57 protein-coding genes and 1 pseudogene (2 of these 58 cut by a window edge) are annotated in these 55,952 nt (G+C 66.4%); 31 read left to right on the forward strand and 27 right to left on the reverse strand.

Annotated features, from left to right (window positions below; translation table 11 throughout):
* Positions 1-432 carry the 3' end of an alpha/beta hydrolase gene (locus GGQ80_RS14835; protein ID WP_183986228.1) on the forward strand. The gene continues 531 nt to the left of window position 1, outside the view, so 432 of the gene's 963 nt are visible here — the last part of the coding sequence; its start codon lies beyond the left edge, outside the window; the stop codon is at positions 430-432.
* 36 nt (positions 433-468) lie between these two features.
* Here the strand turns inward: GGQ80_RS14835 and GGQ80_RS14840 are convergent, their stop codons facing one another.
* The 5 genes from GGQ80_RS14840 to GGQ80_RS14860 form a co-directional block, all read right to left on the reverse strand.
* Positions 469-1,275, reverse strand: coding sequence for an enoyl-CoA hydratase/isomerase family protein (locus GGQ80_RS14840; protein ID WP_183986230.1), 807 nt, complete (start codon positions 1,273-1,275; stop codon positions 469-471).
* A 55-nt stretch (positions 1,276-1,330) separates the two neighbouring features.
* Complete coding sequence (locus GGQ80_RS14845) at positions 1,331-2,494, reverse strand: acyl-CoA dehydrogenase family protein (protein ID WP_183986232.1); 1,164 nt, start codon at positions 2,492-2,494, stop codon at positions 1,331-1,333.
* A gap of 32 nt (positions 2,495-2,526) precedes the next feature.
* Positions 2,527-3,327, reverse strand: a complete 801-nt coding sequence (locus GGQ80_RS14850) for an enoyl-CoA hydratase/isomerase family protein (RefSeq protein ID WP_183986234.1) — start codon at positions 3,325-3,327, stop codon at positions 2,527-2,529.
* Between the two features lie 19 nt (positions 3,328-3,346).
* A complete protein-coding gene (locus GGQ80_RS14855; protein ID WP_183986236.1) occupies positions 3,347-4,102 on the reverse strand; it encodes an enoyl-CoA hydratase/isomerase family protein in 756 nt (251 codons plus the stop codon).
* A gap of 308 nt (positions 4,103-4,410) precedes the next feature.
* Positions 4,411-5,286 (reverse strand): IclR family transcriptional regulator, encoded by an 876-nt coding sequence (locus tag GGQ80_RS14860; RefSeq protein ID WP_183986238.1) that lies wholly within the window; start codon positions 5,284-5,286, stop codon positions 4,411-4,413.
* A 230-nt stretch (positions 5,287-5,516) separates the two neighbouring features.
* Here GGQ80_RS14860 and GGQ80_RS14865 point away from each other — a divergent pair, with 230 nt between their 5' ends.
* Positions 5,517-7,088, forward strand: a complete 1,572-nt coding sequence (locus tag GGQ80_RS14865) for an AMP-binding protein (RefSeq protein WP_183986240.1) — start codon at positions 5,517-5,519, stop codon at positions 7,086-7,088.
* Between the two features lie 95 nt (positions 7,089-7,183).
* Here the strand turns inward: GGQ80_RS14865 and GGQ80_RS14870 are convergent, their stop codons facing one another.
* The 3 genes from GGQ80_RS14870 to GGQ80_RS14880 all read right to left on the reverse strand — a co-directional run bounded on the left by GGQ80_RS14870 (position 7,184) and on the right by GGQ80_RS14880 (position 10,484).
* On the reverse strand, positions 7,184-8,086 hold the full coding sequence (locus GGQ80_RS14870) for a crotonase/enoyl-CoA hydratase family protein (protein ID WP_183986242.1): 903 nt from the start codon (positions 8,084-8,086) through the stop codon (positions 7,184-7,186).
* A gap of 113 nt (positions 8,087-8,199) precedes the next feature.
* A complete protein-coding gene (locus tag GGQ80_RS14875; protein WP_183986244.1) occupies positions 8,200-9,405 on the reverse strand; it encodes an acyl-CoA dehydrogenase family protein in 1,206 nt (401 codons plus the stop codon).
* Positions 9,405-10,484: an acyl-CoA dehydrogenase family protein gene (locus tag GGQ80_RS14880; RefSeq protein WP_183986246.1), complete on the reverse strand. Its 1,080-nt coding sequence runs from the start codon at positions 10,482-10,484 to the stop codon at positions 9,405-9,407. Before GGQ80_RS14880 ends, GGQ80_RS14875 begins: the two co-directional genes overlap by 1 nt.
* Before the next feature lie 347 nt (positions 10,485-10,831).
* Between GGQ80_RS14880 and GGQ80_RS14885 the strand changes: the two genes are divergently transcribed.
* Genes GGQ80_RS14885 through GGQ80_RS14895 form a run of 3 tightly spaced genes read left to right on the forward strand, consistent with a single transcriptional unit; the run spans position 10,832 to position 14,383 of the window.
* Complete coding sequence (locus GGQ80_RS14885) at positions 10,832-12,421, forward strand: long-chain-fatty-acid--CoA ligase (RefSeq protein ID WP_221364424.1); 1,590 nt, start codon at positions 10,832-10,834, stop codon at positions 12,419-12,421.
* Positions 12,402-13,619 carry an acyl-CoA dehydrogenase gene (locus tag GGQ80_RS14890; RefSeq protein ID WP_246347120.1) on the forward strand — a complete coding sequence of 406 codons (1,218 nt, stop codon included), beginning with the start codon at positions 12,402-12,404 and terminating at the stop codon, positions 13,617-13,619. Before GGQ80_RS14885 ends, GGQ80_RS14890 begins: the two co-directional genes overlap by 20 nt.
* Positions 13,616-14,383, forward strand: a complete 768-nt coding sequence (locus GGQ80_RS14895; protein WP_183986252.1) for an SDR family oxidoreductase — start codon at positions 13,616-13,618, stop codon at positions 14,381-14,383. The genes GGQ80_RS14890 and GGQ80_RS14895 overlap by 4 nt, the downstream gene beginning before the upstream one ends.
* Positions 14,384-14,459: 76 nt before the next feature.
* Here GGQ80_RS14895 and GGQ80_RS14900 read toward each other — a convergent pair whose 3' ends face one another.
* Together GGQ80_RS14900 and GGQ80_RS14905 are read right to left on the reverse strand one after the other, a co-directional pair.
* Positions 14,460-15,497 (reverse strand): phosphotransferase family protein, encoded by a 1,038-nt coding sequence (locus GGQ80_RS14900; RefSeq protein ID WP_183986405.1) that lies wholly within the window; start codon positions 15,495-15,497, stop codon positions 14,460-14,462.
* Positions 15,498-15,502: 5 nt separating this feature from the next.
* Positions 15,503-16,735, reverse strand: coding sequence for an acyl-CoA dehydrogenase family protein (locus GGQ80_RS14905; RefSeq protein WP_183986253.1), 1,233 nt, complete (start codon positions 16,733-16,735; stop codon positions 15,503-15,505).
* A 366-nt stretch (positions 16,736-17,101) separates the two neighbouring features.
* Here GGQ80_RS14905 and GGQ80_RS14910 point away from each other — a divergent pair, with 366 nt between their 5' ends.
* Genes GGQ80_RS14910 through GGQ80_RS18630 form a run of 5 tightly spaced genes read left to right on the forward strand, consistent with a single transcriptional unit; the run spans position 17,102 to position 20,565 of the window.
* Positions 17,102-17,989, forward strand: coding sequence for a crotonase/enoyl-CoA hydratase family protein (locus GGQ80_RS14910; RefSeq protein WP_183986255.1), 888 nt, complete (start codon positions 17,102-17,104; stop codon positions 17,987-17,989).
* Between the two features lie 30 nt (positions 17,990-18,019).
* Positions 18,020-19,102, forward strand: a complete 1,083-nt coding sequence (locus GGQ80_RS14915) for an NAD(P)H-dependent flavin oxidoreductase (protein WP_183986257.1) — start codon at positions 18,020-18,022, stop codon at positions 19,100-19,102.
* Between the two features lie 31 nt (positions 19,103-19,133).
* Entirely contained in the window at positions 19,134-19,646 is a 513-nt protein-coding gene (locus tag GGQ80_RS14920; protein WP_183986259.1) for a hypothetical protein, read from the forward strand.
* Positions 19,643-20,434 (forward strand): DUF1828 domain-containing protein, encoded by a 792-nt coding sequence (locus tag GGQ80_RS14925; protein ID WP_183986261.1) that lies wholly within the window; start codon positions 19,643-19,645, stop codon positions 20,432-20,434. Before GGQ80_RS14920 ends, GGQ80_RS14925 begins: the two co-directional genes overlap by 4 nt.
* Positions 20,431-20,565, forward strand: coding sequence for a hypothetical protein (locus GGQ80_RS18630; protein ID WP_281375458.1), 135 nt, complete (start codon positions 20,431-20,433; stop codon positions 20,563-20,565). Before GGQ80_RS14925 ends, GGQ80_RS18630 begins: the two co-directional genes overlap by 4 nt.
* 45 nt (positions 20,566-20,610) lie before the next feature.
* On the opposite strand, the gene GGQ80_RS14930 is transcribed toward GGQ80_RS18630, so the two are convergent.
* A complete protein-coding gene (locus tag GGQ80_RS14930) occupies positions 20,611-21,525 on the reverse strand; it encodes an IS1595 family transposase (RefSeq protein WP_183986407.1) in 915 nt (304 codons plus the stop codon).
* Between the two features lie 43 nt (positions 21,526-21,568).
* On the opposite strand from GGQ80_RS14930, the gene GGQ80_RS14935 reads away from it, so the two are divergent.
* Positions 21,569-22,246, forward strand: a complete 678-nt coding sequence (locus tag GGQ80_RS14935) for a hypothetical protein (RefSeq protein ID WP_183986263.1) — start codon at positions 21,569-21,571, stop codon at positions 22,244-22,246.
* On the opposite strand, the gene GGQ80_RS14940 is transcribed toward GGQ80_RS14935, so the two are convergent.
* The gene (locus GGQ80_RS14940) at positions 22,236-22,691 is read right to left on the reverse strand and encodes a GIY-YIG nuclease family protein (RefSeq protein ID WP_183986265.1); all 456 of its coding nucleotides are present in this window, start codon (positions 22,689-22,691) and stop codon (positions 22,236-22,238) included. The two genes, GGQ80_RS14935 and GGQ80_RS14940, sit on opposite strands and share 11 nt — an antisense overlap.
* Positions 22,692-23,073: 382 nt before the next feature.
* Positions 23,074-23,712, reverse strand: a pseudogene (locus tag GGQ80_RS14945) (magnesium chelatase domain-containing protein); the annotation flags it as partial.
* Positions 23,713-23,803: 91 nt separating this feature from the next.
* Here GGQ80_RS14945 and GGQ80_RS14950 point away from each other — a divergent pair.
* The 7 genes from GGQ80_RS14950 (at position 23,804) to GGQ80_RS14980 (ending at position 28,598) form a co-directional block, all read left to right on the forward strand.
* Positions 23,804-24,085 (forward strand): hypothetical protein, encoded by a 282-nt coding sequence (locus GGQ80_RS14950; RefSeq protein WP_183986267.1) that lies wholly within the window; start codon positions 23,804-23,806, stop codon positions 24,083-24,085.
* Between the two features lie 84 nt (positions 24,086-24,169).
* Positions 24,170-24,304, forward strand: a complete 135-nt coding sequence (gene rpmH / locus GGQ80_RS14955) for a 50S ribosomal protein L34 (protein ID WP_183986409.1) — start codon at positions 24,170-24,172, stop codon at positions 24,302-24,304.
* Positions 24,305-24,360: 56 nt separating this feature from the next.
* Positions 24,361-24,726: a ribonuclease P protein component gene (rnpA, locus tag GGQ80_RS14960; RefSeq protein WP_183986411.1), complete on the forward strand. Its 366-nt coding sequence runs from the start codon at positions 24,361-24,363 to the stop codon at positions 24,724-24,726.
* A gap of 82 nt (positions 24,727-24,808) precedes the next feature.
* Complete coding sequence (gene yidD / locus GGQ80_RS14965; RefSeq protein WP_183986269.1) at positions 24,809-25,021, forward strand: membrane protein insertion efficiency factor YidD; 213 nt, start codon at positions 24,809-24,811, stop codon at positions 25,019-25,021.
* 34 nt (positions 25,022-25,055) lie between these two features.
* Positions 25,056-26,759 (forward strand): membrane protein insertase YidC, encoded by a 1,704-nt coding sequence (yidC, locus tag GGQ80_RS14970; RefSeq protein WP_183986271.1) that lies wholly within the window; start codon positions 25,056-25,058, stop codon positions 26,757-26,759.
* A complete protein-coding gene (gene yihA, locus GGQ80_RS14975) occupies positions 26,756-27,403 on the forward strand; it encodes a ribosome biogenesis GTP-binding protein YihA/YsxC (RefSeq protein WP_183986273.1) in 648 nt (215 codons plus the stop codon). Before yidC ends, yihA begins: the two co-directional genes overlap by 4 nt.
* A gap of 121 nt (positions 27,404-27,524) precedes the next feature.
* Positions 27,525-28,598 carry an SGNH/GDSL hydrolase family protein gene (locus tag GGQ80_RS14980; protein ID WP_221364427.1) on the forward strand — a complete coding sequence of 358 codons (1,074 nt, stop codon included), beginning with the start codon at positions 27,525-27,527 and terminating at the stop codon, positions 28,596-28,598.
* Positions 28,599-28,845: 247 nt separating this feature from the next.
* On the opposite strand, the gene GGQ80_RS14985 is transcribed toward GGQ80_RS14980, so the two are convergent.
* Entirely contained in the window at positions 28,846-30,162 is a 1,317-nt protein-coding gene (locus GGQ80_RS14985; RefSeq protein WP_183986275.1) for an alginate export family protein, read from the reverse strand.
* A 153-nt stretch (positions 30,163-30,315) separates the two neighbouring features.
* Between GGQ80_RS14985 and GGQ80_RS14990 the strand changes: the two genes are divergently transcribed.
* Together GGQ80_RS14990 and dapE are read left to right on the forward strand one after the other, a co-directional pair.
* Positions 30,316-30,981 carry a glutathione S-transferase family protein gene (locus GGQ80_RS14990; RefSeq protein WP_183986278.1) on the forward strand — a complete coding sequence of 222 codons (666 nt, stop codon included), beginning with the start codon at positions 30,316-30,318 and terminating at the stop codon, positions 30,979-30,981.
* Positions 30,945-32,090, forward strand: coding sequence for a succinyl-diaminopimelate desuccinylase (gene dapE / locus GGQ80_RS14995; RefSeq protein WP_183986280.1), 1,146 nt, complete (start codon positions 30,945-30,947; stop codon positions 32,088-32,090). Before GGQ80_RS14990 ends, dapE begins: the two co-directional genes overlap by 37 nt.
* 102 nt (positions 32,091-32,192) lie before the next feature.
* Here dapE and GGQ80_RS15000 read toward each other — a convergent pair whose 3' ends face one another.
* The 3 genes from GGQ80_RS15000 to GGQ80_RS15010 are packed head-to-tail and all read right to left on the reverse strand — an operon-like array spanning position 32,193 to position 34,676.
* On the reverse strand, positions 32,193-32,687 hold the full coding sequence (locus tag GGQ80_RS15000) for a Smr/MutS family protein (protein ID WP_183986415.1): 495 nt from the start codon (positions 32,685-32,687) through the stop codon (positions 32,193-32,195).
* 25 nt (positions 32,688-32,712) lie between these two features.
* Complete coding sequence (gene mltA / locus GGQ80_RS15005) at positions 32,713-34,029, reverse strand: murein transglycosylase A (protein ID WP_183986282.1); 1,317 nt, start codon at positions 34,027-34,029, stop codon at positions 32,713-32,715.
* Complete coding sequence (locus tag GGQ80_RS15010; RefSeq protein ID WP_183986417.1) at positions 34,029-34,676, reverse strand: Tim44/TimA family putative adaptor protein; 648 nt, start codon at positions 34,674-34,676, stop codon at positions 34,029-34,031. The genes mltA and GGQ80_RS15010 overlap by 1 nt, the downstream gene beginning before the upstream one ends.
* Before the next feature lie 162 nt (positions 34,677-34,838).
* Here GGQ80_RS15010 and secB point away from each other — a divergent pair, with 162 nt between their 5' ends.
* The 3 genes from secB (at position 34,839) to trpS (ending at position 38,001) form a co-directional block, all read left to right on the forward strand.
* Entirely contained in the window at positions 34,839-35,348 is a 510-nt protein-coding gene (gene secB / locus GGQ80_RS15015) for a protein-export chaperone SecB (protein WP_183986284.1), read from the forward strand.
* A 72-nt stretch (positions 35,349-35,420) separates the two neighbouring features.
* Positions 35,421-36,992, forward strand: a complete 1,572-nt coding sequence (murJ, locus tag GGQ80_RS15020; RefSeq protein WP_183986286.1) for a murein biosynthesis integral membrane protein MurJ — start codon at positions 35,421-35,423, stop codon at positions 36,990-36,992.
* A gap of 4 nt (positions 36,993-36,996) precedes the next feature.
* A complete protein-coding gene (gene trpS, locus GGQ80_RS15025; protein ID WP_183986288.1) occupies positions 36,997-38,001 on the forward strand; it encodes a tryptophan--tRNA ligase in 1,005 nt (334 codons plus the stop codon).
* A 161-nt stretch (positions 38,002-38,162) separates the two neighbouring features.
* Here the strand turns inward: trpS and dnaA are convergent, their stop codons facing one another.
* The 3 genes from dnaA to mutM all read right to left on the reverse strand — a co-directional run bounded on the left by dnaA (position 38,163) and on the right by mutM (position 41,191).
* On the reverse strand, positions 38,163-39,557 hold the full coding sequence (dnaA, locus tag GGQ80_RS15030) for a chromosomal replication initiator protein DnaA (protein ID WP_343051068.1): 1,395 nt from the start codon (positions 39,555-39,557) through the stop codon (positions 38,163-38,165).
* A gap of 443 nt (positions 39,558-40,000) precedes the next feature.
* The gene (rpsT, locus tag GGQ80_RS15035; RefSeq protein ID WP_183986292.1) at positions 40,001-40,264 is read right to left on the reverse strand and encodes a 30S ribosomal protein S20; all 264 of its coding nucleotides are present in this window, start codon (positions 40,262-40,264) and stop codon (positions 40,001-40,003) included.
* Positions 40,265-40,375: 111 nt separating this feature from the next.
* On the reverse strand, positions 40,376-41,191 hold the full coding sequence (mutM, locus tag GGQ80_RS15040) for a bifunctional DNA-formamidopyrimidine glycosylase/DNA-(apurinic or apyrimidinic site) lyase (RefSeq protein WP_183986294.1): 816 nt from the start codon (positions 41,189-41,191) through the stop codon (positions 40,376-40,378).
* Between the two features lie 168 nt (positions 41,192-41,359).
* Here mutM and GGQ80_RS15045 point away from each other — a divergent pair, with 168 nt between their 5' ends.
* The 7 genes from GGQ80_RS15045 (at position 41,360) to GGQ80_RS15075 (ending at position 47,705) form a co-directional block, all read left to right on the forward strand.
* Positions 41,360-42,091 carry a ubiquinone/menaquinone biosynthesis methyltransferase gene (locus GGQ80_RS15045; RefSeq protein WP_183986296.1) on the forward strand — a complete coding sequence of 244 codons (732 nt, stop codon included), beginning with the start codon at positions 41,360-41,362 and terminating at the stop codon, positions 42,089-42,091.
* A gap of 43 nt (positions 42,092-42,134) precedes the next feature.
* A complete protein-coding gene (gene ubiB / locus GGQ80_RS15050; protein ID WP_183986298.1) occupies positions 42,135-43,682 on the forward strand; it encodes a 2-polyprenylphenol 6-hydroxylase in 1,548 nt (515 codons plus the stop codon).
* A gap of 121 nt (positions 43,683-43,803) precedes the next feature.
* Complete coding sequence (locus GGQ80_RS15055) at positions 43,804-44,925, forward strand: hypothetical protein (RefSeq protein WP_183986300.1); 1,122 nt, start codon at positions 43,804-43,806, stop codon at positions 44,923-44,925.
* Positions 44,922-46,106, forward strand: a complete 1,185-nt coding sequence (gene coaBC, locus GGQ80_RS15060; protein ID WP_183986302.1) for a bifunctional phosphopantothenoylcysteine decarboxylase/phosphopantothenate--cysteine ligase CoaBC — start codon at positions 44,922-44,924, stop codon at positions 46,104-46,106. The genes GGQ80_RS15055 and coaBC overlap by 4 nt, the downstream gene beginning before the upstream one ends.
* The gene (gene dut, locus GGQ80_RS15065; RefSeq protein WP_183986304.1) at positions 46,103-46,549 is read left to right on the forward strand and encodes a dUTP diphosphatase; all 447 of its coding nucleotides are present in this window, start codon (positions 46,103-46,105) and stop codon (positions 46,547-46,549) included. Before coaBC ends, dut begins: the two co-directional genes overlap by 4 nt.
* Entirely contained in the window at positions 46,546-46,944 is a 399-nt protein-coding gene (locus GGQ80_RS15070) for a hypothetical protein (RefSeq protein ID WP_183986306.1), read from the forward strand. Before dut ends, GGQ80_RS15070 begins: the two co-directional genes overlap by 4 nt.
* On the forward strand, positions 46,941-47,705 hold the full coding sequence (locus GGQ80_RS15075; RefSeq protein ID WP_183986308.1) for a molybdopterin-synthase adenylyltransferase MoeB: 765 nt from the start codon (positions 46,941-46,943) through the stop codon (positions 47,703-47,705). Before GGQ80_RS15070 ends, GGQ80_RS15075 begins: the two co-directional genes overlap by 4 nt.
* 10 nt (positions 47,706-47,715) lie before the next feature.
* Here GGQ80_RS15075 and GGQ80_RS15080 read toward each other — a convergent pair whose 3' ends face one another.
* Both GGQ80_RS15080 and galU read right to left on the reverse strand, forming a co-directional pair.
* On the reverse strand, positions 47,716-48,705 hold the full coding sequence (locus tag GGQ80_RS15080; protein WP_183986310.1) for an NAD-dependent epimerase/dehydratase family protein: 990 nt from the start codon (positions 48,703-48,705) through the stop codon (positions 47,716-47,718).
* Complete coding sequence (gene galU / locus GGQ80_RS15085) at positions 48,702-49,571, reverse strand: UTP--glucose-1-phosphate uridylyltransferase GalU (RefSeq protein WP_183986311.1); 870 nt, start codon at positions 49,569-49,571, stop codon at positions 48,702-48,704. The genes GGQ80_RS15080 and galU overlap by 4 nt, the downstream gene beginning before the upstream one ends.
* A 107-nt stretch (positions 49,572-49,678) precedes the next feature.
* Here galU and wecB point away from each other — a divergent pair, with 107 nt between their 5' ends.
* Positions 49,679-50,848 (forward strand): non-hydrolyzing UDP-N-acetylglucosamine 2-epimerase, encoded by a 1,170-nt coding sequence (wecB, locus tag GGQ80_RS15090; RefSeq protein ID WP_183986313.1) that lies wholly within the window; start codon positions 49,679-49,681, stop codon positions 50,846-50,848.
* A gap of 6 nt (positions 50,849-50,854) precedes the next feature.
* Here wecB and GGQ80_RS15095 read toward each other — a convergent pair whose 3' ends face one another.
* The 5 genes in view from GGQ80_RS15095 to GGQ80_RS15115 are tightly spaced (at most 36 nt apart) and all read right to left on the reverse strand, a layout consistent with a single transcriptional unit that may run on beyond the window.
* A complete protein-coding gene (locus GGQ80_RS15095; RefSeq protein ID WP_183986315.1) occupies positions 50,855-52,180 on the reverse strand; it encodes a hypothetical protein in 1,326 nt (441 codons plus the stop codon).
* Positions 52,181-52,189: 9 nt separating this feature from the next.
* Positions 52,190-53,341 (reverse strand): glycosyltransferase family 4 protein, encoded by a 1,152-nt coding sequence (locus tag GGQ80_RS15100; protein WP_183986317.1) that lies wholly within the window; start codon positions 53,339-53,341, stop codon positions 52,190-52,192.
* Positions 53,338-54,414 (reverse strand): glycosyltransferase family 4 protein, encoded by a 1,077-nt coding sequence (locus GGQ80_RS15105; protein ID WP_183986319.1) that lies wholly within the window; start codon positions 54,412-54,414, stop codon positions 53,338-53,340. Before GGQ80_RS15105 ends, GGQ80_RS15100 begins: the two co-directional genes overlap by 4 nt.
* 8 nt (positions 54,415-54,422) lie before the next feature.
* Entirely contained in the window at positions 54,423-55,256 is an 834-nt protein-coding gene (locus GGQ80_RS15110) for a class I SAM-dependent methyltransferase (RefSeq protein WP_183986321.1), read from the reverse strand.
* 36 nt (positions 55,257-55,292) lie between these two features.
* Positions 55,293-55,952, reverse strand: partial view of a glycosyltransferase gene (locus GGQ80_RS15115; RefSeq protein ID WP_221364429.1) — the 3' portion only. The gene runs 543 nt beyond the window's last position; 660 of the gene's 1,203 nt are visible here — the last part of the coding sequence; its start codon lies off the right edge, out of view; the stop codon is at positions 55,293-55,295.

The following is a 55,952-nucleotide window of genomic DNA, read 5'->3' on the forward strand; positions in this document are numbered from 1 at the left end:
TGCTTTCAGCTGCTCTTCTATCCCACCACCGATTGCGACTTCGACCGCCCGTCCTACCACGATCATGCGGAGCAATGGCCGCTGCCGCGAGAGGCCATGCAATGGTTCTGGGGGCACTACGGAGCCGACGAAGCGGACTGGCGCGCCTGCCCTCTGAAGGCGGAAACGCTGCGCGGCGTCGCACCGGCCTATATCGCGGTTGCGAGCCACGATCCCTTGCGGGATGAGGGCCTCGCTTATGCCAAGCGGCTGGAGAGCGATGACGTCGCAGTGATCGTCGACGATGCTGCGGGCCTGCTGCACGGCTATGCATCGATGCTGCGGGTGTCGCCAGGTGCGCGTGCTGCGCTCGATCGTGGATGCGCCGCCCTGCGAGCCCGGCTCGATATCGTCGAGGCTCTTACCGAGCGATTGCCTTCGACCCAGAACTGAAGTTCCCCCTGCGACGACGCCGCGGCGAGCCCGCGATCAGGTGAAGTCGAAGGTGGGGGGCCGCTTTTCCAGGAACGCCATGCGCTTCTCCACCTTGTCCTGGGTCGACTGCGCGATGTGGACCCCGCGGCTTTCGAACTCGATCGCCTGTTCGAGGCTGCCCGCGTTCTGATTGTGCCACAATGATTGCTTCGTGACCCAGATGCCCATGGGAACATTCACCACAATCCGTTTCGCCAATTCGATGCAGGCATCCTGCAACTGGTCGTCGGGTACGGTCTTCAACACCAGGCCGATCCGTTCCGCCTCGTCGGCCGGCACCGGACGCGCTGTCAGCAGTATCTCGGCGGCGTGCTGAACGCCCACGGCCCGCGGCAACATATAGCTGATGCCGAGTTCGGCCCCAGATCCGGCATTATGGATCGAGTTGACGAACTTGGCCGATTGCGCGGCGATGGTGAGATCGGCAGCGAGCGTGAAGGCGAGCGCCATGCCCGCAACAGTGCCGTTGATGCCGCATATCACCGGCTGCGGCAGGTTGCGGATGGCAACGGGGATCGCAGAGATCACGTCGAGCGTGTAGCGCGCCTGATACGCCTTCCCGACATCGTCCGGAACCCAGTCCGCCGCACCGCCGGCCTTAATGTCGTGACCGGCACAGAAACCACGCCCCGTGGCTGTCAGGATCACCACCCGGACCCGCGGATCGTAGCGGATCTCGTGCAACAGGCCGAGCAGTTCCTTGTACATGGGGAAGGTGAACGCATTCATCGCGTCTGGCCGGCTGATGGTGATCCGCCGCACCCCCTGTTCAGGTTCGTCGATCTGGAAATTGTCGCTCAAGACCCTGTCCTCATGTACCTGGAAACGGTTGCATCCGGTCGGATGGCGCCGGCGCTCAGCGCGGCAGCCCCATAAGATTGGCGATGTTGTTGAGCTGGATGTTGGTCGATCCGCCCCAGATCGGCGTGACGAGGATGTCGCGGACATGCCGCTCCATCTGGAACCCGCGGGCATAGCCATAGGCGCCGAGGATTTTCTGGCACGTCAGTGCGATCTCGACCGCCGTTTCGGTGATGAACAGCTTCGCCATCGACGTCTCGGCGGCTGACGGACGCTTCTCCTCTAGCAGCCGGACGGCGTTGTAGAGCATGAGCCGACATGCCTCCAATTTGGTCTGCGCGTCCGCGAGTTGGTGGCGGATCGCCTGGTAGCTGCAGATCGCCTTGCCGCCCTGCCTGCGCTCCTGCGAATATTGCCACGCTTCCTCGACAACGGCTTCCGCGACCCCCAGCGCCAGAGCGGGCACTTCGAGCTTCTCGGCCTCGAGCGCGGGGCCGACCAGCATGGACCAGCCATTATCCCAACCCGACTCTCCGCCGACGACGAGGTCGAAGGGGATTTCGACGTCGTCGAGCGCCACGTCGTTAGTCGGAACGCCTTTGGCGCCCATCGTCTCGATCGACGTGATCGTGATCCCCGGCGAGTTCACCGGCACGATCACGAACGACAGGTTTTTACGCTTCGCCTCCGCGGGTCCACTGCGGACCAGCATGTAGATGTAGTCGGCGGTACTGGCACCGGTGCACCAGCGCTTAAAGCCGTTGATCACCACCGTGTCGCCACGACGCTCGGCGCGCGTCTTCACATCGGCCAGGCTGGCGCCGGTGTCGGGTTCGGACAGGCCGTAGGCAAACAACAGCTTGCCCTCCGCAAGGTCGGGCAGGAAGCGCTGCTTCTGCGCCTCCGTTCCGCACTCGGCGATGTTGAGCGCGCCGTAGAAGGTCGCCTCGATGTAATAGGCCGCCAGCTGCATGCTGCGACGGGACAGTTCCTCGATCGTGACGACCATTGCGGTCAGATCGACTCCCGCGCCGCCATATTCCTCGGCCACCGAGACGTGAAACACGCCCAATTCTGCGAGCTTCGCCATGAACGGTCGCGGTGGGATAAGGTCGTCGCGGTCCCACGCCTCGACCATTTCTCGCGTTGCTTCCTTTTCCAGGAACCGCCGTATGTTCTCGCGCAGGCTGGAGATATGATCGGGTTCGATGAGGCTCATTATCTGACCTTGAAGATGGAAGCGGAGGCGGATCAGTTTCCGCTGAACTTGGGCTTTCGCTTGTTCAGGAATGCGTCGACGGCTTCGCGGTGATCCTCGGTATGATTGGACATGCCTTCGTACGCGAAGCCGACATCCAGCATGCTCGCCGCGATCTGCTTCAATCCGGTATTGATCGTCATCTTCGTCCACTGGATCGAACGCCGCGCACCGTTGGCGAAGCGATCCGCCCATTCGGCAACCTTGGCGTCAAGTTCGTCCGCGGGCACCGAGAAGGTGATGAGGCCGATCTGCGCCGCCTCCGGCGCCATGATGACGCCGCCGGCAAGAAGATATTGTTTCGCACGCATGTAGCCGATCAGTTGCGGCCAGATCGCCGCACCGCCATCGCCCGCCACATAGCCGACGCGCGTGTGCGGGTCCGCGATCTTCGCGGTGTCGACCGCCACCACTATATCGCAGAACAGCGCCAGCGTCGCTCCAAGACCGATCGCATCTCCGTTCATCCGGCAAATGATCGGCTTGGGACAATCGAGCATGCTCATCAGCGTCCGCTTACCCTCAACCACCGACGTGTAATAATAGGACGGCTGCTCGGTCGATCGACGCATGTGCTCGATATCGCCGCCCGCGCTGAACGCCCTCCCCTCCCCGGTCAGAATTGCAACATCCACCTCGGGATCGTCCGCGACGTCGATAAAGATGCGGCTGAGTTCGTAATGCATCAGCTGACTGGCGGCGTTCAGCTGCTCCGGCTTGTTCATCGAGATGGTGAGAATGCGCCCATTCTGGGTACAGAGCAGCGTCTCGTAGCGCGAATAATCAAACGTCATGGTAGTTCCTTTTCGCGGTTCAAGCGATCGCATGGCCTTCCATCGCGAAGCCGTAGCCAAGTGAATCGTGAAGTGCTGCGCGCAAACGCTGGGTCAGCAGCACGCGAGTGTATCGCCGGACCAAGGGAGGCGTTCGCAGCAGCTGATGCGCGAGCTCATACGCACGGGGCATGAGGCGATCACCCGCCAGGACCTCGTTCACCAGCCCCGCCTCCCTCGCTTCGGCAGCGGACAGGCGCTGTCCCGTCATTAGGAAGTACCGGCCGCGATTGGTGCCCATCAGGAACGGGAAGATCACGCCATGCCCGTCCCCGGGCACCAGGCCGCCGGCGAAATGCGCCGAGTCCTGGAAAGCGGCCGTATGGGCGGCAAGGACCAGATCGCACATCACCGGGATGATCGCGTGCCGCAAAGCCGGCCCGTTGACCGCACTAATCATCGGCACCTCGATGTTCAGCATGTTCATGACGTAGCGCTTGCCCTCGACCCCCATCCAGTACCAGTCGTCGGCAGGGACCTGCATCGCGACGGAACGGTCGGCGGCGCCGTAGACGGCCGGCCCGGAGAACTCCTCTCCCGTGCCGGTGACGATCACCACCTGGTTCTCGCGGTCGCGCGAGATGTCGAGGAAAGCCTGCTCGAGCTCCTTGTGGGGCGCGAGGCTCCAGCGGAGCGGGCCACCGTCGGTGTGCAGCTGCATGAGGAGAATGCCATCCTCGTCCCGAGAAAGGCGGATCATCTCGAACTTGTTTCGGTAAGCGTCGAAGTCCGTCATGCCGGCTCTCCACGAACGCGTACGGAATTGCGTCGACGAAGCAGCGGCACGCCCGATGCGGCAAAGCCAGATCGCGCGCGCTTCCGAGCACCAGTAGAGCGAACCTTCATCCGGCCCATCACGTAGCGAGCCAAGTGCAGAAGGTCAGGCTGCCTGGCTGTTCGTGCGCACGCCGCCCTCATGATGCCGTAACGTTATCTGGAAGCTTGCAGTCTGTTGCGCGCATGACGACCGACACATCCCCGTAGCCGAGAACGCGTATTACGAACGCCGTTCGTATTTAGCAATAGCTTACACTTGCGGTGGTCTTAGGTTTGGTCGAGCCTCTGGGCATGTTCCGTGCTGATATAGCCGGATGCTCGCCGCGCGACCTCGGTGACGAGATGCTGGAATACCGGCAGGTTCTGCTTCAATCGCTCGGTCGGTGCTGCGATCAGCAACGCGGCTTCGACGTTGCCCTGCGGATCGAAGATGGGCGCCGCGATTGCGCCGCCGCCCTCCACCGCCTCATCGAGCGAGATGGAAACCCCGATGCTCCGGATCGCAAGCAAACCCGTACGGATCGCAGCCGGGTCCGTGGTGGTGCGCGGCGTGATCGACGTTAATTGTGCCTCGCTGAAGTAGCTCTCCTGCCAGTCGCTGTCTTGGTAGGCTAACAGCAAGCGCCCGGCCGCGGTTGCATGCAGCGGACGTACGAAGCCGATTGGCATTGCGAAACGCACGGCCTTCGCGCTGGCTACCGTGTCGATAAAGGTGGTGACCTTGGCCTCGCGGTCGAGAACCGCCAGGTAGACCGTCTCCTGAGAGCGTTCGGCAAGTTCCTTCAAGAAAGGTCGTAGCTGCCGCAGCAGCCCTCGGGTTGAGAGAATCTGCGCTGCCAGCCGGTACATCGGTGGCCCAAGTAGATAGTCGCCGCTCACGCGCATCAGGTAGCCTGCGGTGACAAAGGGGCGGATCAGTCCGAGCAGGCTGCTTTTGGGAACCCCCAATTCGCCGCTGAGCTCGGCCAGTGACCGTCCGTCGCTGTTTCGGGCCAAGATCTCCAGCATCCCGATGATGCGGGCGACCGATCGCGGCGGCGAAGACGCGCTGCCGCCGCCGGCACCTGCATCCTCCAATGAAGCACGCGAACCAGGCCGAAGCTCGGCCGACTTCCCAGTACGTTTCGATGATGCTTCTTTCATGGCGCAAGCATGGCCGCTTCTGCCTGCCGTGCCAACTATGTTCTCCAACCAACACAAAGCATTTCAACGTCTTTGCAATTTTCGCACGACAGTCGTATTTCCGAATGCGCCGCGCTATCGGCGGCCTTCACTGTTCTCAATTCCAGCTTGGAGCGCCCTGACCGATGAACGGCTCACACCAGTCCGCCAGACCGCATCTCGCCGATCGAGTTGCGGCCGGGAGAGGTGCGATGCCTGATTACGGGACTACGACGATAACAGCCGCGTTCGCCGCGTCAGCGGCGAGGAACGCGAGCCGGCCCGCCGTTCGGCAGGGGATGCGCGAGATCAGCTTCGCGGAAGTGGATCAGCTGCGCCGCGACGGCGCTCGCGGACTGATTGCTCTCGGCATCCGGCCTGGTGAGCGCGTGGCGATCTGGGGCGTGAACAGCTTGGATTGGATCGTTGCCGGGCTCGCCCTGCTAACGGTCGGCGCCGTGCTCGTTCCCGTCGGCACGCGCCTGCGTGGGCGCGAGGCCGGTGCGATCCTGCGCAGCGCTGACGTTCGACTGATCTTCACGGATCACGGATTCGGCGGCTACGACTTCGTCGACGCGATCCACAGCGAGAGCCTGCCCAAGCTCGAGCACATCGTGGTCCTTCGCAGCGACGCGGAAGCTGCCGGGCAAGTCCGGGGCTGGTCGTCGCTGGTGCGGGCGGGTGCCGGTGTTGCCGCGCAGGAGGTGGATCGACGCGCCGGGGCGATCCGCCCCGACGATCTGTCCGACGTGCTTTTCACGTCCGGCACGACCGGCCAGCCGAAAGGCGTCATGATGACGCATGCCCAAAGCATCGTTGCCTGCGACCACCAAGCGCGTGCGCTGGGAGCGCGGTCCGACGACGTGCTTGGCGCGCTGTTTCCGTTTGCGCACAACGCCGGATACCGGTCCGCCTGGCAGACTTCGCTGCTTCTCGGCATGCGGATCGACCCAATCGACGTCGTCAACCCAGACGATCTGCTCCAGTTCGTTCAGGCCAATCGGACGACGTTGCTACCGGCGGTACCCACCGTTTACCAATCTCTGATCGAGCATCCGGCACGTCGCGACATGGACCTGAGCAGCCTGCGGGTGGCGATGACCGGCGGAACCATGGTCCCGATGCAGCTGATCTTCCAGATTCGTGAGCAGTTGGGCATTCCACACATTGTGAATGCGTACGGAATGACCGAGACTGCGGGCAACATCTCCTACACCCGGGCCGGCGACAGCGACGAAGTGATTGCGCGCACCGTTGGCCGGCCGCTCGAAAACCTCGAAGTGCGGATCGTCGACGACAACATGCGTCCACTCGCGCGCGATATGGTAGGTCAGATCGCGGTGCGCGGCTTTCAGGTGACCCACGGCTACCTGAACGATGCCCCGGCGACCGCGCGGAGCATGACCCAGGACGGTTTCCTTCTGACCGGTGACATTGGCTTGCTAGGTGCGGACGGCAATCTGAGAATAACCGATCGCCTGAAGGACATGTACATCTGCGGGGGTTTCAACTGCTATCCAGCGGAGGTTGAAGAGGTCTTTCGCAAGATGCCGGGTGTTTGGCAGGCGGCGGTGGTGGGCATGGACGACGCCCGGCTCGGCCAGGTCGGCCGGGCGTTCATCGTCGCTGAGCCAGGCCTTCGGCTGAACGAGCAGGAAGTGATCGCCTGGGCGCGGGAGAACATGGCGGGTTACAAGGTACCCCGCGTCATCCGCTTTCTCGACGCATTGCCGCTCAACGCTCTCGGCAAGGTGAGCAAGGACGAACTTCGCCAGCTAGACTGATCACTAAGCGGGCGAGACACTCGGAGACGTGCTCGCCCGGCGAAAATACGATTTCCAACCTCTGCGGAGCCGCCTGGATCGGTCTGCCTCCGTCGTCAGCGATGACGGATCCGCACGAAGCCATCACCGAACGGCGCATCGCGGTTCTTCAGCGCCTCCTTCAGGCCGTGCTCGGCCATGTCCTGCTTGAAGCGGCTCCGCCTTGGCCCCTTCGACAGGTGGGAACGCGCATCATTTTCGGCAGCAAGTCGCTGGATCGTCAGCGCGCCCATCTGCTCGAGCGCGAGGTTGACGATCCGCTTGTGCGTCCAGAGCAGTTCGGGGTCGACCGCCGCCACCCGGCGTGCCAGATCCTGCACTTCGGCATCGAGTTCGTCGGCGGGAACCGCGTCGAGCACAAGACCCAATCGCGCCGCATCGATGCCGGACACCTTGTCGCCGGTCAGCAACAGCCGCTTCGCCCACTGCGGTCCGCAGTGATAGATCCACATGTGCGCCGGTGGAGAGCCGTTGGCACGCGTCGCCGGAAAGCCGATCTTGGCATCCTCCGCCGCGATTAGGAGATCACACGCAAGGGCAAGATCGGTTCCGCCCGCAAGGCAGTTGCCATGGATCTTGGCGATTACCGGCTTATGTAGCTGCGACAGCGTCATCGTGGCATCGAGGCTGCGCTCGAGCCGCCAACTGTCGTCGTCCAGCGTCTGGTTGACCGTCCGATACTGGATCGCGCGGCCGGACTGATCCTCCGCCATGCCGTTGTAGACGCCGACGAGATCATATCCCGCGCAAAAGTCCTTTCCGGCCCCCTGCAGCACGATGCAGTGAACGTCAGTGCGGTCGTCCGCCTCGAGCAACGCGCCCCGAAGCTCGGCCATCATCTCGTCGCCGAGCACGTTGCGCTTCTCGGGCTGGTTCAGCGTGATGGTCGCGATCTGGTCGGCGACCTCAAAGAGAATACGTTCCGGCTGCGACAGCCATTTTCCTCGGTATTGCGTCATGTTCGCTCCTAGAATTGATATGGCGGCGAGCCGGAGGGCAGGTTGCAGTCGCACTGGGTTGGTCGGCAAAGCGGCCAGGGTCACGCTCCCGTGCGTCGCCTGCCGCTGGCCGCTCAGGCGCGGGGCAGGCCAAGGAAGCGCTCGGCCACGATGTTGCGCATGATCTCGTTGGATCCCCCGGAGATCGTCCAGGAAAAGCTCTTGAGGAAGTCCAGCGCGGGAACGCCGCTGCTGTGGCCTGTGCAGGCAACCGGCGGTTGCCACTCCTGATCGACCAGACCGCCGGCGCGGACCAGAAACTCCGTATAACGCTGGAGCAAGGGGGCCCAGTAAAGCTTGATATAGACCGGCAACGTCGCCAGCCTGCCTTCCTCGCTCTCCTCCGTCATGCTCAGCAAACGACCGATCATCAGGCGCACGGTCAGCAGTTCCGCGTGGAACGAGGCGAATTCCCGACGCAAGCCGACGTCGCTGAGCCATGAAGGCCGCGTGACCTGGCTCAGCTTGCGGTACCCCTGCCACACCCGCTCCGCATAGCTGAGCAGCAGCAGGCCGCGTTCGGACGACAGCGTGGACTGGGCGATCGCCCAGCCGCGATTTTCGGCGCCTATACGGTTCGACGCCGGAATGATGACGTCGTCGAGGAAGATCTCTGCGAACTCGCCCTCTCCGGTGATCTGTCGGATCGGACGCACAGTGACGCCCGGTGATCGCATGTCGAGGATGAACAGTGACAGGCCGTCGTGTTTGCGTGCGGCGTGCGGGTCGGTCCGGACCAGCAGCAGGCAATAGTCGGCATACATCGCGTAGGACGACCAGGTCTTCTGCCCGTTGACCACATAATGGTCCGCGTCGCGCGCCGCCGTCGTCCTGATCGAAGCCAGATCCGATCCGGCGCCGGGCTCCGAAAAACCCTGACACCAGACGTCGTTTCCGTCGCGCACGCCGCTCAGGTACAGATCGCGCTGTTCCTGGGTGCCCGCGTCGAACAGCGTCGCGGGCAGATGGAACAGCGATATGAGCATCAACTCCAGCTCCGGCGCGTCCGCTCGTGCCATCTCCTCATAGGCGATGATCTGCCGCGAGAACGGCAGGCCGGGGCCACCCCACTCACGTGGCCAGTGCGGCGTAGCGAGCCCGACCTTCCGACGCTCCTCAAGCCACCACAGCTGAAAGCGGTTCACGTCCTCTTCGGTGGCGCCTTGCAAGCGGGTCCGCCAGTCGGTCGGCAAGGCGTTGGCCAACCACGCCTGGACGCCACGCCGAAAGGCGTCGTCGTCGGTGAGCCCAGTGAGCAGCCTCGAACCAGGGTTAGCCACTACGCGGCCTCAAGGAGGTCGGCAACGCGGTCAAGGAGGCCCGCCCCGGTCTCGAACAGCGCCTCATCGAGCTTTGCGCGTTTCAGGTACAGATGTGCCGGATGCTCAGCGGTGAAGCCGATCCCGCCGAACAACTGTATGCAATCGCGCGTGACATCAGCCGCGACCCTGGCGATCTGCGCCTTGGCGGAGATCGCATTCAGGAGACCGTGATGATCTTCATCATCCATCGCCGCGACGTAGGCCAGGAGTTCGCGCGCCCCGACCAGCGCGGTGCTGTGGTCGGCCAACCGATGCTTTAGCGCCTGGAACGACCCGATCACCTTGCCGAACTGCTGCCGGGTCTTGAGATAGTCGATCACACTTGCCAACGCCGACTCCGCCGCGCCGAGGGCATCCGCCGCCAGCGCGATCGCCGCATGGCGAAGCAGGTGATCCGCCACCCTGCCGGGATCGGGCGGCAGGATCCAGGCGTCATCCTCGACCGCGACCTCGTCCAGCACGACCTCGGCAGCAGATCGGCTGGGATCGACAAGGCGGCGCGGCACCACGAGCACGCCGGCAGCGCTTGCCTCGATCGCCACCCAGCCTCGTCGGCCGCGCCGCTCCGCCGCAAGCAGGAAAAGGTTCGCGGCGCCCCCGTCAAGAAGGCCTCGCGCATGGCCGCTCATCCTCGCTCCGTCACAACGCAGGGCCGGCATTGCAGGCTGGGAGATGGACGCACGAACCGAGCCGCTTGCGATCAGTGGCAGCCAGCGCTCGCGCTGCGCCGGCGTACCGGCATCTCCGATCAACGCTGCGGCCAGCGTGGTGTCAAGCATCGGCACAGGGGCAACCGCTGCACCGAGCGCCAGATAGAGCCGCGCCATGGCCGCCCGGCTAAGACCAAGGCCGCCATGCTCCTCCGCGATCGTCAAGGCAGGCCAGCCGAGCTCGATGACCGAGCGCTGCAATCCCTCGTTCGTCGAAATGGCGGCAGGATCGCCGGAAGCGAACGCCACCGCCCGTTCGATCGGCCATTCCGCCCTTAGCAGATCGGCAAAGCTTTCGGACAGAAGATCCAGATCTGCGTCGCTCATGCGACCGTTTCCCCGCGCGCCAACGTGGAATCGCCGGACAGTTGATTGAAGCAACTACAGCTGGCGACATCGACCGTCTGCACGACCGACAGTCGCCGCCATTTCGATGATCTGCAAGATCGATCCATTTAGCGGAACGCGCTCCAATAGCCTCTCACGGGCACTTTGCACCGCATCTTTGCCGCCACGACAGCCGGGCGGCACATAATCGGTACAAAGCAGCTCCCGACACGTCAACTAAAATTCGGTATTACGAACGGCGTTGGCATATTGACCGAGTTTGTCCGCGCTCGTATCTGGAGGGTGGCCGTGGATGTTCCCGGCGCACCGTCCAGGCTCGCTGCCGAATGTCGAACTTACCAGACGTGCCGGAGCTGACGCTTGGCGGAATGATTGAGGCGAACGCCTTGGCGCGGCCGGAGGCAACCGCCCTCGTCGCGGCGGGAGAGACCATGACGTTCGCGGCGCTGGCGGCCCGCGCTCGTTCGCTGGCGGCGGCGTTCGCCGCGCTCGGGCTACGCCATCAAGACCGCGTCGCCGTTCTCGGCCGCAATTCGCTGGGCTATTGCGAGGTCTATGCCGCTTGCGAACGTGGCGGCTTCATCATCGCCACCGTCAACTTCCGCGGTACCGCGCAAGAAGTGCTTCACGTGCTGCGCGACAGCGATGCGCGACTGGTGATCTTCGACCGCGAATATGCCGATCTGATTCGTGATCTTCGGACACAGCTCGCCAGCGACGTGCGATACGTGGTCATCGGTCCAGCGATCGACGACGCGGTATCGCTCGACGATCTGGCGAGCCCCGAGCCGGCGCCGATCTTCTACACCGACGATCTGGTCTATATCATCTACACGAGCGGCACCACCGGCGTCCCGAAGGGATGTCTGATCGGGCAGCGGGGGGAAGTGGAAAAAGCGCGGATCACCGCCGGCGATGTCCGCATGTCCAGTGCGGACAGGATCCTGTTGACCATGCCGCTGTTCCACATCGGCGCGAGGGCCATGCTAAACGCGCAGCACTGGGCCGGCGGCACGGTGATCGTGCATCGCGACTTTTCCGCTGCCGAGGTCCTGTCCGCGGTCGAGCGCGAGCGTGTCACGATCCTGCATTTGGCGCCGACGATGGTGCAGATGCTGCTGGAGGAGGATGGCGGGCATGCCCACGACCTGTCGAGCCTTCGTGCGATCGTCTACTCGGCGTCCGCCATGCCACCTACGGTCCTGGCCGCAGCGATCCAGCGATTCGGGCCAATTTTCTACCAAATCTATGGGCTGACCGAAGGCATCGGCACGATCCTGTCGCCGGAGCATCACGTCGTCGGTGGCGACGAGAGGCAGACGAAGCGCCTGAAATCGATCGGCGTGCCGTCGGCGAGTGTAACAGTTCGCATCGCCGATGACCAAGGCGCGCCGCTGCCGGACGGCGAACCCGGCGAGATGCTGCTGCGCACACCGACGGCGATGCGTGGATATTGGAACCAGAGCGCGGCGACGATCGACACGCTCCGCGATGGATGGCTGCGCACGGGCGATCTCGGCTACCGCGACAGCGACGGCTTCCTGTATCTGGTGGATCGCAAAAAGGACATGGTGGTGTCCGGTGGCGAGAACATCTACAGTCGCGAGGTCGAGAACGCGTTGACCGAGCATCCCGCGGTCAAGGAAGCCGCGGTCATCGGTGTACCCGATCCGAAGTGGGGCGAGGCGGTGCGTGCGGTCGTGGTCCTGCGCGAAGGCAACACCGTCACCGCCGAAGACCTGATCGGGCACGTTCGCGCGCGGATCGCCAGCTACAAGAAGCCGCGCGACGTCGTCTTCATCGATGTGCTGCCCAAGATGGCCAACGGCAAGATCGACAAGAAAACGATCCGCGCGGTCTACGGTGCATATCATCCCGTCAGCGAAGGAGCCACGTTTGGCCAGCAATCCCGCTAGAAGCGTTTCGACCGCATCTTCCAGCAAGTCGGCATCGTTCCAATGGAGCGACCCGTTAAGGCTGGAGGACTCGCTGACCGAGGAGGAGATCCTAGTTCGGGACACGGCGCACAGCTATGCTCAGGAGCGTCTGGCGCCGCGGGTGATGCAGGCGTTCCGCGAGGAAGAGACCGACGTCAACATCTTCCGCGAGCTGGGAGAACTCGGGCTGCTCGGCCCGACGATTGAGGGCTACGGCTGCGCCGGCGTCGGCTATGTCGCTTATGGCCTGATCGCCCGTGAGGTCGAACGCGTCGACTCCGGGTTTCGTTCGATGATGAGCGTACAATCCAGCCTGGTGATGCACCCGATCCATGCTTATGGCACCGAGGCGCAGCGCGAAAGATATCTGCCAAAGCTCGCCACCGGCGAGTGGATCGGTTGCTTCGGCCTGACCGAACCGGACGCGGGGTCCGACCCGGGCAGCATGCGGACTTGCGCCAGATCGGTCGCGGGCGGTTACCGGATCAATGGCACGAAGACCTGGATCTCCAACGCGCCCATCGCCGATGTGTTCGTGATATGGGCAAAGACCGATGACGGCGTGATCCGCGGCTTCATCCTCGACAAGGGGATGAGCGGGCTGAGCGCGCCCAAGATCGAGGGCAAGCTGTCGTTGCGTGCTTCGGTCACGGGGCAGATTGTGATGGACGAGGTGTTCGTTACGGAGGAGCAGCTGCTCCCGAACGTGCAAGGGCTCAAGGGCCCGTTCGGATGCCTCAACAACGCGCGCTTCGGGATCGGCTGGGGGGCCCTCGGCGCAGCCGAGGACTGCTGGTACCGGGCCCGGCAATATACGCTCGATCGCCACCAGTTCGGACGTCCGTTGGCCGCCACGCAGCTGGTGCAGTTACGGCTCGCCGATATGCAGACCGAGATTGCGCTTGGCCTGGCTGCCTGCCTTCAGGTCGGACGGCTCAAGGAGCAGAACAAGGCGGCGCCAGAGATGATCTCGCTCATCAAGCGCAACTCCTGCGGCAAAGCGCTGGACATCGCCCGCCGCGCCCGGGACATGCTGGGCGGCAACGGGATACACGAAGAATACGGCATCATCCGCCACATGATCAATCTGGAGACGGTCAACACCTATGAAGGCACGCATGACGTGCATGCGTTGATCCTCGGCAGGGCTCAGACGGGGTTGCAGGCGTTTTCGTGACGGATGATCGCGCGGGGCTGACCGGACGCCGCATCCTGGTAACGGGGGCGAGTTCCGGGATCGGCCTCGCCACTGCCCGGCTCTTTGCTCAATCCGGCGCACAGGTGGCACTGATCGCCCGCGATGCTACCCGACTGGACCAGGCGGCAACAGCGGTTGGCGGCGTTGGACTGGTCGCCGACGTCCGTGACCCCGCCGCGGTGACCGCCGCCGTGGCCGCGGCCGTCGACAGTCTCGGCGGGCTGGACGGGCTGGTGTGCGCCGCTGGCATCAACGCGCGGCTGCCGATCGAGAGCGTAAGCGACGCGCTCTGGGCCGACGTGATCGCCACAAACCTTTCCGGAACCTTCTACACCTGCCGCGCCGCCCTGCCGCACCTCTCGGTGGCGGGCACCGCGGGCGCGCCGGCGTCGATCGTGACCGTCGCGTCCGGAGGCGCGCTGCTACCGCCGGGATCTGGATATACCGCCTACGCTGCGAGCAAGGGTGGCGTCGTCTCGTTGACCAAGGCGCTGGCCCGCGAAGCGGCGCCGGCCGTGCGCGTCAACTGCGTCCTGCCGGGCAATGCCAGCACCCCAATTACGCAAAGCCTGATGGCAACGATGACGCCGACCGAACGCGAGGCAAAGCTCGCCGCTTATGCGCTCGGACGCATCGCGGAGCCGCTGGAGATCGCCCGCGCGATCAAGTTCTTGACCAGTGCGGATTCGTCCTACGCCGTGGGCACCAGCCTATCCATCGATGGCGGGCGCATCTTTCATTAGCCGGCCGGGCTTTTGCAGTCGCCATGCCGCGACCGCAAAAGCCCGATCAATTTGGCGACCCGCAAGCGCCGCCGCTTCATTCCCCGTCCGACGCCGTCTCCCATGCGTGATGCGCGATCGTCTCGAACAGCTGACCAACCATGAGCCCGCGTGCGTCGGAGGCATTGCCGTCGAGCGCGCGGCGGTACACGCCCGCCAGAATGGCGGCGCTGCGGAACATCGCGAAGGTCAGAAAATACCGCCAATCACCGCCGAGCGATCCGCCGCGACGGCGACGGTACGCCTCGACATAGTCCGCCTCCGATGGAATGCCGAGCGCGCGAAAGTCTTCATCAGCAAAGCCGCGCTGCGTCGAGGTCGGCAACCGCCATGGCAGGCAATTGTAGGCGAGATCGGCGAGCGGGTGACCGATCGTCGACAGTTCCCAGTCAAGGACGGCCACCACGCGCGGTTCGGCGGGATGGAACACCAGATTGCCGATCCGGTAGTCACCGTGGACGATCGTGGTCTGGTCGTCGGCAGGCACATGCGCCTCCAGCCAGGTGATCACCTCCTGCATGACGGGCAGGTCGCGCACCTGCGATGCCCGATAGTTGCGGCTCCAGCGAGACACCTGACGCGCGACATAGGTGTCGGCGCGCCCGAAGCCCTCCAGGCCGACCGACCGGAAGTCGATGTTGTGCAATGCCGCCAGGACCTGGTTCATGGAATCATAGATGGCTGCCCGTTCAGCTACCGAACATCCGCCGAGAAGACGATCGGTGAACACCCTCCCGGGCACGTGCTCCATGAGGTAGAACGCCTCGCCGAGGATGCTCTCGTCCTCGCAAAACAGGATCATCTCGGCGACCGGAACATCGCTGTCCTTAAGCGCTTGCTGCACCGCGAATTCGCGGTTGATCGCATGGGCTCCGGGCAGGAGCGTTCCGCGGGGGCGCTTGCGCAGGACATATTCCGCGTCACCCCGCCGGACATGGTAGGTCGGGTTCGACTGGCCACCCTGGAACTGGTGGATGTCCAGAGTGCGGGCGCCGCCCAGGTGCTCGGTCATGAAAGCCGCGAGCGCCTGCTCGTCGATTCGGCTGTTGGGCAGGACGTCGACCAGCTGTGGCATACCGCTCACGCCCGAACCTCAGTTGACCGGGTGCGATATTTGTTGAGCTCCAGCTTGGCTATCGTGTTGCGGTGGACCTCGTCCGGACCGTCGACGAACCGCATGACCCGGGCCCGAGCAAAGGCATAGCCGAGACCGACATCGTCGGTGACTCCGGCGGCGCCGAACAGCTGGATCGCCCAGTCGACCACCTGGACCAGCATTGCCGGGGCAGCGACCTTGATCGCCGCGATGTCACCGCGCGCTACCTTGTTGCCATAGCGGTCCATCCGGTCGGCCGCTGCGAGTACGAGCAGGCGCGTCTGATCGATCCTGATCCGCGCTTCGGCGATCCGCTCCTGAGTCACGGTTCGACTTGCGAGCGACTTCCCGAACGCCGTTCGCCCCAACGCACGGCGGCACATTTTCTCCAGGACGCGTTCGGCCTGGCCGACGATACGCATACAATGATGAATCCGGCCCGGGCCGAGCCGCCCCTGCGCGATCTCGAACCCCCGGCCGGGTCCCAGGATCATGTTCGCCGCCGGCACACGCACGTTGTCGAAAACGATCTCGCCGTGTCCGGACGGCGCATCGTCATACCCGAACAGTTTGAGCGGGCGAACGACCGTGACCCCGGGCGTATTCTTCGGAACCAGGATTTGCGACTGGCGCTGGTGCCGATCCGGATTGTCCGGATCGGACTGCCCCATGACGATTAGAATCTTGCAGGCGTGGCCGGGCGCGCCGGTTGACCACCATTTCCGACCGTTGATGACATAATCGTCGCCATCGCGCCGGATTTCGGTGCGGATGTTCGTCGCATCGGACGAAGCAACGTCCGGTTCGGTCATGCAAAAGGCCGAGCGGATTTCCCCGTTCAGCAGGGGGCGAAGCCAGGACGTCTTCTGTTCCTCGGTGCCGTAGCGGTCGAGGACCTCCATGTTGCCGGTGTCGGGAGCGGAGCAGTTGAAGATCTCCGACGACCAGTGAACCCGACCCATCTCTTCGGCCAGCGGGGCGTATTCGAGGTTGGTGAGGCCGCCGCCATGCTCGGAATGCGCCAGCGCCAGATTCCACAATCCGGCTGCCCGCGCCTTCGCCTTCAGATCTTCCATCAGGGGCAGTCGGTCCCAGCGGTCGTCGGCCGCCTCATGCTGCCGCTCCCATTCAGCCTCGTTGGGATAGACATGGTCGTTCATGAACGCGCGCAGGCCACTCAGCAGCGCCGCCACCTTGGTCGAGTGTTCGAATTTCAAACCTGATCTCCTCTGCCCCGCCATCACTGCAACCAACCGCAGCAGGGCTGCCAGCCGCGTTGACAGCAATTTAGTCGTTCAGTATTACGCATATCGTTCGAGAAGAAAAGCAACGTCGCTTTTTGTCGGCTCACCGGTACGGGGGATTGCAGTGTCGATCGCCAGCCGCAGCGTTCAAGGCCCAGGCGCTGTGACCCCGCGCCTGAGTTTAAGGCGTATGGCGAACGACATCGCCGCTATTGTTGATGTGGTCGGAAGGGCCGCTCTGCGCAGACTTGATGCCGCCGCTGTCGATTGGCGGATGAAACAGCGATCAGCGTGGCTTTGTAAGAATGACGCCGGCAGTCTCAAAACATCGAGGGTAGTTTGACTTACCAATTTATCCGGTTCGAGGTCAGCGATCAGATCGCGACTGTCACACTCGACCGACCTGACGTCATGAACGCGATGCATCGACCGATGATTGCCGAGTTGATCCGCGCCTTTGATCAGAGCGACGCCGATGACGCAGTCCGTGCCGTGATCGTGACCGGGGCCGGCCGCGCCTTTTGTGCAGGCGCGGACCTGTCCAAGGGGACGGACGAGTTCGAGAAGTCGGCGCTGTCGAACAGCGCGAGGCGGCCCGATGGCAGTTTCGACTACTCGGCCGAAGCGGCGCGCGACGGCGGGGGATCGCTGGCGCTCCGCATCTACAATAGTCGAAAGCCAATCATCGCCGCCATCAACGGTGCGGCTGTCGGCATCGGCGCTTCGATGACGTTGCCGATGGATGTTCGACTGGCAAGCGAGAATGCGAAGCTCGGCTTCGTCTATGCTCGCCGCGGCATCGTCCATGAATGCTGCTCGTCCTTCTTCCTCCCTCGCGTGGTCGGCATCAGCCGCGCGTTGGAATGGAGCATGAGCGGGCGGGTAATGCCTGCCTTGGAACTGAAGGACGGGGGGTTGGTGCGCGACGTCTTGTCGCCTGACGAGTTGCTTCCAGCTGCGCGCGCGATCGCTGCTGAGATCGCCGGGCACACTGCGCCGGTATCGATTGCGCTGATGCGGCAAATGTTGTGGCGCGGGCTGGAAATGTCCCATCCTATGGAAGCGCACCGGGTTGAGAGCCGCGGCATCCTGACCCGAGGACGCAGCGCAGACGCCAAGGAAGGCGTCGCCTCCTTCGTCGAAAAGCGCGCACCGCACTTTCCACAGAATGTCACCACCGACATGCCCGACTATTTTCCGTGGTGGGAAGAGCCACGGTATTCGTGAATGCACGGTGATGAAGGGGTCGATACCAACATGAAAACTGCCTTCACGGACTTGTTTGGCGTCCAATATCCGATCCTGAATGCCGGCATGGGGCGGATTGCGCTGCCCAAGATGGTGGCGGCCGTGTCGAACGCAGGCGGGCTTGGGATGCTTGGCGCAGGCTCGAATCCGCCAGAACTGACGCGCCAGCTCGTCCGCGAGATTCGCGCGCTGACTGATCGGCCGTTCGGTGCGAATACCCCGCTCGCGCTGCCGAACGGTAAGGAGAACGCTAAGGTACTGCTCGATGAGCAGGTGCCAGTCATTAATTACTCAATGGGCCGTGGCGACTGGATCACCGAGCGGGCACATGCCTACGGAGGCAAGACGATCGCCTCAGTTACCACCGTTCATCTTGCGCAACGCGCGGAAGCGCACGGCGCCGATGCGGTGATTGCGGCCGGGCATGAAGCTGCCGGTCACTCCGGCGACGTCACAACGATGGTACTGGTGGCTCGCCTGGTGGAGTTGCTCAAGATCCCGGTCATCGCGGCAGGCGGCATTGCCAACGGCTCTGGTCTTCTCGCTGTGCTAGCTCTGGGTGCAAGCGCGGCATCAATGGGCACCCGCTTCTGGACCACACAGGAAGGTCCTATGCACCAGAACTTCAAGGACTTGGCGCTGGCATCGGACATTGAGGGCACAGTCTACTCAAATCGCTTCGACGGCATCGCAAATCGGATGATGCGCTCACCAGCCGTGGACCAGATGGCCAAAAAGATCGGGATCCCCCTCGCCTCCTTCTTTCAATCATTTGGAATTGCTCGAGAACTCAACATTCCATACCTGAAGCTGGTCCGCGATGTTGTGTCCGATGGTCCTAAGGCAACGATCGATATGATGCGGATGGCACGGATGCTTAAGGGTAACACGATTGCCCTGACCACGGGCGAAGTGGGCAAGGGCATGGCGGCTAGTGGAATGTCGGTTGGACTGGTACACGACCTGCCATCTGTCTCCGAACTCATTGCGCGCATCGTCGCAGAAGCCGAGGCGAGCTTTAGCCATCTTGAAACAACATTTCTTGGGCGGAGCTTGCCGACCGGCGATTGTGTACTTGAGTTAGCAGGTTGACGACCTAGGTGGAGTCGCGCACTCATAGGGGATGCGCGTTCAGGACGTCATCCGCGGTGAAAAGCAGGCCCTAACGTTCTCTGATTGGGGGAACGGCAAGATGCCCAAGGCGAAATTTCCGCTATCTAAGGCAGGCAAGAAGGCGTGGTCGTTTGGGCCGGCATGGGACTGGCGCTTTGCTGAATTTGAGTTTGCGGGCCGTCAATTCGTGGTTCGGCTGCTGGTCTGCGAGGACAAGAGCAAGGCGCACATCCATCTCGGGTTGAGGACGTCGCGCGATACGACCGTGCTATGCAGTTACGAATACCACGTCGATCATGAGACCGGTTGGCACCTGCATACGTTGTGCGGTGAGAAAAACTCGATCGACACAGCCCCGACCGGAACGCTTGTTCACGGTCCTTGGATTAAGCGTCTCCCATCGGCTCGCTCGCGCCATAATCGTACGGCATTCAAGAGAGAGGGCCACGGGGGGCTGAAGCCTTGGCTTTGGTCGGAAACCGTGCGATTCTTCAGGCTGAGTGCAAAGGACATGTTCACGTGAAAGAGGCTCTTTGTGAGGCCTTCTGTGGTGACCTGAAACTGACCGACGTTCCGGTCGGGTACGCCGTCACGACCACGTTCCGTCGCGACGATGGTGATTCAATCGCCTTCTACATCGTGCGCGATAAGACGCGCCCTGGCAGCTACAGGATTGAGGACGACGGGACGACGATTCCTTTCCTGGAGGCGGCCGGCGTCGATTTCGGAACGGAGACCCGCTCAGATGCCTTCTCGACGCTTCTGGACAGCCACGGCGTAGAGTTCGACGAGGACGAGATGCTGCTCCACACCGGCGTCATGCGCGAGGCTGATCTTCCTCGTGCCGCTATGCGCTTTCTGTCCCTCATGCTGCGCATCAATGACTTCCTGCTTCTGACTAAGGACAGGGTAGCGAGCACGTTCAAAGAGGATGCCGCCGCTCGCATCATCGAAGCGATGGACGGGAAGGCTATCGTTTTGCAGGACGTTCCGGTTAGCCCTCGCCTCTCTGATACGGTGCCCGATATGGTGATCCGCGCGCCTAACAGGGTGCCGGTCGCTGTTTTCTTTGGCTCGTCACCGCAGCGTGTGAATGACGCGATTTTCCTTCAAATGCAGGCTTTGTACGAGGTGCATGAGGACGTCCAAGTGATCGCCTTGCTTGAGCGCGAAAATGTGATTGGACATGATCTACGTCGGCGGGCCGCTAACCGATTAGCGGCGCTCCCGATTTACAGGGGTGATGAGCCGACCGCCATCGGACGCATAGAACGCGAAGCGATCGGCTCTGGTCAGGAGACCCGGCATTGACCGATGACGCTTACTCTGCGGCGGAAACTGAGGCGCGCCGGGAAGCGGCGTTGAAGCGGATGCTCGCGACACCACACAAGCCGCACCAGCCTATCGGCAAGGGCAAGCGGGCCGAACCGGCGAAGGCCTAGCGGCGCTTCCGCGGTTCCCCGATCTGGCGAGGCGGGGTGTACGCCTTAGGCGGCGATTTTGTCAGTCCGCCGATAGGTGAGGCGACGACCTTCGCCACCCTTGAGGATTAGTGCGGCGCGCTCCCCGTCCGTCATCGCGCGGGTGTTATAGCGAAGATCGAACTCCGCGCAGTAGCGGCCCAAGTGAGCCTCGCTCATGTGATGGTAGGTGCCGATCACGCCACGCTTGAAGATCGAAAAGAAGCCCTCAACGGTGTTGGTGTGCTTCAAGCCGCCGCCCGTGACGTACTGACCGGTGCTGTGGTTGACGGTGGAGTGAGCGACGAACTCGCGACCAACGCGAGTGTAGATCGGGCTTTCGTCGGTGATCAGGTGCGAGGCGCGATCGACGTGCGTTACCAGCAGCGGACGGACGTTCTTCGCCGTCACGTTGGCAACGTGGAAGCTGCGAACGTTGCCGGTGTGGTGGACAAGGGCAACGACGGGCTTCTTGGGGGCGGGAGCGCGATAGGCGCGGTTCTTAGCCTTGCCGCCCACGTAGGTTTCGTCGGCTTCGACAATCTCGCCGGGGCCGCCCAGCGGGCCTTGCGGGGCCGCACCGTCCATGGCTTCGCGGATGCGGTGGCAGAGGAACCACGCGGTTTTGTACGTGACGCCGAGCATACGCTCCATCTGCTTGGCACTCATGCCCTTCTTGGAAGCAGCCATAAGGTGCGTAGCGAGCAGCCACTTGTGCAACGGAACGTGCGAACGCTCCATCACGGTGCCAGTGCGGACGGTGAACTTGTCGCGGCAATCGTTGCAGAGGAACATGCCAGCCTGCGTCTTGCCGCCCATCTTACGGACGTTGAGCGAACCACAATGCGGGCAACTCGGCTCGCCAGCCCAGCGCGACGCCTCGATATGAGCGAGGGCCTTGGCTTCGTCGTGGAAGATCGGATCGGTAATGCTCTGTGCCATGCCGATCATATCGCACAGTCACGCTGCTAAGTAAAGTACATAGTTGCCGGCGCAGCAGGACCGGCTCGACCAGGTCTCACGGTTCGTGGTCACGGCGCCGATGTGTGAGAAGCTCGGGATGAAGGTCGATCCCGTCCTGCCTGACAAGGTCGAGGCCGCCCTTAAGGCAGAAACGTCGGCTTGGTCGACCGAGACTACAATGATCGACCGGTTGAAGGGGGAATCGATCCAACGACAATCGAACGTCCTCAAGGTGGACCTCGCTACGGCGTTGGAAAACGCGAAGACCGATGCCCAGCTTCGGCAGGTCGCCGCGATCTTCCGCGGCTACGGCCGGACCTGTCTCGAGGCGACCCGCGACCGGATCTTCTCGCAGGTGATCACGGCCCCTCTCGGCTTTGATCTCGATCGTGCCGCCACCGAGGTGGCGGACACCCTGCTGGAGGCTGGTGGGCTCATTGTCGGCCTTGACCTCGAGATATGCGCTGAACTGCGGCAGGTAAAAGTCCGGGAGATAACTCTCGCCGGTGGACAGCCTGATCCGCTCCGGCTCGTAGGCGAAGTCGACCTCGAGAGCCTCGAAGAACGTCGCCCAGCGCGCCTCCGTCCGCGACCTGTAGCGGGTGTCGCCGACGAGAGTCTCGATCGACTGTATGTCGCGCTCGGGCGAAAGTGCCATGATCTGTCCGTGTTGAGGTCTGCGGGCGACCCTAGTGGTTGATGAAGTCGTTGTATCGCGCGCTTAAAACGACGGTCGCGTAGATCTCGAGCAGGCATTGCCGGTTGGGGTCGGCCTCCTCGACCCAGCGGAACTGCATGGCGGCGACCCGCTCGCGGGCAGCCGCGAAAGCGGCCGCGAAGGCCGGGTCCGCTTCGAGCGCCTTGCGGGTCGGTCCGCCCTTCGCGAGGTTCTTAGTGGCGTGACGAGCGAGCTTGAACGCGAAGGGGGCGTCGTTCGCCCTGCCCGACCAATGCTCCCGGTGACGGTCGCGCAGCCGATCGGTCCGGCCAACGTAGAGATGTTCGTCGCCCTCGCTGAACAGGTAGACGCCGCAACGCGGGACATCGCGCGGCAGCCGGACGCGGCCGGTCTGTGGCGGGCAGCTCGTTAGCCTGAGGAACGAGGAATGAAGGCTTTCGGCCAAGGCCAGGAACTTAGGATGCATCGAGAGAAGTATTGCCTTCCTTCTGAGTGAAGCACATCCCCTTTTCGGCGGCAGCCGAATGCCAGGAGCGTTCCAGATCCTCCCTACGTCACGCCAGGCGTAATGCACTGGGCGTTGGCCGGACCACGTTGGCCAACCCCGCCTTCTTCGCGAGTTGGGAGCGCCTAAATCACGAGGCGGCCACGATCGCGTAACCATCGAGCAGCAGAGGTCCTGCGTCGATCGGTGGCAACGGGGCGGCCGTCATCTGAGTCACGCGCAGATCGACTAACCTGTCGCCGGCAAGAACGGCACTGACTCCTATCGGCACGGTTCGCGCATTAAAGGCGACGAACGTCAAATGCACCTCTTCGCGCCGTCCGAGTGTAGCTTGACACGACCTTAGCAGGTTGTGACCACCTGCCGCGGCGATCTCCAGCGCGCGCTTGGCGGTTTCTTGGCCGCGCACCTGCTTGAGATCGGGGCCCGGCGTTGCCGGCTCGATCTCACCCGGCGGCGGCGGGCTCATCAGGCCGTGACCCTTGAAGTGGTTGACGATCGCCAGCAGGTCGGGCGCCGCCAGCACCTCGATCGACCCGGCCCACGCCGCCTCCGACCCCTGCGCCGCCGGGCAGATCAGCCCCTTTTCCTCCTGCGAGGCATGCAGCGCCGCCAGCAGCACGCCCGGCGACGGCGCCACGCGCGCATCGAGGCCCAGCTCGCCGACGACGAGAAAGTCCGACAGCGCCTCGACATCGACGACGCCCATCGCCCCCATCAGCGCCAGCGCGATCGGCAGGTCGAAGTGCGAGCCTTCCTTGGGCAGGTCGGCCGGCGACAGGTTTACGACGATCCGCTTCGGCGGCAGCGCGAGGCCGAGCGCCGCCATCGCGCCCCGCACCCGCTCGCGGCTTTCGCCCACCGCCTTGTCGCCGAGCCCGACGACGTGGAAGGCGGGCAGCCCGGCGATCAGCTGAACCTGCACCTCGACGCTGCGCGCCTCCAGCCCCAGATACGCCACCGTCCGCACGATCGCCGTCATCGCGTCATTCCCCCGTCACTCGCGGTTCATAGCGGCTGCGTCACGCAAGCGGCCGCTTGCCCGTTTCCCCCGCCGCCCCCAGATGAGGCCCATGCGCGATCGTCACCCAGCCCTCCGCATCGCGCAACTCTCGCTCGGTATCCTGCTGATTATAGGGGCCGCCATCGTCGGGCCGCTGCCGGGACCGGGCGGCATTTTCCTGTTCGCGGGCGGCATGATCCTGATTCTCCGCAATTCGCGGTGGGCGCAGATACGCTGGGCGCGGCTGAAGCGGCGCTGGCCGCGCGTCGGCCATCTGGTCGATCGCACCATGCGCCGCCGCAGCGCGCTGCGCCGCCATGCCCGCGACAAGGCGCGCCGGGCGATCCGTTGACTTTGGCGGGACGCTCGCCTAAGCGCGTCGACCATCAGGCCGTCCCCGTGGCGGCCTTTCCTATTTCAGATTCGGGAATGAGTAATGAAGCGGACCTTTCAGCCGAGCAACCTGGTGCGAGCCCGTCGTCACGGCTTCCGCGCGCGGATGGCCACGGTCGGCGGTCGCGCCGTGATCCGCGCCCGCCGCAATCGCGGCCGCAAGAAGCTGTCGGCGTAACCGGGGATATCGGCGTCGGCACGAGCGTTGCCGGCGCCGCTTCGGCGGTCGCGACGCTGACGAAGCGTCGCGATTTCCTGGCTGCCAACGCCGGGCGGCGTGCGCCGATGCCGGGCTTCGTCCTGCTGGTCCACGATCGCCGCGATGCCGATCCGGCCATCCGCGTCGGCTTTACCGTCACCAAGAAGATCGGCAACGCCGTCGTCCGTAACCGGATGAAACGGCGCCTGCGCGCGCTTGCCCGCGAGCTGCTGCCGACGCTGGGCCATGCCGGTGCCGATCATGTGCTGATCGGGCGCCAGGGCGGGATCGAGCGCGACTATGGGCTGCTTCGGACGGAAATGACGAAGGCGTTGCGCAAGGTGATGAGCCAGCCAGCCACGTCATCCAGGCCGTCCTCAAGCGCCAAGCCGGCATGTTGAACTTGTTTCAGCATCTCCTCGTCAGTCGCTTGCGGCACGAGATGCTGAAACGAGTTCAGCATGACGGAGGGTGTATCGTCAGATGATCGCCCGCCTGCTCATCCTTTTGACCCGCGGGTGGCAGCTTGGCCCCTCGCTCATCCTGCCGCCCAGCTGCCGGTTCCAGCCGAGCTGTTCGGCCTATGCAATCACCGCCCTTCGCCGCTATGGCGCGCTGAAGGGCAGCTGGCTGGCCGCGAAGCGTATCGCGCGCTGCCATCCTTGGGGCGGGTCGGGGCCCGATCCCGTTCCGTGAAGACCATGTCGGTCGAGACTAGCAGGGGCACCGGGTGACCGAAGATCGTCGCAATTTCGTGCTGTTCATCGTGCTGGCGGGCGCGATCCTGTTCGGCTGGCAGTTCGTGTCGAACCGCTTCTTCCCGACCGCGAACCCGCCCGCGACCAAGATCGAGGGCGGCAAGCAGAAGCCGGTCGCGACCAAGTCCGCCGATCCCACCGCCGATGGCGTCGCCGCCACTCGCGATCGCGCGGTCGTGCTGGCCGAAAGCCCGCGGGTGCGGATCATGACGCCGCGGATGCAGGGGTCGATCAACCTGAAGGGCGCGCGGATCGACGATCTGACGCTGACCGATTACAAGGAAACCGTCGCCAAGGATTCGGCGCCGATCCGCCTGCTGTCGCCGGCGGGGGCCAAGGAGGCCTATTTCGCGGGCTTTGGCTGGCGCGACGACGGCCTGAAGCCGCCCGCCGCCGACACCGTGTGGCAGGCGACCGGCAACGTCCTGGCGCCGGGCAAGCCCGTCGTTCTCGACGCCGCCAACGCGAGCGGCCAGCGCTTCCGCATCGAGCTGGCGGTCGACAACGACTATATGTTCACCGTCCGCCAGACCGTGCTCAACGCCGGCAGCGCCGCAGTGCCGGTCGCGACCTATGGCCTCGTCAACCGATCGGGCGTGTCGAAGGACCCCGACAGCTGGACGATCCACACCGGCCCGATGTCGGTCAACGACGGCGCGGCGCATTACAATCCGAATTTCAAGGATGTGGACAAGGGGCCGCAGCGTTTCACGACCAAGGGCGGCTGGCTCGGCTTCACCGACAAATATTGGCTGACCGCACTGATCCCCGATCAGGGCGCGACCTTCGACGGCCAGTTCCGCGCCGGCGCCAACCAGAGCTATCAGGCCGATTACTCGGCCCAGCCGGTCACGCTCGCCCCGGGACGTTCCGTCACGCAGACATCGCGCTTCTTTGCAGGCGCCAAGGAAGTCCGCCTGCTCGACGAGTACACCGATCACCAGAACGTCGCGAAGCTTGACTATGCGATCGACTGGGGCTGGTTCCGCCTCGTCGAGAAGCCGATCTTCTATTATCTCGATTGGCTCTATCGCGACGTCGGCAACTTCGGCGTCGCGATCATCCTGCTGACGATCACCATCCGCCTGCTGATGTTCCCGATCGCGCAGCGCCAGTTCGCCTCGATGGCGGCGATGCGCGCGATCCAGCCCAAGATGAAGGCGCTGCAGGAACGCTACAAGGACGACAAGGTCCGGATGCAGCAGGAGGTGATGCAGCTCTACAAGACCGAGAAGGCGAACCCGCTTGCCGGCTGCGCGCCGATGCTGCTGCAGATCCCGATCTTCTACGCGCTGTACAAGGTGCTGCTGCTGACGATCGAGATGCGTCACCAGCCGTTCGTGCTGTGGATCAAGGATCTGTCGGCGCCCGATCCGCTGACCCCGGTCAACCTGTTCGGCCTGCTGCCCTTCCTGCCGCCGCACTGGCTGGCGATCGGCGTCGTGCCGATCATCTACGGCATCTCGATGTACTTCCAGTTCAAGCTGAACCCCGCGCCGATGGACGACACGCAGAAGCAGGTGTTCGCGCTGATGCCGTGGATCCTGACCTACGTCATGTCGTCGTTCGCGGTCGGCCTGCTGATCTATTGGACGGTCTCGAACGTGCTCGCGATTCTGCAGCAGCAGCTGCTCTACTCGCGGCATCCGCAGCTGAAGCAGGCGGTGCCCAAGTGACCGACGCGGCCGACAACGACGCGGCGATCGAGGAAGCGCGCCGGCTCTTCGCCGGGCCGGTGGCGTTCCTGAAGTCGGCGCCGACGCTCGAATTCCTGCCCGAGCCCGTTGTCGCCGAGGTCGCGTTCGCTGGTCGCTCCAACGTCGGCAAGTCCTCGCTGCTCAATGCACTGACCGGCCGCAACGCGCTCGCCCGCACCTCGAACACGCCGGGGCGGACGCAGGAACTGAACTTCTTCGACGTCGGCGAGCCGCTGCGCTTCCGCCTCGTCGACATGCCCGGCTACGGCTTCGCCAAGGCGCCGCCCGAGGTGGTCCGCAAATGGCGCTATCTCGTCAACGACTTCCTGCGCGGCCGCGATGTGCTGAAGCGCACGCTCGTGCTGATCGATTCGCGCCACGGCATCAAGGATGTCGACCGCGACATCATGACGATGCTCGACAAGGCGGCGGTCAGCTATCGCCTGGTCCTGACCAAGGCCGACAAGGTCAAGGCGACCGAGCTCGACGACGTCGCCCAGCGCACCGCCGACGAAACCCGCAAGCGCCCCGCCGCGCATCCCGACATCATCGCGACCTCCAGCGAAGGCGGCATGGGCATCGCCGAGCTGCGTGCCGCGGTGGTCGAGGCGGCGGCGCTCTAGACCCCTGGCACCCCCGGTTTTCAACGCTTCATCAACAGCTTGCCGCAATGGTTAACGGCGGCTAGCCTCATCTCCCCCCAATCGAGGCGTCCACCAAAGGACGTCCGCTCAGGAGAGAGACATGAAAGCGTTCACGCGTACCCTGGCGACGGTCGCCCTCGTCACCGCGCCTGCCCTGCTGGCAGCGACCCCCGCCTCGGCGGCGAGCTATCTCAACCTGTTCGTCTTCGGCGACAGCCTGGTCGATTCAGGCAACGCCCAGGCCTTGCGCGCGGCCGGCGGCGGCGCCGACCCCGCGCCCGCCGCAGCGGGATATTACCAGGGACGCTTCTCGAACGGCTACAACTTCGCCGACTATATCGCGTTCGCGATCGACGGGCGGCCAGCGATCGCCTCTGCCTATCAGGGCACCAACTTCTCGGTCGGTGGCGCCCAGGCGCGCGAGGTCGCAGGCGATGCCAGCCCTAGCTTCGCCGACCAGCTCACGACGTTCGATCAATCAGGCAAAACGATCGACGCCAACTCGCTGGTACTCGTCACCTTCGGCGGCAACGACGTCCGGTCCGAACTCGCCAAGGTCGGCGCGAACGCCAGCTATCAGCCCGACTTTACCGCCACGCTCGACGCCTTTCGCGCCGGCCTGAACGCCCTGTACAAGGACGGCGCGCGCAACTTCGTCGTCACCGGCCTGCCCGACGTCGGTCAGATCCCGGCGGTGACCGACTTCAAATCGCCACAGCTGTCCGCCGTGGGCACGGCCCTGTCGCGCCAGCTCAACACCGGCTTCAATGCCCGCACCGGCAAGGACGACCTGATCGGCATCGACGACATCGTCGCGACGTTCACAAAGGATACCGGCGCCAACGCGACCTTCTTCGACCTGTTCGCGGCGCAGCGGCAGATCTACGCCAACCCCACCGCCTTCGGCCTGCCCGCGACGCTGGACAAGCAATCCGCCTGTATCCGCGTGCCGGGCGCCGTCCCTGCCTGCACCGGGCTGGTCTATTTCGACACCATCCATCCGACGACCCAGCTGCATAGCGCAATCGCCACCGGCATCGAGAGCCAGCTCGGCATCGCCGCCGTGCCCGAGCCCGCGACCTGGACGATGATGATCCTGGGCTTCGCCGCCATCGGCCTCATGACGCGGCGGCGCCCGGCGGTGGTCGGTATCGCATTCGCGAGGGCCGCCTGATCCCGCCCGTGCCGACGCTTCGGCGTCGGCACGTCGCCTTTCAGATCGGCGACGCGGCATAGGGCGGCCGCCCCGGCGGCAGCGAGGCGCTTACAGTGACGATAGACGGTGCCTTAGGTCAGCCCGGTCCCTACCGAGCTGCGCGCGGCCGTGGTCGAGGCGGCGGCGCTCTAGCTTCCTCGATCAAGCGCTTGCCGTTCGGCCAGCGAACTTCCTTACTGTTACTGTCCCCTGCCAGGCACTTGGATCAGAAGCTCGCCAGCGCGTTGAACGACAGATAGCGGGTCCATCGGCCGGGCGGCGCATTCGGCGCCTCGCGCAGGAACCGCCCCTTGGCGAGGAGCACGGCATCCGCCTCGAGCATCAGGCTCTTGCGCAGCTTGTAACGGATGCGCCCGTCGACCTGGTGACCGGCGAACGAACCGGAGCGGCCGGTCGCATCGCGCACGCCCGTCGCCGCGAAGGCGTCGAAGCGGGACGCCAGCCAAATCGGCTTGTAGGCGACGAACAGGTCGGTTTTCTGATCCGGGACCGCCTCGAGCCGCAGGCCAGGGCTGACGATATTCGTCCGCGCAATCGCGTTGTACAGCCCGGCGGGTGCGAGGTCCGCGCGGCGCATCCCGAACAGCGTGTCGAACCGGCCGTAGCGACCACCCGGCGCATCGCCGCTCGCATGATCGTACTCCGCCGACAGCCGCGGTTGCCAGCGGGATGCGAACGTGTAGCCCGCATCGGCGTGGAGGAACCAGGCGCGAACCGACTGGCGCGGCGCCGTGGCCGCCAGGCTGGCTGAGACCGTTCCGCGCTCGGCAATGGCCTCGATCTCGCCATCGAAGCGCGCGGGCGTAGGATCCCGGATCAGGCGGACGCTCGCCGCATCGAGCGAGCGGTCGCGCGTGGGGCGGCCCGGCCGATCGCGTTCGCCGAGGTGGAAGAACGAGCCTTCGACCGCGACGGGCCCCAGCGTCGCGGCGCGCGACGCGATCGCGCCCCACAGCACCAGGTCGAAGCCCTCGAGATCGGGCGCGACGCGCTTGGCGAGCAGCGAATCGAGATCGTCCGGGCGACGCTGTTGCGGCAGCGTGTAGATCGCCGTCGCATTCCACGGCCCGCGCTTCACATCGAGGCGCGCTCCCGTGTAACCGTTGGTGGTGTTGCGATAATCGTCGGCGGCGACGAGCCGCCGGGAACCGAGGTTGATCAGGAAGCGGCCAAGCTGAAGCGAGGCGGCGCCCTTGCTTCCCTTTGCCAGGGCCACCGTCGCATAGGCCTGGACGAGTTCGAAGGTGTTGACCTCGCCGGTGGTCAGCGGCGTTCGCCGGTTGGCGTTGTAGACCCGGCTGTCCCACAGCTCGGCCGAAAACTTGATCGGCCCCGGGTTCAGCACCGCGAGCACCGTGGTCCGCAGGTTCAGCAGCTGATCCGATCCGTTGAAGCCGGTGCGTGCCTGGCCGGCGACGGCCTCGGCGCGCACGCGTTCGGTGCCGCTCAGATTCAGCAGCTGCGCCGCCGAAGGCGTCGAAGACGCCAATAGCACCGTCGTGACGAAAAGGGTCTTCAGCATCGCGCGACCGTGCCGCGCCTGCGCTGGCGATGCCAAGACAGAAAAATTTGAGCGGGCGGCTGTGTTATTGTCGGGTGCGCCGCTCCCGCTGTCGTGCTTCTCCTCCTCTACGGCGTGGTTGCCCGGAAGATGCGGCGGCGATAGGCCACCTGCATGAAGCTCATCATCGGCAACAAGGCCTATTCCTCCTGGTCCTTACGCGGCTGGCTCGCGTGCAAGCAGTCGGGGCTGCCGTTCGAGGAAGTCGTCGTGCCGCTCTACGACGGCGACTGGGACGCGCGGCGCGAGGGCGACGAATTCGCGCCCTCGTCGGGCAAGGTGCCGATCCTGTGGGACGGCGACGACACCGTGGTGTGGGACAGCCTGGCGATCGTCGACTATCTCGCCGACAAGGTCGGCCGCGACCGCTTCTGGCCCGCCGACGACGCACCGCGGGCGATGGCGCGATCGATGGCGGCGGAGATGCACTCCAGCTTCCAGAACCTGCGCCGCGAGCATCCGATGAACATCCGTCAGGTATTCGCGGCAAAGCGGCCCAGCGATCCCGTCGTCGCCGAGCTGACCCGGATCATGGAGCTGTGGGCGCAGGCGCGTGCGCGCTTCGGCGGCGACGGCGACTTCCTGTTCGGCGCGTTCGGCGCGGCCGACATCATGTATGCGCCGGTCATCACCCGCATGGTGACGTACCAGCTGCCCGTCGCGCGGTTCGCGGTCGGCTATATGGACGCCGTCCTCCACCACCCGTTCATGCAGGACTGGATCGCCGCCGCGCAGGAAGAGGAATGGGTGCTCGAGCAGTTCGAGCAGCCCGCGCGGTGACCGACCCGCTCGCGCTCGCCCAAGCGCTGATCGCGGCGGAAAGCGTCACCCCGGCGCGCGGGGCCGTGTTCGACGTGCTCGAGGCGGCGCTGGTCCCCCTCGGCTTCGCGGTCGATCGCTTCGTCGTCGGCGAGGCGCCCGACGGCCCGGTCGAGAACCTGCTGGCGACGCGCCCCGGCAGCGGCCGCCACCTCGCCTTCGCCGGCCATGTCGACGTCGTGCCACCCGGCGACGGCTGGCAGGGATCGCCGTGGGGCGCCGAGGTGCGCGACGGCCTGCTCTATGGGCGCGGCGCGGTCGACATGAAGGGCGCCATCGCCGCCTTCGTCGCCGCCACGGCGCGGGGGACGAGCGGGCCCCTCACCCTCATCATCACCGGCGACGAGGAAGGGCCGGCAACCTATGGCACGCTCGCGCTGATCGAGCGGATGGCGGCGCGCGGGATCGTGCCCGACTGGTGCCTGGTCGGCGAGCCGACATCGGCCCGGACGCTGGGCGACACGATCAAGATCGGGCGTCGCGGCTCGGTCAACATCTGGATCGAGGTGCCGGGCCGGCAGGGCCATGTCGCCTACCCCCACCTCGCCGATAATCCGATCCCAAAGCTGATTGCCGCACTCGGCGCGATCGATGCGGTGGTGCTCGACAGGGGCAACGACTGGTTCCAGCCGTCGAACATCGAGATCACCGACCTCGACGTCGGCAATCCCGCCACCAACGTCATCCCGGCCCGCGCCGCCGCTCGCCTCAGCATCCGCTTCAACGACGAGCAACGCGGCCAGGCATTGATCGAACGCATCACGGCGCTGGTCCATCAGCATGCGCCCGACGCGAGGGTGACGGGACGCATCTCGGGCGAGGCGTTCCTCACCGAACCGTGCGAGCTGTCGTCGCTGCTATCCGCCGCGATCCTTGCGCGCACCGGCATCGCACCCGAACTGTCGACCACCGGCGGCACCAGCGACGCGCGCTTCCTATCGCGGCTGTGCCCGACGATCGAGTTCGGGCTGATCAACGCGACGATGCACAAGGTCGACGAGGCGGTGGCGGTGGCGGACCTACAGGCGCTGACCGATATCTACGCGGACGTGATCGCGCGGAGCGCCTGACCTCTACCCAGCGTCATCCTGAACTCGTTTCAGGATCTCGGGCCACAGGCGCTGACGGCGAGAGATGCTGAACCAAGTTCAGCATGACGGCTTGAGGTAACGCTACCGCCCCCGCCGAAGCACGATATACAGCGCCCCTGCCCCGCCATGCCGCGGATGCGCGCCCCTCACCGCCGCGATCGCATCGGCGTGGCGCGACGACCCCAGCCAGTCCGCAATCGCCGCCCGGATCGCCCCGCGCGCATGCGGTCGCTCGCTTTCGGGACGTGGCGGCTTGCCCGTCACCAGCAGCACGACCCGGTCGCCGCGTGCGATCGCCTGGGCCAAGCCGTGGTCAAGCAGCGCATGCGCCGATGCCAGGGTGTGGCCATGAAGGTCGATCGACCAGTCGGGGATCACCATGCCCCGCGACAGCCGTTTGTCCCATCCGCCGTCGAGCGTCGTCCCCGGCCCGTGCCGCACCGGCGCCTTGGCCGGCGCAGCGGCGGGCGTGGCGGGCGGGGTCGGCACCTTGCGCTGGAACCGCGGCGGCTGGCCGGCGACGGGTTTGGCGGGGGTGGCGTGCGGCGCCGCGCGGAGCGGCTTCACCGTGGCCATCACCCGCGCCCACAGGCTCGCCTCGTCAGGGCTGAGTTGCCGCACGCGCCTGAAGCTTCGCCAGCGTTCCCGTAGGCAGCAGCAGCCACGCCGTGCCGCGCGCCGCCATGCCGCCCGCCGTCGTCTCAGCGACGCGACCCGCACCCCAGAAGGTGTCGACGCGGTTGGCGCCGCGGATCGCGCCGCCGGTATCCTGCGCCACCCACAGCCCACTCGCATCCTGGCGGTCCATCGACAGGAAGATGGGGGCGCCCAGCGGCACGAACTTCGGATCGGCGGCGACGCTGACGCCGCCCGACACGACATAGCCCATCGCGCCCACGGGCGGCGTATTAAGCTCGCGGAAGAACACGAAGCTCTTGTTCTCGTTCATGATCGCGCGCCCCGCCTCGGGGTTCGCATGCAGCCAGGCGACGATGCCCTGCATCGACGTCTGCCCGGGCTGAAGCAGCCCGCGATCCTTCATCAGCTTGCCGATACCGGTATAGTCGCGCCCGTTCTGCGTGTCATAGCCGACGCGCATGATCGACCCGTCGGGCAGCCGCAGTCGCCCCGACCCCTGAATCTGCAGGAAGAACACCGCCGCCTCGTCGGCGCCCCAGGCGAGCACCGGGGTTCGATCGGCGATCGTGCCGGCGACGATCTGCGCGCGGTCGTAATAGGGGATCAGGTTGCTGCCATCGACGCGGCCGCGGATCTTCTTGCCCCTCAGATCGGCGGTGAATTGGCCCAGATCGACGTCGATCAGGTCGTTCGGCCGCGCGTAGATCGGCACTTCGTACCCGGAGCGCCGCTCGCGCGAGGCGAGGATCTCGGGCTCGTAATAACCGGTCGCGAACGCCTTGCCGTCGCCGACCTGGACCGCCTCGAAATAGCTGGCGAGGAACGCCCGCGCCCCGCCGCGCGGCACGCTGGCCGCCGCGACACAGGCCGGCTGCCAGTCGGCACCGGTCGTCAGCCCGGTCGCATCGACGCGGCGCTGCAACCCGGGGCAGCTCTTCAGGAAGGCGGCGCGCGCCGCTTCGGCCTCCGCCTCGCTGATCGGCAGCGTGTCCAGGCCCGGTCCGGGCAGCAGCCCGGCCTGCGCAGCATTGGTCGGGGTGATCGGCGCGGCGAAGACGGGCGCTGCCGCCAGCGGAGTTGCACCGACGATTCGACCGTCGAATGCCCGTCCGCTCGGTACGACCTGCTGCGCCGCGGTCGGCGGCGGCAGCGGCGTCGTCGAACGCGTCGGTCGATAGCTGGTGGCCGGCTGACCGGGCCGCGCCGGCGGCTCGACCGATCCGACGCACGCCGACAGCGCGACCGACGCCGCGAGCGCCATCCCCCCCCTGAAACGCATCACGCCTCGTCGGTGTCGGCGAGCTTCCAGTTCGGATCGCCCGACTTGAGCGTCCGCGCGAAGGTCCAGACGTCGTGGGTCTCGACCGCGTCGGTCAGCGAACCGGCGATGACGTTGCCCTCGGCATCGCGGGTCACCGCCGCGATATCGGCATCGAAGCGCACCGTGATCCGCGCCTCGCGGCCGTCGAGCCGGGCGTCGGAAATCACCGCACGCTCGATCGACACCAGTCGGTTGTCGAGCGTTTCTCCGGCCTCGCGCCGCGCCGCGATCGCCTCGGCGAAGGCGGCATGGACGTCGGGCAGCGCAAGCGTCTTCAGCATCTCGTCGTCGCCGCGCCAGAAGGCCTCGAGCGTCATCCGATAGGCCGCCTTCGCGCCTTCCAGAAAGCGCGGCACGTCGAAGCCCGGCTCACCCGCCACGATCTGGCGAAGGCCGGCCTCGGCGCCGCTCTCGATATTGCGGCTCTCCGGCACGCGGATGTCAGAAACGACATCGACCGTGCGCGGCGACGGAATCGACGCGGGCAACTCGTCGGCGCGGCGCGGCAACGGCTGCTGTTCCTGCCCGGTCCGCTTGCCCAGCACGCTATAGAGCCTGAGCGCCAGGAAGGCCGCCACCATCGCGAGAAGTACTACTACGAACACGTCGCCTCCGATCTTCACCCCGATATAGGCGAACTGCCCCACGATTGAAACCGCACGGCCGTTGAATAGCGGTCGTGCCGCTGCTAGGCGCGACGCCATCATCGACCGAACGCGCCATGTGCCGCTTTCGGTCCCTCCCGCAAGCGTAAGGACATCTCTTCCATGGCCGACCAGGACAATGGCATGCCGATCGACAATCAGCCGCTCGCGAACGGTGCCGACACCGGTCCGTCGGTCGGCCTGATCTCGCAGTACGTCAAGGATCTCTCGTTCGAGAATCCCAACGCGCCGGCAATCTATCAGAACCCGAATGCGCCGCAGATCGACGTCCAGTTCAACATCGGCGTCCAGCAGGTCGCCGACGAGGTTCATGAGGTCACGCTGAAGATCGACGTCAAGGCCGACAGCGCGGGTACCACCGCCTTCATCGTCGACCTGACCTATGCCGGCCTGTTCGGCCTGCGCAACGTGCCGGCCGAGCATCTGCAGCCGTTCCTGCTGGGCGAGGCGCCGCGCCTGCTCTTCCCGTTCGCGCGCCGCGTGCTCGCCGACTGCGTCCGCGACGGCGGCTTCCCGCCGCTGCTGCTCGAGCCGATCGACTTCGGCCAGCTCTACCTGCAGCAGGCCGGCGCTCAGGGCGAGCAGGGCTTCGGCGACGTCGGCCAGGCCTGATCGCCACGCTGCCACGTCCGCCCCGCCGATGCTGAGCAGCTGGCGGAGCGGACGCGGTAGGCGACCCGCGCCATGCAGCTAGGCCGTGCTCTCGGCTCGATCGGCGGACTCACCCTCGCCAGCCGTGTTCTCGGCCTGGTCCGCGACGCGCTGTTCGCGCGGTTCGTCGGGGCGGGTTTCGCCTCGGACGCGTTCCTGATCGCGTTCCGGCTGCCCAACATGTTCCGCGCGCTGTTCGCGGAAGGCGCCTTCTCCGCCGCGTTCATCCCGATGTTCAACCGCAAGGTCGCGGCGAAGGACGGCGGCGGCCTGCCCGACGGCATCGCCTTTGCCGAGGACTCGCTGTCGGTCCTCCTCCCCATCCTGATCGCGATGATCGCGGTGGTCGAGGTCGCGGCCTGGCCGGTGACCTGGCTGCTGACGCTCGGCTACAAGGGCGCGTCCGCCAGCGAGTTCGCCTTCATGGTCGAGCTGTGCCGGCTGACCTTCCCCTATCTGCTGTTCATCAGCCTCGTCTCGCTGCTCGGCGGCATCCTCAATTCGCTGCACCGCTTCTGGGTCGCGGCGGCGGCGCCGATCCTCCTCAACCTGACGCTGATCGTCGCGCTGGTCGTCTTCCACGATCACCAGCCGCTGTTCACCGCGCGCAACCAGGCGATCGCGGTCACCGTGTCGGGCGCGCTTCAACTGCTGTGGCTGTGGTATGCCTGCCGTAAAGCCGGCGTGACGCTGCGGCTGAAGCGGCCACGGCTGACCCCCGACGTGAAGAAGCTGCTGGCGCTGATCTGGCCCGCCGCCGCAGGCGCCGGCGCGGTGCAGATCAACCTCGTCGTCTCTACCGCGCTCGCTGCGACGCTGCTGCCGAACGGGTCGGTCAGCTACATCTATTTCGCCGACCGGCTGAACCAGCTGCCGCTCGGCCTGATCGGCATCGGGCTTGGCACCGTCCTCCTCCCCACCATCTCGCGCCAGCTCGGCCGCGGCGAGGAGAAGGAGGCGATGGAGACGCAGAACCGCGGCATGGAGCTGGCGCTCGCGCTCACGCTGCCTGCGACGGTCGCGCTGATCGTCTGCGGCGTGCCGATCATCGCCGCGCTGTTCCAGCACGGCCGCTTCGACGCGACCGACAGCGCCTTCACCGCGCAGGCGCTCGCCGCCTTCTCGCTCGGCCTGCCGAGCTACGTGCTCGTGAAGGTGCTGACGCCCGGCTATTACGCCCGCTCCGACACGAAGACACCGGTCCGCTACGCCACCATCTCGATGGCGGTGAACCTGGGCCTGAACCTCGCGCTGATCGTGCCCCTCGGCCATATGGGGCCGCCACTCGCCACCGCGCTCGCCTCGACCGTCAACGTCGCGCTGCTGTACCGTACGCTCAGGAAGCGCGATCAGTTCGTCCCCGATCGCCAGCTCGCTCGCCGCGCGCCGCGGATGCTCGTCGCCGCACTGGCGATGGGCGGGGTCATGTGGCTGCTGCTCGACCTCTTCGCGCCCTACACCACCGGCTCCAGCCTCGAACGCTGGGGCGCGATGTTCGTGCTGGTCGCCACCGGCGGCCTCGTCTACGCCGCCGCGGTGTTCGCGACCGGGGCGCTGACCCCCGCCGACATCCGCCGCCTCGTCCGTCGTCCCTCGAAAGCCTGATCCCATGCGCATCGTCTCCGGCATCCAGACCACCGGCAATCTTCACCTCGGCAACTATCTGGGTGCGATCAAGAACTGGGTGGCGATGCAGGACGGCCTGGCCGACGGCGACGAGGCGCTGTTCTTCCTCGCCGACCTCCACTCGCTGACGGTGGCGATCCCTGCGGCCGAGCGCGCCGCGACGACGATCGAGATGGCCGCCGTCCTGATCGCCTCCGGCATCGATCCCGATCGCTCGATCCTGTTCAACCAGGCGCGCGTGCCCGCGCATGCCGAACTGAGCTGGATCCTCCAGGGCACCGCCCGAATGGGCTGGCTCAATCGCATGACCCAGTGGAAGGACAAGGCGGGCAAGAACCGCGAGGGCGCGAGCGTCGGGCTGTTCACCTATCCCGTGCTCCAGGCCGCCGACATCCTTGCCTATCAGGGCACGCACGTCCCCGTCGGCGACGACCAGAAGCAGCATCTGGAATTGGCGCGCGACATCGCGACCAAGTTCAACCTCGACTTCGACGTCGACCTGTTCACCCTGCCCGAGCCTTACATCTCGCCCGCTGCGCCGCGGATCATGTCCTTGCGCGACGGCACCGCGAAGATGTCGAAGTCCGATCCGTCCGAGATGAGCCGCATCAATCTTGCCGACTCGGACGAGACGATCGCGCAGAAATTCCGCAAGGCGAAGACCGATCCCGAGCCGCTGCCCGACGACCCCGCGCTGCTCGACGCGCGGCCCGAAGCGAAGAACCTCGTCACCATCTTCGCCGCGCTCGACGACACCAGCGTGCCGCAGGTGCTGGCCCAGTTCGCCGGCCAGGGCTTCGGCGCGTTCAAGCCGGCGCTCGCCGACCTCGCCATCGCCAAGCTGTCGCCGATCCGCGAGCGGCTGACCGTGCTGATGGAGGATCGCGACGCCGTGTCGGGCGCGCTCGAAAAGGGCGCGGACAAGGCCCGGGCGCTGGCGGCGCCGACACTGTTGGCCGCCCAGCGCGCGACGGGGTTGCAGGTCTAACGCGGCTCCACACCCCTCCCTTCAAGCGAGGGATTGGGGGTGGGTGGCGTCGAGACGGTACGGCGGCCCCAATCGGCGCAGGCAACGTAACGCCCGGACCAACCCACCCCCGCCCCCTCCCTTGCAGGGAGGGGAGAAGGATCGGCTCGGGTCGAAAGCCCCTAGGCCTCCAGCTCCCGCATCAACGTCCGCACCGCGGTGTCGATGTCGCGATCCTGGTCGCGCAGCTCCTCGATCTTGCGCACCGCATGGATCACCGTCGAATGATCGCGCCCGCCGAACTTGCGGCCGATCTCGGGCAGCGAGCGGGTCGTCAGCCGCTTGGCGAGATACATCGCGATCTGCCGCGGCCGCGCCACCGCGCGCGCACGGCGCGCCGAGATCAGGTCGAGCGGCTTCAGGTCAAAGTGATTGCTCACCAGCTTCTGGATTTCGTCGATCGTCACCCGGCGCTGGCCGCCGCGCAGCACGTCACCGAGCGTTGCGGTCGCGAAATCGAGATCGATCGCGTCGCCGGTCAGCTGCGCATAGGCGACCACGCGGTTCAGCGCGCCCTCCAGCTCGCGGATGTTGGTGTGGATCCGCGCCGCCAGCAGGTCGAGCACCTCGCCCGGCACCGACACGCCGTCCATCTCGGCCAGCTTCTTCTCCAGGATCGCGCGGCGCAGCGTCAGGTCGGGCGCCTTGATGTCGGCGACGAGGCCGATCGCCATCCGCCCGACGATCCGCGCCTCGACCCCGTCGAGCGCCTGCGGGCATCGATCGGCGGAGATCACCAGCCGCTTACCCGCGCTCATGATCTCGTTGACGGTGTGGAAGAATTCTTCCTGCGTCGCGTCCTTGCCGGCGATGAACTGAAGGTCGTCAATCAGCAGCAGGTCGGCGCCGCGCAACCGCTGCTTGAATGCGAAGGTGTCGCGGGCGCGCATCGCCGCGACGAATTCGAACATGAAGCGCTCGGCCGACATGCACAGCACGCGCGACTCGGGAAACTGCGCCAGCCACGCATGGCCGATCGCGTGCATCAGATGGGTCTTGCCCTGGCCTGTGCCCGAATGGAGGAATAGCGGCGAGAAGCGCGGGCTTCCCGGCTCGGCGAGCGCCTTGGCGGCGTTGAACGCGACCCGGTTCGACGCGTCGACGACGAATCGCTCGAAGGTGAAGCGCGGGTCGAGCGCGGGCCGCTCGGCGGCCGCCGCCACAGGAGCCGTCGCCACCGGCACCGCCACGGCGGCTACCGGCGCCTCGGCCGCCAGGACGGTCGGCTGCGGGCCGGGCGCACGCGTCTCGATCGTGACGCTGCGCACCTGCGGCAGGATCGCCCGGAATTCGAGCACCAGCCGGTCGGCATAATGGTTGCGGACCCAGTTGGTCATGAAGGCCGACGGCAGCGCCAGGCGCACCGTATCGGCCTCGTCACCCGCCACCAGCTCCATCGGCTTCAGCCATTGGTCGAACAAGCGGGTGCCGGCCGATTCGCGCAGATTGGCGCGCACCCGGGCCCACGCCCGTTCCTGCTCGCTGCCACCTGCCGTCACTGCCTGCCATCCCGCCACGCAAATCTCTCCCGTTCCCGGAAGCGACATGGCGTCGCTGCCGGGTGCCCATTGCCAGACAGAATAGTCCCCCCATCCGGCGATCGCCGGTCGGTACATCCGCCCCGATGTCAGTGACCGGACGGATGAACACCGCCGCGGTAGAAGGGGATTATGAACCCTGACCCGAGTCGATCAAGTCCGCCTCCGGTCACATCCCTGAAATAAACGGGATTGACTCGGTTCTAGCCGCGGAAACGCGTCGGAAAAAATGATAAGCCATTGATATTACATCATTTTTCCAAGCTGGTTCGACCCGTTCCGGTGGATCGGCAACGGCGAATCGCGACGAATCCTAGGCTTCACTTTTCGTTCCACCCGCCCTGCATGCAGACGTGAAAAAGCCCGCCGAACCAATGGTCCGGCGGGCTATCGATCAGCCGCCCGTCAGGAGCGACGAAGCGTCAGGCCAGCGACGACACGCGCTTGGTGAGACGCGAGAACTTCCGGCTGGCGGTGTTCTTATGCATCACGCCTTTGGCAACGCCACGATCCAGCTCCGGCTGCGCCTGGAGCAGAGCCGCACTCGCCGCTTCCTTGTCGCCCGCCGCCAGTGCCGCCTCGACCTTCTTCACGAAAGTACGGATACGGCCGACGCGCGCACCGTTGATTTCGGCGCGACGCAGATTGCGACGGATACGCTTCTTGGCTTGCGGCGTGTTCGCCATTGCTGGTCCTCAAATCCGATGAATAATGAAAAAGAGGCGCCGGGAAGCCCCGACGCTCTCTCGAAGGGGCGCGCTTAGCGACCTCCCGCCCTTTGGTCAACCGAAATGGCGTCAACCGCGCTGGCAACGCGGGCACCAGAAGGTGGAGCGGCCATTCTCCACCCGCCGCTTCACGACGCCCCCGCAATGGCAGGGCTCACCCTCGCGGCCATAGACCAGGAACTGCTTTGAGAAGTAGCCGAGCTCGCCGTCGGGTCGCGCATAGTCGCGCAAGCTCGATCCCCCCGCCTCGATCGCCGCCAGCAGCACCTCGCGCACCGCATCGGCCAGCCGGTCGAGCCGCGCCCTCGCGATCTGCCCGGCGGCACGCGACGGCGCGATCCGCGCCAGGTGAAGCGCCTCGCACACATAGATGTTGCCGAGACCCGCGACGATTCGCTGGTCGAGCAGCATCGCCTTGATGGGCGCTGACCGCCCCTCCAGCGCGCCCGCCAGATAGGCGCCGGTAAAATTCGGTCCCAGCGGCTCGGGCCCCATCGCCGCGAACGGGGGATAGGCGTCGAGGTCGGCGGTCGGTACCAGATCGAGAAAGCCGAACCGCCGAGGGTCGTTAAGCACGACGCTGCGCCCGCCCGCCGTCTCGATCAGCAGATGATCGTGCGCCAGCGGCTCGCTGGGATCGACCCGCCACCGGCCCGACATGCCGAGGTGAAAGATCATCGTGTCGCCGCGATCGGTGTCGACCAGCCCGTATTTGGCCCGCCGCCCCAGCCCCGACACGCGCGCGCCCGTCATCCGCTGGCGCAGGTCGATCGGGATCGCCTTGCGCAGATCGGCGCGGCGCGGCTCGACCGTCACCAGCCGCTCGCCGTCAAGCACCGGCGCCAGGCCGCGGACGGTGGTTTCCACCTCGGGTAATTCAGGCATGATTTGCAGCTAGGTTGCGTTTGCCCCTGCCACAAGGCGCGGCTAGAGGATCGGCAACCAACCCCCGTTCGTGTCGAGCGAAGTCGAGACACACTGGCCGGTACCGCCGGACGGTAACGGGGTGCTCGAACAGGTCCCTCGACTTCGCTCGGGACGAACGGATGTGATGTGACCGATACCGTCTCCTTCGGCTACGAAGACGTCGCCCCCGCGGAAAAGACCGAGCGCGTCGGCGGCGTGTTCACCAGCGTCGCGCGCTCCTACGATCTCATGAACGATGCGATGTCGGGCGGCATGCACCGGCTGTGGAAGGATCGCTTCGTGCGCCGGGTGAAGCCGCGCGAGGGCGAACAGATCCTCGACATGGCGGGCGGCACCGGCGACATCGCCTTTCGTCTTGCCGCGCATGGCGCCGCGGTGACGGTTGCCGACATCAATCCGGCGATGCTCGAGGTCGGGCTGGAACGCGCGGCCAAGCGCGGCATCGACGGGCTCGTCTGGACCGAGGCGAATGCGGAGGTGCTTACCTTCCCCGATCGCTATTTCGATGCCTACACGATCGCCTTCGGCATTCGGAACGTTACCGACATCCCCCAGGCGTTGCGCGAGGCGCATCGCGTCCTGCGCCGCGGCGGGCGGTTCTTCTGCCTCGAATTCTCGACGACGCTATGGCCGGGGTTCAAGGAAGTCTACGACGCCTATTCGCACCGGCTGGTGCCCAAGCTGGGGCAACTGCTCGCGCAGGACGCCGACAGCTATCGCTACCTGATCGAATCGATCCGCCGCTTTCCCGACATGCCGACCTTCGAAGCCATGATCCGCGACGCCGGCTTCGTGCAGACCCGCGTCGAACCGATGCTCGGCGGCCTGGTGGCGATCCATTCGGGGTGGAAGATTTGAGCGAAGCGCAACCGCTCCCCTCCCGCTTCCGGAAGCGGAGCCATTGACCTCACCCCTCGTCCATAGCTGGCGCCTGTTCAAATGGGGTCGCACGCTCGCCCGGCATGGGGCGCTGCGGCCGATCGAGAACGACCCCAATGCGCCCAAGCGCATCCGTCGCTTTGCCCGGCTGCTGCGGATCGGCACCGGCGCGCCGACGACGCCGCGCTTCGCCGATGCGTTCCAGGCGATCGGGCCCGCCGCGATCAAGCTCGGCCAGACGTTGGCGACCCGTCCCGACCTGGTCGGCGACGCTGCCGCGCACGACCTGCTGCGGCTGCAGGATCGCCTGCCCGCCGTGCCGTTCGCGACGATCTGCGCCGCGATCGAGGCGAGCTATGGCCGGCCCGTCACTCAGTTCTTTGCCAGCATCGAGGAAGATCCGGTCGGCGCCGCCTCGATCGCGCAGGTCCATCGCGCCGTGACGACCGATGGCCGCCAGGTCGCGATCAAGGTCCTGCGCCCCGGCGTCGAGGAGGACTTCACCCGCGCGATCGACACCTATCAATGGGCCGCCGCACAACTCGAGGCGATGAGCGTCGAGGCGCGCCGCCTGCGCCCGCGCCTCACGATCGAGACCTTCAAGCGCTGGACCCAGCGCGAGCTGAACTTCCAGCGCGAGGCCGCCTCCGCGTCCGAACTGGCCGAGGCGATGACCGCCGAGCCCGACTTCGCCGTCCCCGCGATCGATTGGCAGCGGTCGACGTCGAAGGTGCTGACGATCGAGTGGATCGACGGGATCAAGCTGTCGAACCGCCAGGCGCTGGTCACCGCAGGATACGACCTTCCCCACCTCGCGCGCACGCTCGTCCACGCTTTCCTGCGCCAGGCGATCGCCGACGGCTTCTTCCATGCCGACATGCACCAGGGCAATCTGTTCGCCCTGCCCGGCGCCAACGGCCGGGGGCGGATCGCCGCGATCGACTTCGGCATCATGGGTCGGATCGACCGGCGCGCGCGCGTGTGGCTGGCGGAAATCCTCTATGGCCTCATCACCGGCAATTATCGCCGCGTCGCCGAGATCCATTTCGAGGCGGGCTATGTCCCCGCCCACCATAACGTCGCCGAATTCGCGACTGCGCTGCGGGCGGTGGGCGAGCCGATGCGCGGGTTGCCGGTAAAGGACATGTCGATCGGCATGATGCTCGACGGGCTGTTCTCGATCACCCGTGATTTCGACATGGTCACCCAGCCGCACCTGCTGCTGCTGCAAAAGACGATGGTGATGGTCGAGGGCGTCGCGACCAGCCTCGATCCCGAAATCAATCTGTGGGACACCGCCGCCCCCTTCGTGCGCGAGTGGATCCGCACCGAGCTGGGGCCGGAGGCCTATGTCGCCGATCGCCTGATCACCGACCTGCGCACCTTCGCCAACCTGCCCGACCTGATCCGCCGGATCGAGGCGCGCTACCCGGCCCCCGGCGGCGAGCCCCCCGCCCCGCCGCTTCGCGAGATCGAGGTGGTGCAATTGGGCGGCGGCTGGCGCTACGCCGCGACCGCGCTGACGGCGGCGGTGGTGGGTAGCGGGGCGATGTGGTTCATTCTGCGGTGAACTTGCCGATCACCCTCACCCTTCCGGCGCTTCGCGCCTCCTTCCCTCTCCCGCTGGGAGAGGGAAGGGGCCCGCTGCCGCAGGCAGTGGGAAGGGTGAGGGCGGCGGCACGATCGTCAGCATGATCCGCCGCCCCCTGGCCCCCTGGTGGCTCGCCACCCCGTCGCGCTTCGCGGGCCTGACGCGCAACCATGCGCGCATCGCGCTGGCGCTCCTCGGCATGCTGCTCGCCGCGACGCTGATGGCCTATGCCACCCCCGGCCCGCCGCCGGTCAGCCACGATCCCGCCAACCGCGGCAACGATCAGGCGGATGTCGTCCTCTACGAGACGATCGTCGACAACCTCCGCCATGGCGGCGCCTATTATCTCGTCACCGCCGATGCGCTGCGGGCGGGAAATTATCCGCTTCGGCCCTTCGTCACCTTCCGCCTGCCGACGCTGGCGATGGTCCAGGCGGCGATCCCGCCGCGCGCGGTGGCGCTGATGCTGTATCTGCTCGTCGCCGCGGTCGCGCTGGCGTGGTGGCAGCGGCTCTCCCCCGCCTTCACCCGCGGGCCGCCGCGGCTCGTTGCGATGGCCCTGCTCGCCGGCGGCATGATGGCGTTCGTCCAGAGCGACCTTGCGCCCTTCCACGAGATTTGGGCGGGGCTGCTCATTGCCCTGTCGCTCGCGGTCCATCGCCCGGGCAGTTGGGTGAGCGCCGTCGCCTTCGGCCTGGCCGCCGCGCTGATCCGCGAGACCGCGGGGCTCTATCTGGCACTGATGTTCGCGCTTGCCTGGCTGTCCGGCGACCGGCGCGAGGCGATCGGCTGGGGCGTCGCCGTCGCCGTCCTCGCCGCTGCGCTCGCGCTTCATGCCCATGCGGTAGGACAGGTCGTCCGCCCGCTCGATCCGTCGTCACCCGGCTGGTCGGGACTGCTCGGCTTCGGTTTCTTCGTGCGGACGATGACGATCTCGACCGCGCTCGGGATCGCCCCGCTGTGGCTCGCCGCGCCGCTGGTGGGGCTGACGCTCTTCGGCTGGGCGGCGTGGCGTAGCGAGCTGGCGCTGCGCGTCCTCGTCACGCTCAGTGCCTATGCCGCGGTGCTGGCGGTCTTCGGCCGCACCGACACCTTCTACTGGGGGCTGCTCGTCGCCCCGACGCTGCTGGTCGGGCTGGCGTTTGCGCCCGACGGTCTTCGCGATCTCGTCACGGCGGCGATGGACAGGCGACGGATCACGGTGACAAGGGTGGTGCGATGAAGCGCATCCTACTGATCGTCGGCGGCGGCATCGCCGCGTACAAGGCGTGCGAGCTGATCCGCCTGCTGCGCAAGCGCGGCCACACCGTCCGCTGCGTGCTGACCGAGGGCGGCAGCCACTTCGTCACCGCGATGACGCTGGCGGCGCTCAGCGAGAATCAGGTCCACACGACGCTGTGGGACCTGAAGGACGAGGCCGAGATGGGCCACATCCAGCTCAGTCGAGGGGCGGACCTCGTCGTCGTCGCCCCCGCCACTGCCGACCTGCTCGCCCGCATGGCGAACGGCCATGCCGACGATCTCGCGACGACGCTGCTGCTCGCCACCGACAAGCCCGTCCTCGCCGCGCCGGCGATGAACATGCGCATGTGGCTCCACCCCGCCACCCAGCGCAACGTGGCGCGGCTGCGCGCCGATGGCGTCACGGTCATGGCCCCGGACGAGGGCGCGATGGCCTGCGGCGAATATGGCCCCGGCCGCCTGCCCGAACCCGAGGCGATCGTGGCGGCGATAGAGGCGGCGCTGGCCCCTGCCGCCCGGACGCTCTCCGGCCGCCACATCCTCGTCACCGCCGGTCCGACGCATGAGCCGATCGACCCCGTCCGCTACATCGCCAATCGCTCGTCGGGGCGGCAGGGCTTCGCGATCGCCGCCGCGCTCGCCGATCTCGGCGCGCGCGTCAGCCTGATCGCCGGTCCTGTCGCGCTTCCCACCCCGGCGGGCGTCACCCGCATCGACGTCGAGAGCGCGCTCGACATGGCCGCCGCGGTCGACGCCGCGCTACCGGCCGATGCCGCGGTGATGGTCGCCGCCGTCGCCGACTGGCGGGTCGAGGCCGCGCCGCAGAAGGTGAAGAAGGGCGACGCCCCGCCGGCGCTCCACCTCGTCGAAAACCCCGACATCCTCGCCACCCTCGCACGCGCCCCGAACCGCCCGCCCCTCGTCGTCGGCTTCGCGGCTGAAACCGAACGCGTCGTCGATCACGCCGCCGCCAAGCGCCTGCGCAAGGGCGCCGACTGGATCGTCGCCAACGACGTCAGCCAGGACGTCTTCGGCAGCGACGGCAACGCCGTCCATCTCGTCACCGCGCAAGGCGCCGAGAGCTGGCCGCGGCTTCCGAAGGACGAGGTCGCACGCCGACTGGCGCAGCGCATCGCCGATGCGCTACAAGCGGCGCGATGACCGCAGAGATAACGATCGCGATCAAGCGCTTGCCGAATGGTGAGGGCTTGCCTCTCCCCGCCTATGCCACCGCCGGCGCCGCGGGGATGGATATCGTCGCCGCCGAGGCGCTGACGCTCGAACCCGGCGCTCGCCACGCCGTCGCCACCGGCTTCGCCATCGCGATTCCCGAGGGTTACGAGGTCCAGGTTCGTCCACGCTCGGGGCTGGCGCTCAAGAACGGCATCACCTGCCTCAACACCCCCGGCACGATCGATTCGGACTATCGCGGCGAAGTGAAGGTGATCCTCGCCAACCTGTCGGTCGAGGGCTTCGCGATCGAGCGCGGGATGCGCATCGCCCAGCTCGTCCCCGCCCCGGTTCAGCGGGCCCGGCTCGACGAGGTCGACGCCCTCGACGACACCGATCGGGGGGCCGGCGGCTTCGGCTCGACCGGTCGGTGATCGCGGCGCTGCTCCTGCTCGCGGGACAGGCGACGGCGGCGCCACCGCTGCCGACCCCGCCGCTCGACTGGAGCGCGGTGCCGCCGCTGCGCTACCGGAACCCGCCGCCCGAGAATTTCGACTATTCCGCCTATGTCCGCGACGAGGTCCGTGCCGGCCGCTGCCATCGCGCCGTCGCAGTCGGCGGGCGCTGGACGCTGGTGGTCGACGTGATCGTCCTCGCCGCGCGCGACGGCTCGCCGCGCCGGATCATCCCGCGCGCGATCGACTGCCCGTCCGTTGAACAATATGCCGCCGGCCTCGTCTCGCGCCTGGCGCGCCGCAACGTCGACACCGGCGGCGCCGCGACCGACGGCTGGTACAAGACCAGCGTCCGCTTCTCCTGGCCGGCGTGACCCTCTCCGACGACGAGCTGTCACGCTACGCGCGCCACATCGTGCTGCGCGAATTCGGCGGCGACGGGCAGAAGCGGCTGAAGGGCGGCCATGCGGTGGTGATCGGCGCCGGCGGCATCGGCTCGCCCGTCGTCCAGTATCTGGCGGCGTCGGGAATCGGGCGGCTGACGATCGTCGACGACGACCGCATCGACACCTCCAACCTGCAACGCCAGACGATCTACACGACGCAGGACGTCGGCCTGCCCAAGGCGCAGACCGCCGCCACCGCCGCGCGCCGCATCAACCCGCATGTCGCGGTGACCCCGATCGTCGCGCGCGTCAGCGCCGACCAGGTCGCTGCCTTGATCGACGGCGCTCATGTCGTCGTCGACGGCTGCGACAATTTCGCGACCCGCCTCGTTGTCGCCGATGCCGCGCTTGCCGCGCATATCCCGCTCGTCTCCGCCGCGATCGGCCAGTTCGAGGGGCAGCTCGGCGTCTTCCGCGGCTGGGAAGCCGACAAGCCCTGCTATCGCTGCTTCGTCGGCGCCGACCCCGATCGTGCCGGCGTCAGCTGCGCCGAGGACGGCGTGCTCGGCCCCGTCACCGGCATCCTCGGCAGCCTCGCCGCGCTGGAGGCGATCCGCTGCATCGCGCCGTTCGGCGACGATGCCGCGGGCAAGCTGCTGCTCGCCGATCTGCTCGCCTTGCGCTTTCGCACCCTGCGCCTGCCGAAGGACCCGGGGTGCCCGGCGTGTGGCTTGATCCCTCGCATCTAGCCTGTGTTGGCTAGGCGTATTGCTCCCGGAACCACGCGACGAACCTGGGCACGCCCTCCTCGATTCCCTTGACCGGCGCATAGCCGAGGTCGCGCGTCGTCGCCGCGATGTCGGCATAGGTCTCGACGACGTCGCCCGCCTGCATCGGCTGATGATCCCGCACCGCGGGTCGCCCGCACGCCGCCTCGACGACATCGATCAACCGCCCCAGTTCCTCCGATCGTGAATTACCGAGATTGTACACCGCATGCGGCGCACGGCTTCCCCCCGGCTTGATCGCGCCATCGTCCACCGGCGGCCGGTCGAGTGACGCCAGCACGCCGGCGACGATGTCGTCGATATAGGTGAAGTCCCGCCGCATCCGCCCCTGGTTGAACACCCGGATCGGCCGGCCTGCCAGGATCGCGTCGGTGAACAGCCACACCGCCATGTCGGGCCGCCCCCACGGCCCATAGACGGTGAAGAAGCGCAGCCCCGTCATCGGCAGGCGATAGAGATGCGCGTAGCTCTCGCTCATCAACTCGTCCGCCTTCTTCGTCGCGGCATAGAGCGAGACGGGATGATCGACGCGATCGTCGACGCTGAACGGCAGCCGGTCGTTGCCGCCATAGACCGACGACGACGAGGCATAGACCAGCGACCGCGTCGCCAGCGCCCGTGCCAATTCCAGGATCGACAGATGCCCGACCAGATTGGCGCGCGCATAGGCGAAAGGATTGTCGATCGAATGGCGCACCCCCGCCTGCGCGGCGAGGTGGACGATCCGGTCGATCCCCTCGCCCCCCAGCCGCGACGCCAGCGCCTGATGATCGGCAATATCCGCCTCGACGAAGCGGATGTCCGGCCCCAGCGCCGCCAGCCTTGCCCGCTTCAGCGCGGGGTCGTAATAGTCGTTGAGGTCGTCGACCCCGATCACCCGCTCGCCCCGCGCCAGCAGCGCGCGGGCGACGTGAAAGCCGATGAACCCCGCAACGCCGGTGACGAGGACGCCGCCGCTCACCCGATCAGCGTCTCGGCGAAGGCGCGGACCGACGGCCCGATGTCGTCGCGGGCCAGCGCCAGCGCCAGGTTGGCCTGTATATACCCGGCCTTGTCGCCGCAGTCGTAACGCTGGCCGTCGAAGGTGAAGCCGTGGAACGGCTGCTGGCCGATCAGCTGCGCCATCGCGTCGGTCAGCTGGATCTCGCCGCCTGCGCCCTTCTCCTGGCTCTCGAGGATGCGCATCACCTCGGGCTGGAGGATATAGCGGCCGGGAATCATCAGGTTCGACGGCGCGGTGCCCTGCTTGGGCTTTTCGACGAGCGCGGTCACTTCGGTCAGGCGGCCGTCGATCTTGCCGGGCGAGATGATGCCGTACTTGTCGGTCTCGCTGTCGGGCACCTCGAGCGCGCCGATGACGTTGCCGCCGACCGCGTTATAGGCCTCGACCATCTGCTTCAGGAAGCCGGGCTTGCCCGCCATCAGCTCGTCGGGCAGCAGCACCGCGAACGGCTCGTCGCCGACGATCTCGCGCGCACACCACACCGCATGGCCTAGACCCAGCGGCTCTTGCTGGCGAACATAGACCGGGCTGCCCGGCTTCTGGCGGATGCCGTCGAGGATCGCGAGCGACTTGCCGCGCACGCGCATCGTGTCCTCGAGCTCGTAGGAAATGTCGAAATGGTCCTCGAGCGCGGTCTTGTTGCGCCCGGTGACGAAGATGATCTGGTCGACGCCCGCCTCCAGCGCCTCTTCGACTGCATATTGGATCAGCGGCTTGTCGACGACGGTCAGCATTTCCTTCGGCATCGCCTTGGTCGCTGGCAGGAACCGCGTTCCCAGCCCCGCCACGGGAAATACCGCTTTGCGCACCGGCTTGATCGTCATGAAGATTCCTCGTCTGGTCTCGCGCGCCGCTCTAGCGCCCCCTAGCGCCATCGCAACCGACCGCACCAATTAGTGGCGTTTTTAGACCATATGATTAACCTGGGTCTATGCCGCGCCTCCTCGTCATCATCGGCACCCGACCCGAAGCGATCAAGCTATTCCCGGTCGTCGCCGCGCTGCGGGCCCTGCCGGGGATGACGGTGCGGCTGTGCGCGACGGGCCAGCATCGCGAGATGGTCGACGCCGTCCTCGAAGTCGCCGGCCTGGCCCCCGACATCCAGCTGGCCGTCATGCAACCGGGCCAGTCGCTCGACCAACTCGTCGCCCGTCTCCTCATCTCTATCGGCGACGTGCTTGGTTCCGAGCAGCCCGATCGGGTCATCGTTCAAGGCGATACCGCGACCGCCATGGCCGGCGCGCTCGCCGCCTATCACCGCCGCATTCCCGTCGCGCATGTCGAGGCGGGGCTGCGATCGGGCGACATCCAACAGCCATGGCCGGAGGAAGCGAATCGGCGTGTCATCAGTACGATGGCCGACCTCCACTTCGCGCCGACCGCGCTGGCGGCATTGGCCCTGGCGGCGGAAAACGTCACGGCCGGCGTCCATGTCACCGGCAACAGCGTGATCGACGCGCTATACTGGACGCAACGGCGTATCGGGGCGGTGCCTGCGCTCACCGCGACGATCGACGCCCGATTGGCGCCTCTCGCGGGACGGCGCCTCATCCTCGTCACGGCGCACCGCCGCGAGAATATCGGCGAGGCGATGGGCGCGATCGCCCGCACTCTCCGCCGCCTCGCCATCCGCCGCGACGTGGCGATCGTCCTGCCGGTCCATCCCAATCCCGCGGTGGTCGATGCGATGGAACGGCTGCTGCCGTCGAGCGACACCATCCTGCGGCTACCCCCGCTCGCCTATCCCGAACTCGTCCATGTCTTGGCCCGAAGCACGATCGTGCTGACCGATTCGGGCGGCCTTCAGGAGGAAGCACCCGCACTCGGCAAGCCCGTCCTCGTCATGCGCGAAACCACCGAACGGCCAGAGGGAATCGCCGCCGGCACCGCCCGGCTGGTCGGGACCGAGGAGGACGTCATCGTCGCCGAGGCCTGCCGCCTGCTCGACGACCCGCTCGCCTATGCGGCGATGGCGCGGGCACACAATCCATTCGGCGATGGCCTTGCCAGTGCCCGGATCGCCGCGATCCTGGCGGCGGCACATGGGCTGGACACCGGCCCTGCCGTCATCGCCGCTTCCCCGATCGACCCAGAAGGATGACGCCGGCTATTCCGCCGCCGCGTGCAGCACCGGCGGCTCGGGCGCCCACCGCTTGCCGCATGCCTCGGCGATCCGGCGCGGCACGTCGGCCAGCGCAAATCTTTCCCCGCCCGGCGCGCCGCTATCGAGGAAATAGCCGATCGCATTGTGCTTGCCGTTCTTAAGCGCGACGAACGCCACCATGTCGCGCAAGCCACCGTGGCGCGTCCCATCGACCTGATAGACGAAGTCGGACGGGATATCGTGCGGCCAGACGAGCGACACGAACAGGCTGTCGCCTCGATTGTCGACGCTGAACAACGCCTCCCCGTCGTCCGACACCATCGCCGTCAATCGCGCTTCGGCGCGCGCCGCCTCGGCAGCATCGTGACAGAAGACGACGAAATCCTGCGACATGCGCGGCTCGACGCGGGCAAACGGAACGCCGGCCTGTTTCAGCAGCTGCGCGTGATCGCGCAAACGCCAATACCAGGTCACCGCACCGTGCGGGTCCTGATGCAACCCCGTCGCCAGCATCACTCGCGCCTGCGGAAAGGCCGCGACGACGTCGCCGACGATCGCGTCATACAGCTCGTACACCTCGAGCACCGGATCGACGCCCTCGGGCACGTACCAGGTCGGGTTGGTGAACGGCCCGCCATAGGTGGTCGAGCTGAAGAGATAATGGTGTTGGATATGCGCCCCGGCGTTGAGGAACAGCGAGGCAAAGCCCGGCTTCTTCGCCCGCGTCTCGCGGATGAAGACGTCGGCGAGCAGCCGGTCGAGCACCATCGCCTTGCGCCACGGCCGTCCCCGCACCGCCGCCAGCGTATCGCGAACGAAGCCGGCGTAGCTGCCAGGTCGGGCATATCGCGCCATGCCCGCCACCAGGTTCACCGCCGACGCCGCCGTGATCTTTCCTTCCGCATTGTCGTTCACCGCCTGCGCGATCGGCTGGTACAATCGCTCGAGCATCGGAGACCCGCTCACCCTGGTCCGCGTCCACGGATCCGGCACGAAGAATGCGGCGTTGCGGCAGCGGTTCTTGGCGTTCATCGGGCTGATCGCACCGACGCTGACGCCCTGCCGCTCGAGCACTTCCCAGATCTGATCGATGTCGGTGGCCAGGATATCGCCAAGCCGAAACACACCATGCTCGGCCAGCGTCAGCCCGGTATGCGCGGTGACCCACTGGATCCACGGCTCTAGCTCTTCATACTTCGTTTCGCTGGTCGTCTCGCTCAGGCCATGGTCGGCAATCAGCCGCCCAAGCGCCGGCAGCTTGCCCTGCGCGACATAGCCGCGCACCTGGTCGAAGTTGATCTCGTTGAGCTCGAGCAGCAGCACCGTCATGCCGCCGCCTTACCCCAGCAGCAGGTCGATCAGCAAATCGTCCGTGCGGCGAACGTCATAGCGCTCCTCCGCCATCCGGCGGCTCGCCGCCCCCATCGTCGCGATCAGCTGCGGTCGCTCGACGAAGCGCATCAGCGCCTCGGCGAGCGGCGCCACCTGGCGCTGCGGCACGAGATAGCCGTTGACGCCCTCGTCGACCGTATCGCGGCAGCCGACCTGATCGGTGGTAACGATCGGCTTGCCCATCGCCATCGCCTCCTGGATGCTGCGCGGCACGCCTTCGCGATAGAAACTTGGCAGCACGAAGACGCTCGCCTCCTCGATCCAGCGACGCACGTCGTCGACATGACCGGGCCATTCGATCAAGCCCTCGTCGACCCAGGCCTGCACCTCGGCCCCTGTCAGGCCGTTGGGGTTGAGATCCTCGCCGCCGAGCAGGACGAACCGCGTGTCCGGCGCCCGCGCCTTGACCAGCCGCGCCGCCTCGACGAACTCGACGACGCCCTTTTCGCGCACTAGCCGGCAGGCGAGGACGAAGGTCACCGGATCGGTCGACCCCGGCACGACGCGATAATCGCTCAACCGCACGCCGACCCCGCCGATGTTCAGCGCCTTGTCGGGCTTCACCAGCCCGCGGCTGACGAACAGCGATCGGTCCTCTTCGTTGAGGAAGATCGTCTTCGCCGACAAGGCCAGCGCCGGCCGGTACAGCGTCTCGCTGACCAGCCGGAGGGCTCGCCGCTTCGCCGACGCCGCGCCGTCGTCGGCGAAGACGTAGCCAAGGCCTTCCAGCATCGTGATCCGCCGCGGCACCCCCGCCAGCGCCGCCGCGATCGTCCCATAGATCACCGGCTTGGCGAAATAGGCGAGCAGCGCATCGGGTCGGTCCGCGCGGAACTGGCGCAACAGCCCGGCCGTGTCCGCCGCATCGCGCGCCGGCGAGATTCCGGCGCGGGACAACGACACGTCGACCGGCTCCGCGCCGAGCGCCCGCACCCGCGCCCGCACGCGCTCGTCGTAATCGGGCGCCATCGCCAGCACATGGTGCCCGCGCGCCACCAGCGCCTCGATCAGCGTCGCGCGGAAATTGGGCAGCGAATAGGCGATGCTGGACAGCAGCGCGATTTTCCGCCCAATGCCATCAGCTCGGCGATGGCTCATGCCATCAGCTCGGCGAACATCCGCACCAGCCGCGGCCCGATGACGTCGGTCGAATATTCGCGCTCGACCTTCGCGCGTCCGGCCGCCCCCATCCGTCCGCGCTGCGCCGGATCCTGCGCCAACATCGTCAGCGCCGCCTCCCACGCGTCCGCATCGTCGGCGAGATAACCGACCGCGTCGTCGACGATCACACTGTTGACCCCGACCGGCGACGCGATCACCGGCCGGCCCGCGGCCATATATTGGATCAGCTTGTATCCGCACTTGCCGCGCTCGAAGGGACTATCGGGCAGCGGCATCACGCCGATGTCGATGCCGGCCAGCAGCGGCCCTTCGGTCGCTTCGCGCCACGCATGGGCTTCCTGCGGGATCGGCAGGTCGGGCAGCGCCGGCGCGCCGATCGTTACCAGCACTACCGGATGCCGCCGATGAAGACGGCCGAGCGCCTCGATGACCGGCGCCAGGTAGCGCGCGTTCGCCGGCGTCCCGATCCAGCCGACGCGCAGCGGCGTGCCCCCGGGTGGCGGCGTCACCGGATAGCGCGCCGGATCAACCACCGTCGGGATCAGCTCGACCCGCCGCGCTCCGGCCCGGCGCGCATAGTCCGCCAGATAGGCGTTGCCCGCGGTCACCGCCGCCGCGCCGGTGATCAACGGATGAAGCTTCCGACCCAGCACCCAGCGCACCGGCGCCAGCCGATGCCGGTCATAGCCGTGGAATACCGCGTCATCGTAATCAACGACATAGGGGGTCGCCCCAAGCATCCGCTCGGTTGCCCCCGGCAGGAAAGGAAACAGCTCCTTCTCCACCCAGACCAGATCGGCCTTCCGCCCCCATATGGCGGTCAACCGGCGCCGATAGCCCGCCAAGGCGCGGCCTAAGGGCTTGCGACCGCCGGCATAATAGGCCGCGAGATACGCCTCGTCGAAGAACGGATCGACCGTCACCGCCGCCCCCGCGCGCTCCAGTGCCGGCACGAACTGGAGCAGGCGCAACCGGCTGCTCGCGCCGCTTTCGGTATAGCGCGTCAGCAGCAGCAACCGCTTTCCCGCGAGCGGTTGCCCGGCGCTCATCGCGTGGCTCAAGCGGTCTTCCGCAGGACGGCGAAGAATTCGAGGTCGCCGAACGCGGTATCGCGAACCACCGCCGGCGACAGCCCGGTCGCCGCCGATGTCGCCGCGATGATTCGGCGAAAGCTCTCTGGCGAGAAGGTCCAGGCGTGGACGTCGATATACTCGCCACCGGCGGCCCGCCGCGCCTCGTCGTTCGCCGCCGCGACCAGCGCGGCATCGGGTGCCGGCGCTCCGTGACGGCCGAGCCAGTGGCGCAGCGGATTATTGTGTGTCGTCTGCAGTCGCGTCGCCCGGATCGATTCGCCAGTATGAACGCGCCGCCGCTCGCGGTGCGCCGCCTCGACGTCGGACAGCTGAGTCTCGGGCCGCGACTGATCGAAGGTATAGCGACGGTCCGGTATGATGAGGAAATAGCTGCCGCCCGGCTCGATCAGCCGCGCGACCTTTTTGAGGTGTCCGATCAGATCGGGTTGATGCTCGACCGCATGGCTGCTCAGCACCGCGTCGAAGCGGCGGTCGACGACATCGAGGTCGCCGACGGGCGACACGTAGTCGATCCGCGCGGGAATGCGCTCAGCATCATAGCCGATCGCCACCGCACGCGTCCTCAACGCCGCCGCGTCGAGCACATCGAAATAGGAGACCCCCGGCCCGGCGATCGTCGGATTGTTGAACGGCCCGATCTCGAGCGCCGATGCCAGCGGCACCTGGCGCAGGAACGCCGCCCGCGTCGTCGGGGCGGCGAGACCTTCGCGGCGGCGGCGACCGGTATGGGCGACAGCGACAAGCGGTGCGCCGACCCCGGTGATCGTTCGGAGTGCGACTTGCTTGATCGACGGCATGGCCGCGCGCTTACCGGTGACGCCGCAGAATGGCAATCATACCGGCGGGTCGTCGACCCGCGGCGATGCTGCGAGCAGTGCGTCGACCCAGGCGAGTTGGCGGGGCAGCACGACGCTGTGCAGGTCGGCCCGCTCGATCACCCGCGCCCGCGCCGCCGCCCCGAGCCGCGCCCGCTGCGCGGGGTCGCCGAGCAGTTCGACCGCGCGATCGGCGAGCCCGGCATGGTCGAAGAAGTCGACCAGCCGCCCGGTTTTCCCATCGCTGATGAACTCGCGCACCGGCGCCGTATCGCTGCCCAGGATCGCGCACCCCGTCGCCATCGCCTCCATCAGGCTCCACGACAGGACGAAGGGATAGGTCAGATACACATGCAGTGTCGACATGCGCAGCACGTTGAGGAACATCGAATATCCGAGCGCACCGACGAATAGGATACGGCTGGTGTCGCAACGGCCGGCGATCTCGTTCATGAAATGCTGGCGCCACGTCGTCCCTTGCGGCGCCGCGGCCCCATAGCCGGTGCCGTCGCGGCCGACGACCAGCACGCGGGCATTCGGACGTCGCTCCAGGATCGACGGTAGCGCGCGGACGAAACTGTGGAAACCGCGATAGGGCTCGATGTTGCGGTTGACGAAGGTGATCAGCTCCTCACCCTGCTCGATCACCGTGCCGTTGGAGAATGTGAGTGACTGCGC

It is taken from the genome of Sphingomonas jinjuensis (assembly GCF_014197105.1).
Classification (GTDB): domain Bacteria; phylum Pseudomonadota; class Alphaproteobacteria; order Sphingomonadales; family Sphingomonadaceae; genus Sphingomonas; species Sphingomonas jinjuensis.

Excerpts from the sequence above, each read along its gene's own strand:
- GGQ80_RS14950 (WP_183986267.1), top strand. The coding sequence starts at position 23,804 with ATGCGCGATCGTCACCCAGCCCTCCGCATCGCGCAACTCTCGCTCGGT.
- coaBC (WP_183986302.1), top strand. The coding sequence starts at position 44,922 with ATGAAGCGCATCCTACTGATCGTCGGCGGCGGCATCGCCGCGTACAAG.
- rpmH (WP_183986409.1), top strand. The coding sequence starts at position 24,170 with ATGAAGCGGACCTTTCAGCCGAGCAACCTGGTGCGAGCCCGTCGTCAC.
- yidD (WP_183986269.1), top strand. The coding sequence starts at position 24,809 with ATGATCGCCCGCCTGCTCATCCTTTTGACCCGCGGGTGGCAGCTTGGC.
- GGQ80_RS14845 (WP_183986232.1), bottom strand. The coding sequence starts at position 2,494 with ATGAGCCTCATCGAACCCGATCATATCTCCAGCCTGCGCGAGAACATA.
- trpS (WP_183986288.1), top strand. The coding sequence starts at position 36,997 with ATGCGCATCGTCTCCGGCATCCAGACCACCGGCAATCTTCACCTCGGC.
- GGQ80_RS15105 (WP_183986319.1), bottom strand. The coding sequence starts at position 54,414 with ATGAGCGCCGGGCAACCGCTCGCGGGAAAGCGGTTGCTGCTGCTGACG.
- GGQ80_RS14865 (WP_183986240.1), top strand. The coding sequence starts at position 5,517 with ATGCCTGATTACGGGACTACGACGATAACAGCCGCGTTCGCCGCGTCA.
- GGQ80_RS14915 (WP_183986257.1), top strand. The coding sequence starts at position 18,020 with ATGAAAACTGCCTTCACGGACTTGTTTGGCGTCCAATATCCGATCCTG.
- GGQ80_RS15100 (WP_183986317.1), bottom strand. The coding sequence starts at position 53,341 with ATGAGCCATCGCCGAGCTGATGGCATTGGGCGGAAAATCGCGCTGCTG.
- murJ (WP_183986286.1), top strand. The coding sequence starts at position 35,421 with ATGCAGCTAGGCCGTGCTCTCGGCTCGATCGGCGGACTCACCCTCGCC.
- dut (WP_183986304.1), top strand. The coding sequence starts at position 46,103 with ATGACCGCAGAGATAACGATCGCGATCAAGCGCTTGCCGAATGGTGAG.
- mutM (WP_183986294.1), bottom strand. The coding sequence starts at position 41,191 with ATGCCTGAATTACCCGAGGTGGAAACCACCGTCCGCGGCCTGGCGCCG.
- wecB (WP_183986313.1), top strand. The coding sequence starts at position 49,679 with ATGCCGCGCCTCCTCGTCATCATCGGCACCCGACCCGAAGCGATCAAG.
- GGQ80_RS14990 (WP_183986278.1), top strand. The coding sequence starts at position 30,316 with ATGAAGCTCATCATCGGCAACAAGGCCTATTCCTCCTGGTCCTTACGC.
- mltA (WP_183986282.1), bottom strand. The coding sequence starts at position 34,029 with ATGCGTTTCAGGGGGGGGATGGCGCTCGCGGCGTCGGTCGCGCTGTCG.
- GGQ80_RS14880 (WP_183986246.1), bottom strand. The coding sequence starts at position 10,484 with ATGAGCGACGCAGATCTGGATCTTCTGTCCGAAAGCTTTGCCGATCTG.
- GGQ80_RS14930 (WP_183986407.1), bottom strand. The coding sequence starts at position 21,525 with ATGGCACAGAGCATTACCGATCCGATCTTCCACGACGAAGCCAAGGCC.
- secB (WP_183986284.1), top strand. The coding sequence starts at position 34,839 with ATGGCCGACCAGGACAATGGCATGCCGATCGACAATCAGCCGCTCGCG.
- galU (WP_183986311.1), bottom strand. The coding sequence starts at position 49,571 with ATGACGATCAAGCCGGTGCGCAAAGCGGTATTTCCCGTGGCGGGGCTG.
- GGQ80_RS14860 (WP_183986238.1), bottom strand. The coding sequence starts at position 5,286 with ATGAAAGAAGCATCATCGAAACGTACTGGGAAGTCGGCCGAGCTTCGG.
- GGQ80_RS14900 (WP_183986405.1), bottom strand. The coding sequence starts at position 15,497 with ATGCCACAGCTGGTCGACGTCCTGCCCAACAGCCGAATCGACGAGCAG.
- GGQ80_RS14855 (WP_183986236.1), bottom strand. The coding sequence starts at position 4,102 with ATGACGGACTTCGACGCTTACCGAAACAAGTTCGAGATGATCCGCCTT.
- dapE (WP_183986280.1), top strand. The coding sequence starts at position 30,945 with ATGGGTGCTCGAGCAGTTCGAGCAGCCCGCGCGGTGACCGACCCGCTC.
- GGQ80_RS14850 (WP_183986234.1), bottom strand. The coding sequence starts at position 3,327 with ATGACGTTTGATTATTCGCGCTACGAGACGCTGCTCTGTACCCAGAAT.
- GGQ80_RS15110 (WP_183986321.1), bottom strand. The coding sequence starts at position 55,256 with ATGCCGTCGATCAAGCAAGTCGCACTCCGAACGATCACCGGGGTCGGC.
- GGQ80_RS14980 (WP_221364427.1), top strand. The coding sequence starts at position 27,525 with ATGAAAGCGTTCACGCGTACCCTGGCGACGGTCGCCCTCGTCACCGCG.
- GGQ80_RS14885 (WP_221364424.1), top strand. The coding sequence starts at position 10,832 with ATGTCGAACTTACCAGACGTGCCGGAGCTGACGCTTGGCGGAATGATT.
- GGQ80_RS15095 (WP_183986315.1), bottom strand. The coding sequence starts at position 52,180 with ATGACGGTGCTGCTGCTCGAGCTCAACGAGATCAACTTCGACCAGGTG.
- GGQ80_RS14985 (WP_183986275.1), bottom strand. The coding sequence starts at position 30,162 with ATGCTGAAGACCCTTTTCGTCACGACGGTGCTATTGGCGTCTTCGACG.
- rpsT (WP_183986292.1), bottom strand. The coding sequence starts at position 40,264 with ATGGCGAACACGCCGCAAGCCAAGAAGCGTATCCGTCGCAATCTGCGT.
- GGQ80_RS14920 (WP_183986259.1), top strand. The coding sequence starts at position 19,134 with ATGCGCGTTCAGGACGTCATCCGCGGTGAAAAGCAGGCCCTAACGTTC.
- GGQ80_RS15000 (WP_183986415.1), bottom strand. The coding sequence starts at position 32,687 with ATGGCCACGGTGAAGCCGCTCCGCGCGGCGCCGCACGCCACCCCCGCC.
- GGQ80_RS14940 (WP_183986265.1), bottom strand. The coding sequence starts at position 22,691 with ATGCATCCTAAGTTCCTGGCCTTGGCCGAAAGCCTTCATTCCTCGTTC.
- GGQ80_RS15055 (WP_183986300.1), top strand. The coding sequence starts at position 43,804 with ATGATCCGCCGCCCCCTGGCCCCCTGGTGGCTCGCCACCCCGTCGCGC.
- GGQ80_RS14870 (WP_183986242.1), bottom strand. The coding sequence starts at position 8,086 with ATGACGCAATACCGAGGAAAATGGCTGTCGCAGCCGGAACGTATTCTC.